At 63.5% G+C, this 54889-nt stretch carries 57 protein-coding genes, 2 tRNA genes and 1 pseudogene (2 of these 60 cut by a window edge); 29 read left to right on the forward strand and 31 right to left on the reverse strand.

Annotation, left to right across the window (positions count from 1 at the left end; all coding sequences use genetic code 11):
• The 5 genes and pseudogenes from AC5ZGW_RS06820 to AC5ZGW_RS06840 all read left to right on the forward strand — a co-directional run.
• A protein-coding gene (locus AC5ZGW_RS06820) for a DUF1330 domain-containing protein (RefSeq protein ID WP_130225533.1) crosses the window boundary here: on the forward strand, window positions 1–65 show its 3' portion. Its footprint begins 238 nt before the window's first position; 65 of the gene's 303 nt are visible here — the last part of the coding sequence; its start codon lies beyond the left edge, outside the window; it ends in the stop codon at window positions 63–65.
• Window positions 66–164: 99 nt separating this feature from the next.
• Window positions 165–1178, forward strand: a complete 1014-nt coding sequence (locus AC5ZGW_RS06825) for a M23 family metallopeptidase (RefSeq protein WP_165435186.1) — start codon at window positions 165–167, stop codon at window positions 1176–1178.
• A gap of 162 nt (window positions 1179–1340) precedes the next feature.
• Window positions 1341–2156 carry a 4-hydroxy-tetrahydrodipicolinate reductase gene (gene dapB / locus AC5ZGW_RS06830; RefSeq protein WP_130225534.1) on the forward strand — a complete coding sequence of 272 codons (816 nt, stop codon included), beginning with the start codon at window positions 1341–1343 and terminating at the stop codon, window positions 2154–2156.
• 67 nt (window positions 2157–2223) lie between these two features.
• The gene (locus AC5ZGW_RS06835; protein WP_130225535.1) at window positions 2224–2847 is read left to right on the forward strand and encodes a 2,3-bisphosphoglycerate-dependent phosphoglycerate mutase; all 624 of its coding nucleotides are present in this window, start codon (window positions 2224–2226) and stop codon (window positions 2845–2847) included.
• Window positions 2844–3375 (forward strand): annotated as a pseudogene (locus AC5ZGW_RS06840) (GNAT family N-acetyltransferase). The gene AC5ZGW_RS06835 and the pseudogene AC5ZGW_RS06840 overlap by 4 nt, the downstream one beginning before the upstream one ends.
• A 48-nt stretch (window positions 3376–3423) precedes the next feature.
• Here AC5ZGW_RS06840 and AC5ZGW_RS06845 read toward each other — a convergent pair.
• Together AC5ZGW_RS06845 and AC5ZGW_RS06850 are read right to left on the reverse strand one after the other, a co-directional pair.
• A complete protein-coding gene (locus AC5ZGW_RS06845; RefSeq protein WP_130225536.1) occupies window positions 3424–4320 on the reverse strand; it encodes a methylated-DNA--[protein]-cysteine S-methyltransferase in 897 nt (298 codons plus the stop codon).
• 54 nt (window positions 4321–4374) lie between these two features.
• Entirely contained in the window at window positions 4375–4893 is a 519-nt protein-coding gene (locus AC5ZGW_RS06850) for a DUF2244 domain-containing protein (protein WP_130225537.1), read from the reverse strand.
• Window positions 4894–4916: 23 nt separating this feature from the next.
• Between AC5ZGW_RS06850 and nth the strand changes: the two genes are divergently transcribed.
• The 3 genes from nth to AC5ZGW_RS06865 all read left to right on the forward strand — a co-directional run bounded on the left by nth (window position 4917) and on the right by AC5ZGW_RS06865 (window position 8531).
• Window positions 4917–5681 carry an endonuclease III gene (nth, locus tag AC5ZGW_RS06855; protein WP_130225538.1) on the forward strand — a complete coding sequence of 255 codons (765 nt, stop codon included), beginning with the start codon at window positions 4917–4919 and terminating at the stop codon, window positions 5679–5681.
• A gap of 71 nt (window positions 5682–5752) precedes the next feature.
• Complete coding sequence (locus AC5ZGW_RS06860; protein ID WP_130225539.1) at window positions 5753–6916, forward strand: HlyD family secretion protein; 1164 nt, start codon at window positions 5753–5755, stop codon at window positions 6914–6916.
• Window positions 6903–8531, forward strand: coding sequence for an MFS transporter (locus AC5ZGW_RS06865; RefSeq protein ID WP_130225540.1), 1629 nt, complete (start codon window positions 6903–6905; stop codon window positions 8529–8531). The genes AC5ZGW_RS06860 and AC5ZGW_RS06865 overlap by 14 nt, the downstream gene beginning before the upstream one ends.
• A 10-nt stretch (window positions 8532–8541) precedes the next feature.
• Here AC5ZGW_RS06865 and AC5ZGW_RS06870 read toward each other — a convergent pair whose 3' ends face one another.
• Window positions 8542–9291, reverse strand: coding sequence for a sulfate transporter family protein (locus tag AC5ZGW_RS06870; RefSeq protein WP_028164819.1), 750 nt, complete (start codon window positions 9289–9291; stop codon window positions 8542–8544).
• A gap of 76 nt (window positions 9292–9367) precedes the next feature.
• Window positions 9368–9808: a nickel-responsive transcriptional regulator NikR gene (gene nikR / locus AC5ZGW_RS06875; protein WP_028164820.1), complete on the reverse strand. Its 441-nt coding sequence runs from the start codon at window positions 9806–9808 to the stop codon at window positions 9368–9370.
• Window positions 9809–9956: 148 nt separating this feature from the next.
• Here nikR and AC5ZGW_RS06880 point away from each other — a divergent pair, with 148 nt between their 5' ends.
• The gene (locus AC5ZGW_RS06880) at window positions 9957–12158 is read left to right on the forward strand and encodes a TonB-dependent receptor (RefSeq protein ID WP_245474678.1); all 2202 of its coding nucleotides are present in this window, start codon (window positions 9957–9959) and stop codon (window positions 12156–12158) included.
• 1 nt (window position 12159) lies between these two features.
• Here the strand turns inward: AC5ZGW_RS06880 and AC5ZGW_RS06885 are convergent, their stop codons facing one another.
• Window positions 12160–13047 carry a YiiX/YebB-like N1pC/P60 family cysteine hydrolase gene (locus tag AC5ZGW_RS06885; protein ID WP_130225541.1) on the reverse strand — a complete coding sequence of 296 codons (888 nt, stop codon included), beginning with the start codon at window positions 13045–13047 and terminating at the stop codon, window positions 12160–12162.
• 189 nt (window positions 13048–13236) lie between these two features.
• On the opposite strand from AC5ZGW_RS06885, the gene AC5ZGW_RS06890 reads away from it, so the two are divergent.
• The 3 genes from AC5ZGW_RS06890 to AC5ZGW_RS06900 all read left to right on the forward strand — a co-directional run bounded on the left by AC5ZGW_RS06890 (window position 13237) and on the right by AC5ZGW_RS06900 (window position 16778).
• The gene (locus tag AC5ZGW_RS06890) at window positions 13237–14661 is read left to right on the forward strand and encodes a flavin monoamine oxidase family protein (protein ID WP_130225542.1); all 1425 of its coding nucleotides are present in this window, start codon (window positions 13237–13239) and stop codon (window positions 14659–14661) included.
• Window positions 14661–15329: a Dph6-related ATP pyrophosphatase gene (locus tag AC5ZGW_RS06895; protein WP_130225543.1), complete on the forward strand. Its 669-nt coding sequence runs from the start codon at window positions 14661–14663 to the stop codon at window positions 15327–15329. Before AC5ZGW_RS06890 ends, AC5ZGW_RS06895 begins: the two co-directional genes overlap by 1 nt.
• A gap of 1065 nt (window positions 15330–16394) precedes the next feature.
• Window positions 16395–16778 carry an SHOCT domain-containing protein gene (locus tag AC5ZGW_RS06900; protein WP_028164823.1) on the forward strand — a complete coding sequence of 128 codons (384 nt, stop codon included), beginning with the start codon at window positions 16395–16397 and terminating at the stop codon, window positions 16776–16778.
• A gap of 97 nt (window positions 16779–16875) precedes the next feature.
• Here AC5ZGW_RS06900 and AC5ZGW_RS06905 read toward each other — a convergent pair whose 3' ends face one another.
• The 8 genes from AC5ZGW_RS06905 to infC form a co-directional block, all read right to left on the reverse strand.
• Complete coding sequence (locus tag AC5ZGW_RS06905; RefSeq protein WP_130231015.1) at window positions 16876–17817, reverse strand: MBL fold metallo-hydrolase; 942 nt, start codon at window positions 17815–17817, stop codon at window positions 16876–16878.
• 45 nt (window positions 17818–17862) lie between these two features.
• On the reverse strand, window positions 17863–18639 hold the full coding sequence (locus AC5ZGW_RS06910; RefSeq protein WP_130231017.1) for a sulfite exporter TauE/SafE family protein: 777 nt from the start codon (window positions 18637–18639) through the stop codon (window positions 17863–17865).
• Window positions 18636–21044, reverse strand: coding sequence for a phenylalanine--tRNA ligase subunit beta (gene pheT, locus AC5ZGW_RS06915; protein WP_130231019.1), 2409 nt, complete (start codon window positions 21042–21044; stop codon window positions 18636–18638). Before pheT ends, AC5ZGW_RS06910 begins: the two co-directional genes overlap by 4 nt.
• A complete protein-coding gene (locus tag AC5ZGW_RS06920) occupies window positions 21041–21451 on the reverse strand; it encodes an ASCH domain-containing protein (protein ID WP_028164827.1) in 411 nt (136 codons plus the stop codon). The genes pheT and AC5ZGW_RS06920 overlap by 4 nt, the downstream gene beginning before the upstream one ends.
• A 2-nt stretch (window positions 21452–21453) precedes the next feature.
• Entirely contained in the window at window positions 21454–22536 is a 1083-nt protein-coding gene (pheS, locus tag AC5ZGW_RS06925) for a phenylalanine--tRNA ligase subunit alpha (RefSeq protein WP_130231021.1), read from the reverse strand.
• Between the two features lie 126 nt (window positions 22537–22662).
• A complete protein-coding gene (rplT, locus tag AC5ZGW_RS06930) occupies window positions 22663–23022 on the reverse strand; it encodes a 50S ribosomal protein L20 (protein WP_027581334.1) in 360 nt (119 codons plus the stop codon).
• A gap of 68 nt (window positions 23023–23090) precedes the next feature.
• Window positions 23091–23291, reverse strand: coding sequence for a 50S ribosomal protein L35 (rpmI, locus tag AC5ZGW_RS06935; protein ID WP_028164829.1), 201 nt, complete (start codon window positions 23289–23291; stop codon window positions 23091–23093).
• Between the two features lie 470 nt (window positions 23292–23761).
• A complete protein-coding gene (infC, locus tag AC5ZGW_RS06940; protein WP_130229242.1) occupies window positions 23762–24301 on the reverse strand; it encodes a translation initiation factor IF-3 in 540 nt (179 codons plus the stop codon).
• 223 nt (window positions 24302–24524) lie between these two features.
• Between infC and AC5ZGW_RS06945 the strand changes: the two genes are divergently transcribed.
• The gene (locus tag AC5ZGW_RS06945) at window positions 24525–25316 is read left to right on the forward strand and encodes an alpha/beta hydrolase (RefSeq protein ID WP_130229239.1); all 792 of its coding nucleotides are present in this window, start codon (window positions 24525–24527) and stop codon (window positions 25314–25316) included.
• A gap of 24 nt (window positions 25317–25340) precedes the next feature.
• Window positions 25341–25811: a nuclear transport factor 2 family protein gene (locus tag AC5ZGW_RS06950; protein WP_130229238.1), complete on the forward strand. Its 471-nt coding sequence runs from the start codon at window positions 25341–25343 to the stop codon at window positions 25809–25811.
• On the opposite strand, the gene queG is transcribed toward AC5ZGW_RS06950, so the two are convergent.
• Both queG and AC5ZGW_RS06960 read right to left on the reverse strand, forming a co-directional pair.
• Window positions 25801–26997, reverse strand: a complete 1197-nt coding sequence (queG, locus tag AC5ZGW_RS06955; RefSeq protein ID WP_130229237.1) for a tRNA epoxyqueuosine(34) reductase QueG — start codon at window positions 26995–26997, stop codon at window positions 25801–25803. The two genes, AC5ZGW_RS06950 and queG, sit on opposite strands and share 11 nt — an antisense overlap.
• Complete coding sequence (locus tag AC5ZGW_RS06960) at window positions 26946–27638, reverse strand: glutathione S-transferase family protein (protein WP_028164834.1); 693 nt, start codon at window positions 27636–27638, stop codon at window positions 26946–26948. The genes queG and AC5ZGW_RS06960 overlap by 52 nt, the downstream gene beginning before the upstream one ends.
• Before the next feature lie 268 nt (window positions 27639–27906).
• On the opposite strand from AC5ZGW_RS06960, the gene AC5ZGW_RS06965 reads away from it, so the two are divergent.
• Window positions 27907–28713, forward strand: a complete 807-nt coding sequence (locus tag AC5ZGW_RS06965) for an undecaprenyl-diphosphate phosphatase (RefSeq protein ID WP_028164835.1) — start codon at window positions 27907–27909, stop codon at window positions 28711–28713.
• 260 nt (window positions 28714–28973) lie between these two features.
• Here the strand turns inward: AC5ZGW_RS06965 and AC5ZGW_RS06970 are convergent, their stop codons facing one another.
• Window positions 28974–29963 (reverse strand): complex I NDUFA9 subunit family protein, encoded by a 990-nt coding sequence (locus AC5ZGW_RS06970; RefSeq protein WP_130229236.1) that lies wholly within the window; start codon window positions 29961–29963, stop codon window positions 28974–28976.
• A gap of 153 nt (window positions 29964–30116) precedes the next feature.
• On the opposite strand from AC5ZGW_RS06970, the gene AC5ZGW_RS06975 reads away from it, so the two are divergent.
• From AC5ZGW_RS06975 to AC5ZGW_RS06985, 3 genes are all read left to right on the forward strand, one after another.
• Window positions 30117–30203: transfer RNA gene (locus AC5ZGW_RS06975), tRNA-Leu, on the forward strand.
• Window positions 30204–30421: 218 nt separating this feature from the next.
• A complete protein-coding gene (locus AC5ZGW_RS06980; protein WP_245475020.1) occupies window positions 30422–31402 on the forward strand; it encodes a formylglycine-generating enzyme family protein in 981 nt (326 codons plus the stop codon).
• Window positions 31399–33126 carry an arylsulfatase gene (locus AC5ZGW_RS06985; RefSeq protein ID WP_130229235.1) on the forward strand — a complete coding sequence of 576 codons (1728 nt, stop codon included), beginning with the start codon at window positions 31399–31401 and terminating at the stop codon, window positions 33124–33126. Before AC5ZGW_RS06980 ends, AC5ZGW_RS06985 begins: the two co-directional genes overlap by 4 nt.
• Before the next feature lie 77 nt (window positions 33127–33203).
• Here the strand turns inward: AC5ZGW_RS06985 and AC5ZGW_RS06990 are convergent, their stop codons facing one another.
• From AC5ZGW_RS06990 to AC5ZGW_RS07000, 3 genes are all read right to left on the reverse strand, one after another.
• Window positions 33204–33965, reverse strand: coding sequence for a glycosyltransferase family 2 protein (locus AC5ZGW_RS06990; RefSeq protein WP_130229234.1), 762 nt, complete (start codon window positions 33963–33965; stop codon window positions 33204–33206).
• Window positions 33966–33968: 3 nt separating this feature from the next.
• Complete coding sequence (locus AC5ZGW_RS06995) at window positions 33969–34808, reverse strand: FkbM family methyltransferase (RefSeq protein ID WP_165435502.1); 840 nt, start codon at window positions 34806–34808, stop codon at window positions 33969–33971.
• 118 nt (window positions 34809–34926) lie between these two features.
• Complete coding sequence (locus AC5ZGW_RS07000; RefSeq protein WP_130229232.1) at window positions 34927–35556, reverse strand: class I SAM-dependent methyltransferase; 630 nt, start codon at window positions 35554–35556, stop codon at window positions 34927–34929.
• Window positions 35557–35876: 320 nt separating this feature from the next.
• Here AC5ZGW_RS07000 and AC5ZGW_RS07005 point away from each other — a divergent pair, with 320 nt between their 5' ends.
• From AC5ZGW_RS07005 to ptsN, 7 genes are all read left to right on the forward strand, one after another.
• Window positions 35877–36491, forward strand: a complete 615-nt coding sequence (locus AC5ZGW_RS07005; protein ID WP_028164840.1) for a ribonuclease D — start codon at window positions 35877–35879, stop codon at window positions 36489–36491.
• Between the two features lie 163 nt (window positions 36492–36654).
• Window positions 36655–37398, forward strand: coding sequence for an LPS export ABC transporter periplasmic protein LptC (gene lptC, locus AC5ZGW_RS07010; RefSeq protein ID WP_028164841.1), 744 nt, complete (start codon window positions 36655–36657; stop codon window positions 37396–37398).
• A complete protein-coding gene (locus tag AC5ZGW_RS07015) occupies window positions 37395–38093 on the forward strand; it encodes an LptA/OstA family protein (RefSeq protein WP_130229231.1) in 699 nt (232 codons plus the stop codon). The genes lptC and AC5ZGW_RS07015 overlap by 4 nt, the downstream gene beginning before the upstream one ends.
• 253 nt (window positions 38094–38346) lie before the next feature.
• On the forward strand, window positions 38347–39354 hold the full coding sequence (gene lptB, locus AC5ZGW_RS07020) for an LPS export ABC transporter ATP-binding protein (RefSeq protein ID WP_130229230.1): 1008 nt from the start codon (window positions 38347–38349) through the stop codon (window positions 39352–39354).
• A gap of 94 nt (window positions 39355–39448) precedes the next feature.
• Window positions 39449–41086 (forward strand): RNA polymerase factor sigma-54, encoded by a 1638-nt coding sequence (gene rpoN / locus AC5ZGW_RS07025; protein ID WP_028164844.1) that lies wholly within the window; start codon window positions 39449–39451, stop codon window positions 41084–41086.
• A 77-nt stretch (window positions 41087–41163) separates the two neighbouring features.
• Window positions 41164–41766 (forward strand): ribosome hibernation-promoting factor, HPF/YfiA family, encoded by a 603-nt coding sequence (gene hpf, locus AC5ZGW_RS07030; RefSeq protein ID WP_130229229.1) that lies wholly within the window; start codon window positions 41164–41166, stop codon window positions 41764–41766.
• A 231-nt stretch (window positions 41767–41997) separates the two neighbouring features.
• Window positions 41998–42459: a PTS IIA-like nitrogen regulatory protein PtsN gene (ptsN, locus tag AC5ZGW_RS07035; RefSeq protein WP_027581007.1), complete on the forward strand. Its 462-nt coding sequence runs from the start codon at window positions 41998–42000 to the stop codon at window positions 42457–42459.
• A gap of 115 nt (window positions 42460–42574) precedes the next feature.
• Here the strand turns inward: ptsN and AC5ZGW_RS07040 are convergent, their stop codons facing one another.
• The 8 genes from AC5ZGW_RS07040 to AC5ZGW_RS07075 form a co-directional block, all read right to left on the reverse strand.
• Complete coding sequence (locus AC5ZGW_RS07040; RefSeq protein ID WP_028164846.1) at window positions 42575–42841, reverse strand: BQ00720 family protein; 267 nt, start codon at window positions 42839–42841, stop codon at window positions 42575–42577.
• Window positions 42842–42890: 49 nt separating this feature from the next.
• Window positions 42891–43316, reverse strand: a complete 426-nt coding sequence (locus tag AC5ZGW_RS07045; RefSeq protein WP_130229228.1) for an Hsp20 family protein — start codon at window positions 43314–43316, stop codon at window positions 42891–42893.
• A 287-nt stretch (window positions 43317–43603) separates the two neighbouring features.
• Window positions 43604–44692, reverse strand: a complete 1089-nt coding sequence (locus AC5ZGW_RS07050; RefSeq protein ID WP_463327378.1) for a sn-glycerol-3-phosphate import ATP-binding protein UgpC — start codon at window positions 44690–44692, stop codon at window positions 43604–43606.
• A 3-nt stretch (window positions 44693–44695) separates the two neighbouring features.
• The gene (ugpE, locus tag AC5ZGW_RS07055; RefSeq protein ID WP_130226713.1) at window positions 44696–45544 is read right to left on the reverse strand and encodes a sn-glycerol-3-phosphate ABC transporter permease UgpE; all 849 of its coding nucleotides are present in this window, start codon (window positions 45542–45544) and stop codon (window positions 44696–44698) included.
• The gene (ugpA, locus tag AC5ZGW_RS07060) at window positions 45544–46425 is read right to left on the reverse strand and encodes a sn-glycerol-3-phosphate ABC transporter permease UgpA (protein WP_130226712.1); all 882 of its coding nucleotides are present in this window, start codon (window positions 46423–46425) and stop codon (window positions 45544–45546) included. The genes ugpE and ugpA overlap by 1 nt, the downstream gene beginning before the upstream one ends.
• Before the next feature lie 68 nt (window positions 46426–46493).
• Entirely contained in the window at window positions 46494–47813 is a 1320-nt protein-coding gene (gene ugpB / locus AC5ZGW_RS07065; protein WP_130226711.1) for a sn-glycerol-3-phosphate ABC transporter substrate-binding protein UgpB, read from the reverse strand.
• Window positions 47814–48167: 354 nt separating this feature from the next.
• Window positions 48168–49373 (reverse strand): CaiB/BaiF CoA transferase family protein, encoded by a 1206-nt coding sequence (locus AC5ZGW_RS07070; RefSeq protein WP_130226710.1) that lies wholly within the window; start codon window positions 49371–49373, stop codon window positions 48168–48170.
• A gap of 153 nt (window positions 49374–49526) precedes the next feature.
• Window positions 49527–49952: an organic hydroperoxide resistance protein gene (locus tag AC5ZGW_RS07075; RefSeq protein WP_028167314.1), complete on the reverse strand. Its 426-nt coding sequence runs from the start codon at window positions 49950–49952 to the stop codon at window positions 49527–49529.
• Between the two features lie 156 nt (window positions 49953–50108).
• On the opposite strand from AC5ZGW_RS07075, the gene AC5ZGW_RS07080 reads away from it, so the two are divergent.
• Window positions 50109–50573, forward strand: coding sequence for a MarR family winged helix-turn-helix transcriptional regulator (locus tag AC5ZGW_RS07080; RefSeq protein WP_130226709.1), 465 nt, complete (start codon window positions 50109–50111; stop codon window positions 50571–50573).
• Between the two features lie 6 nt (window positions 50574–50579).
• On the opposite strand, the gene AC5ZGW_RS07085 is transcribed toward AC5ZGW_RS07080, so the two are convergent.
• The 3 genes from AC5ZGW_RS07085 to AC5ZGW_RS07095 all read right to left on the reverse strand — a co-directional run bounded on the left by AC5ZGW_RS07085 (window position 50580) and on the right by AC5ZGW_RS07095 (window position 51473).
• Window positions 50580–50819: a GIY-YIG nuclease family protein gene (locus AC5ZGW_RS07085; RefSeq protein WP_130226708.1), complete on the reverse strand. Its 240-nt coding sequence runs from the start codon at window positions 50817–50819 to the stop codon at window positions 50580–50582.
• Between the two features lie 103 nt (window positions 50820–50922).
• A tRNA-Ala gene (locus AC5ZGW_RS07090) sits at window positions 50923–50998 on the reverse strand.
• A 64-nt stretch (window positions 50999–51062) separates the two neighbouring features.
• Entirely contained in the window at window positions 51063–51473 is a 411-nt protein-coding gene (locus AC5ZGW_RS07095; protein WP_028167312.1) for a TIGR02300 family protein, read from the reverse strand.
• Between the two features lie 111 nt (window positions 51474–51584).
• On the opposite strand from AC5ZGW_RS07095, the gene aroA reads away from it, so the two are divergent.
• Together aroA and cmk are read left to right on the forward strand one after the other, a co-directional pair.
• On the forward strand, window positions 51585–52979 hold the full coding sequence (aroA, locus tag AC5ZGW_RS07100) for a 3-phosphoshikimate 1-carboxyvinyltransferase (RefSeq protein ID WP_130226707.1): 1395 nt from the start codon (window positions 51585–51587) through the stop codon (window positions 52977–52979).
• A complete protein-coding gene (cmk, locus tag AC5ZGW_RS07105; protein WP_130226706.1) occupies window positions 52976–53614 on the forward strand; it encodes a (d)CMP kinase in 639 nt (212 codons plus the stop codon). Before aroA ends, cmk begins: the two co-directional genes overlap by 4 nt.
• Here the strand turns inward: cmk and AC5ZGW_RS07110 are convergent.
• Window positions 53611–53760, reverse strand: coding sequence for a hypothetical protein (locus tag AC5ZGW_RS07110; protein WP_165435277.1), 150 nt, complete (start codon window positions 53758–53760; stop codon window positions 53611–53613). The two genes, cmk and AC5ZGW_RS07110, sit on opposite strands and share 4 nt — an antisense overlap.
• A gap of 549 nt (window positions 53761–54309) precedes the next feature.
• Between AC5ZGW_RS07110 and rpsA the strand changes: the two genes are divergently transcribed.
• Window positions 54310–54889, forward strand: partial view of a 30S ribosomal protein S1 gene (gene rpsA / locus AC5ZGW_RS07115; RefSeq protein ID WP_028167309.1) — the beginning only. It continues 1130 nt past the right edge of the window; only the first 580 of its 1710 coding nucleotides appear in the window; the start codon lies at window positions 54310–54312; the stop codon falls past the right edge of the window.

A 54889-nucleotide genomic window follows, 5' to 3' on the forward strand; every position in this document is an offset into this window, starting at 1 on the left:
TCCGCCAGCCGCATTCGATCGCCGATCTCATCATCATCGAAGGCTACGACGCGCCCCAGTCCTGAGCCGGCCTTCTTCGCAAGAAGGTGACGAGCCACGCGTTGTCCGAATAACAGTCGACAGGAAATGATCCCTGCGCTGGATAGCTGATAGGCTTCGGCCAGATGATTGCGACGCCGTCCACCATATCCACGAGCTTCATACGGTCCGTCGCAGCGATCGCGACCGCAGTCGGCTTTGCCGGCTCCGCGCGCGCGGAGAACATCGAGCTTGGAATGCCCGTCGGCTGCGAGATTGGCCGGACCTGCTACATACAGAACTATGTTGACGACGATCCGTCGCAATCGAGCCGCGATTATAAATGCGGCACGCTCACCTACGACGCACATAACGGGACGGACTTCCGCATACCCTCGCTCGCGGCGCAAAGATCCGGCGTGGACGTGCTCGCTTCCGCAAGCGGCCGCGTTCTTCGCATGCGCGACGGCGTGCCCGACGCCACCGGCAAGCCAGCTCGCGAGGCCGTGCGCGATGTCGAGTGCGGCAACGGCGTCCTTATCGAACATCCCGGTGGCTGGGAAACCCAATACTGCCATATGGCCAATGGCAGCCTGGCGGTGAAGCCCGGCGACGACGTCGCCCGCGGGCAGCGGCTCGGCCGTATCGGTCTGTCGGGTCTGACCGAATATCCTCATCTGCATTTCACTGTGAGGTACAAAGGAGCCGTCGTCGATCCCTTCGCTTATGGTGCCGTTCCCGGCTCATGCGGCAGCGGTGAATCGCTCTGGCAGCCCGCGCTCCGCGCCAGGCTTGCGTATCAGGAACGAGCGGTGCTGAACGCCGGCTTCATGAATGGTCCGCCGACCATGGAACTCATCGAGGAAGCAAGTGCGGAGGGGCAATCCGTATCCGCCGATTCCCCCGCGCTTGTTGTCTTCGTTCGTGCCATCGGGCTGAAAGCGGGAGACACCCAGGGGCTGGTGATCAAGGACCCGCAGGGACAAGTTCTGGCCGAAAATCGAGCCGCGCCGCTTCAGAGCAACAAGGCGCAGTACATGTTGTTTGCGGGAAAGAAGCGCCCGCCGAACGGCTGGGGCCGCGGCACCTACAAGGCAACCTATACTGTCGAACGCGACGGCCAGGTCGTCTTGGAAAAGCAGTTGGAACTAGGGCTGTAGCCACGCGGGACGGCGGCCTCGGCGATCCCGCCGGCGGGCCAGATCGGACTATCGTTCTGCCCGCCTCGTTTCCAGCTTTTGCTTGCCTATGGGAACGTCTCGCAAGAGACTCGGTTGCCGGAATGGCCTGCGCCCGCTATAGGGCGTGGTGAGGGATAAGCCATGGCCGATATGCGCTTGATCGTTGCGGGGGCCGGCGGCCGGATGGGCCGTGCCTTGACGCGCGCCATCTCGGAGACCCCGGGCGCGGTTCTGACCGGTGCGCTGGAAGCGCCCGGCTCCGACCTTCTCGGGGAGGACGCCGGCGTGCTCGCGGGCCTGCCGGCCAACGGCGTCAAATTATCGGCTGATCTTTGGTCGCTCTCGGCCAATGCCGACGGCATCCTGGATTTCACCGTGCCGGCGGCAACGATCGCCAATGTCGCGATCGCGGTCCAGCGTGGACTCGTCCATGTCATCGGCACCACCGGGCTGTCAGCGTCCGACGACGCGGTGATCCGAAGCGTCACCAACCGCGCCGTGGTGGTGAAATCAGGCAATATGAGCCTCGGCGTCAACATCCTGGCGGCCGTCGTCAAGCAGGTCGCGAAATCGCTCGACAACGCCTTCGACATCGAGATCGTCGAGATGCACCACAAGGCCAAGGTTGACGCGCCCTCCGGCACCGCTCTCCTGCTCGGCGAAGCCGCCGCCGCCGGCCGCGGTGTTGCGCTCGAGAAGCACTCGGTGCGCGGCCGCGACGGCCACACCGGGGCGCGCCGCACCGGCGATATCGGCTTTGCGTCGCTCCGCGGCGGCACGGTGCCCGGCGACCACAGCGTGATCTTCGCCGGACCGCATGAGCGCATCACGCTGTCGCACCTTGCCGAGGACCGCATGATCTTTGCGCATGGCGCGATCAAGGCGGCGCTATGGGCACATGGCAAGGAGCCCGGGCTATACTCCATGATGGATGTGCTGGGGCTGTCCGACGTCTAACGCATGATCCGGAAAAGCGGGACCGGTTTTCCGATATGATAATGCTCAAACAAGAACGGAATTTGGAATGAGCGATCGTCTTCTCGTGCTGGTGCGCCATGGCCAGAGTGAATGGAATCTGAAGAATCTCTTCACCGGTTGGAAGGACCCCGGTCTTACCGAGCAGGGCATCGCTGAAGCAAAAGAGGCCGGGCGCAAGTTGAAGGCGCAGGGACTGTCGTTCGATATCGCCTTTACTTCGGTGTTGAAGCGCGCGCAGCATACGCTGGATCTGGCACTCGCCGAAATCGGCCAGACCGGATTGAAGACGCTCAAGGACGTCGCGCTCAATGAACGCGATTACGGCGATCTCTCCGGTCTCAACAAGGACGACGCCCGCAAGAAGTGGGGCGAAGAGCAGGTCCTGATCTGGCGCCGCTCCTACGACGTGTCGCCGCCCGGCGGCGAAAGCCTGAAGGATACGCTGGCGCGCGCGCTGCCCTATTACGTGCAGGAAATCCTGCCCTGCGTGCTGCGCGGCGAGCGCACGCTGGTCGCCGCCCACGGCAATTCGCTACGCGCGCTGATCATGGTGCTGGAGAAACTGTCGCCCGAGCAGATCGTGAAGCGCGAGCTGGCGACCGGCGCACCAATCATCTACCGCCTCAACGCCGACTCCACCGTCGCCTCCAAACTCGACCTGGCGGCGTGAGCGGCAGCGTCGAGATATCCGTTCTCGACGCGCCCGTACCGGACGCAGCCCTCGAGCAACTCGCATCGGTCCTCGTCGATTGTGTCGACGGGCGGCGCCAGTGTCAGCTTCATGGCGCCGTTCTCGCAAGCCGACGGGCTTGCGTACTTTCGTAAGGTCGCGGACGCGGTCGCGTCAGGCGAGACTATCCTGCTTGCAGCAAAGCTCGATGGCAAGATCGTCGGCACGGTCCAGTTGGGTCTCGACACGCCGCCCAACCAGCCGCACCGCGCCGACCTGAAAAAGATGTTGGTACACCGTTCCGTCCGTGGGCGCGGCATCGGCGCAGCTCTAATGGCGCAGATCGAAGTCGAAGCCATCAGGCGCGGCCGCTGGCTGCTCGTGCTCGACACCGTGCCGGGCGAGAACGGCTATCGCCTCTACAAGCGCGCCGGCTGGACCGAGAGCGGGATCATCCCGAACTACGCGCTGTTTCCTGACGGCGCGCTCTGCGACACGGCGGTGTTCTGGAAGCGGTTGGATCGCTGATCGTGCGATGGGTTTCGCTGCGCTCTGCCTATCCTGCGAGCTACTCCACTACTGCAATCCCAACTGCCCGGCTTCCCAGCCGAGCATCGCCTGCTTGCGGGTGATGCCCCAATGATAGCCGGTCAGCGCGCCGCTTTTGCCGAGCGCGCGATGGCAGGGCACCACGAACGACACGGGGTTGCGGCCGACTGCGGCGCCGACGGCGCGCGAGGCCTTCGGGCTGTTGATCTTGCAGGCGATGTCGGAATACGACACTGCGCGCCCCATCGGGATCCTCAGCAACGTCTCCCACACCCGCACCTCGAAATCGGTGCCGATCAGGACCACGCGCAGCGGCTGGTCTGGCCGCCAGAGTTTCGTGTCGAAGACACGCTGTGCAATCGGAGCGGTGCCTTCGGCGTCCTCCACATAGGTCGCGTTCGGCCAGCGCCGGCGCAGGTCGGCAAATGCGGTTGCTTCGTCGCCGGGATCGGCGAAGGCGAGACCGGCCAGACCGCGGCTGGTGGCGATCACGATCGCGGTTCCGAATGGCGAGGGGTGGAAGCCGTAGTGCAGCGTCATGCCGGCGCCGCCAATCTTCCATTCGCCCGGCGACATCGCTTCATGGGTGACGAAGAGATCGTGCAACCGGCCGGGGCCTGACAGTCCTGAATCGAGCGCGGCATCGAGCACACTCGCGGAATCGCGGAGCAGGTTCTTGGCATGATCGAGGGTGAGCGCCTGCATGAACGCCTTTGGCGTGAGCCCGGCCCAGCGGCGGAACAGGTGATGCAACTCGTCCGGCGTCACACCGGCGGCGTCCGCCACCGCCTCGATGGTCGGCTGCGCGCGCCAACGCTCGGAGATGAAGGCGATCGCGCGCCGTACCGAATCGTAGTCGCGCTGCGCGGCACTCTGGAGGCCCGACTTGGCCAAACGCTGATCGTGGATGGCGAGTGTCATCATGGGTGCTGATTTAGGGCGCATGCGGCGGTTCAGCCACCCGTTTTCCGACAACCCTCAATGGATTGGATTGTAGATCGGCCCGCGCTTGGCGGCGTTCAGCGCGGCAATTAAGGCTTTGGCAAAACTAGCTTTTTCGTCTGGACCCAGGAAGCTGCCGATGTCGACCCGGCGTCCCCTGGAAACCAGATAGAGCCGCTCGATGCCGAACTCGGCGTCGACCTGCTGCTCGAACTGCACCCAGAGCGGATTGAGCACCCATTCCGCGATATGCCCGTGATGGTTGACCCGGCGCACCCGCAATTCCGATGGCGTCACTGTGATTTCCTCGCAGGCCTGGGCGGTGCGGAAATTGACGCGGAAGGCCCAGTAGATGACGAGCACGTCGAGGCCGAAGAAGCCGAACACCGGCCAGGCGCCCATCCACCAGAATACGGCGCCGGCCGCAAAACTGACCGCGCTGACGATGCTCATCAGCACGATGAAGCCGGTACGATTGAGCGAGCGGTGCGGCGTCAGCAGCGCCGAGAACAGCTCTGGTTCAAGCGTGGGGTCAAAGTCGTTGCTAGCAGTCATGACGCACCAGTATATGGCCGATCATGGCCAAAATCATCCGCGCTCAACGCGCCAGGAAACCCACCGTTCGATCGTCGCCGAAAAAATCGGCAAAGAAGCCGGTGGCGAGGCCACCCGCTCGCGCGGCAAAGAAATCCCTTAAAGCCCAGAAGCCCTGGACTCCGGCCGAAGTGCGCGAAGCGTTCGAACGGTTCCGCAAGGCCAACCCGGAGCCGAAGGGGGAGCTTGAGCATCTCAATCCGTATACGCTGCTGGTTGCCGTCGTGCTGTCGGCGCAGGCGACCGATGCCGGCGTCAACAAGGCGACGCGGGCGCTGTTTGCCGTCGCCGACACGCCGCAGAAAATGCTCGCGCTCGGTGGGGAGAAGCTGCGCGACTATATCAGGACCATCGGTCTCTATCGCACCAAGGCCAAGAACGTCATCGCGCTATCCGAGAAGCTGATCTCGGATTTTGGTGGCCAGGTGCCGCGCACCCGCGCCGAGATCGAGTCGCTGCCCGGCGCTGGCCGCAAGACCGCCAATGTTGTGCTCAACATGGCCTATGGCGAACATACGTTGGCGGTCGATACCCACGTGTTCCGCGTCGCCAACCGCACCGGGCTTGCGCCGGGCAAGACGCCGCTCGAAGTCGAGCTCGGACTGGAGAAAGTGATTCCCGCCGAGTTCATGCTGCATGCACATCACTGGCTTATCCTGCACGGCCGCTACACCTGTCTCGCGCGGAAACCGCGCTGCGAGGTATGCCTGATCAACGATCTTTGCCGGTGGCCGGAAAAGACGGTCTGAGCGATGATGGCCGCCCTCGGCCGGTCGCTGTCTCGGTAGTTGCGTGAGAAGGATGACCTGGGGAATGTACCTTGAGTGAGCAAAACCAAATCACCCCGGCACCCCTGAACAGGATTGCGCCGTCACCGGCTCCGGCGCCTACGGCTCCGCCGCCGAAGCCATCCGCCGCGCCGTCGAGCACGTTGGCGCGGCTGGCCATTCCCGTATTTGCCGTGCTTGCCGCCTTCGCCTTCATTGCGCTCGCCACGTTGCGCTGGGACGAATGGGTCGGCGCAGCCACGATCCAGACCACCAACGACGCCTATGTCCGCGCCGAGCTGACGCGCTTGAGCAGCCGCGTCTCCGGCGAGGTGTTGACGGTGGCGGTGAAGGATTTCCAGCACGTCAAGGCTGGAGACCTCCTGGTGCAGATCGATCCCGCCGATTACGAGGCCCAGGTTGCGCAGGCCGAAGCCGGCGTCGCCGCCGCGCAGGCCGCGCTCGACAATCTGAACAATCAGGTCGAACTGCAATACGCGACGATCGCGCAGGCCGAGGCCGCGCAAGTCTCCGCGGCGGCGCTGGAGGTCGAGGCGCGCCAGGAGCAGGAGCGCCAGCAATCGCTGTCGCAAACCGACGCAGGCACGCGGCAGAGGCTCGAACAGGCGACCGCCGCCTATGCAAAGGCGCAGGCCGATGTGCGCGCGAGCCGCGCCGTGGTTGCCGCGCAGCGCCATCAGCTCGAGGTGTTGCAGGGCACCAAGAAGCAGCGCGCCGCCGATCTCGATGCTGCCAAGGCGCAGCTCGCCGCTGCGAAGCTCAAGCTCGGCTACACCAAAATCGTGGCGCCGTTCGACGGCGTCGTCGGGGAGCGGCAGGTGCAGCCGGGCGACTACGTCAATATCGGCACCAACCTGATCAATGTCGTGCCGCTGCCAAATGTCTATGTGATCGCCAACTACAAGGAAACCCAGCTCACACGGGTGCGGCCGGGCCAACCCGTCGAGATCACTGTCGACAGTTTCCCGCGTGAGAGATTGCGCGGTCGCGTCGAGCGCATTGCGCCGGCCAGCGGTTCGCAATTCGCGCTATTGCCGCCGGATAACGCCACCGGCAATTTCACCAAGGTCGTGCAGCGCATCCCGGTCCGTATCCGGTTCGACGAAAATCAGCCGCTGCTCTCGCGCCTGTTGCCTGGCATGTCGGTGATCACCAGCATCAACACTGCCGATGCGGGGACGAATGGCGGCAAATGACGACGCCGGCCGTGGACCGGTCTCGCAGGGCGGCATCGCGCGGCAGCCGCTGTTTGCGGTGGCCGCGGTGCTGCTCGGCGCGTTCCTCGCCAATGTCGACAGCCGGCTGACCACGGTTGGCCTGCCGGACCTGCGCGGCGCATTCTCGCTCGGTTTCGACGAGGGCGCCTGGATTTCGACCGCAGGAATCGGCTCGCAAATCTTCATCGCGCCGGCGGTCGCCTGGCTCGCCACCGTGTTCGGCTTGCGCCGCGTGTTGGGCATCCCGAGCCTCGCCTATGCCGGGGTGTCGCTGGTCATCCCATTCGTCGACCATTACCCGACGCTGATCGGGCTCAGCATCGTGCATGGCCTGTTGCTCGGCACCTTCGTGCCGGCGACGCTGATGATCGTGTTCCGGAATCTACCGATCCGCTGGTGGATTCCGGCGATATCGATCTACGCGATCCGGGTTGGCTTCGCACTGGATACCTCGACCTCGCTGGTCGGCTTCTATGTCGATCATCTCGGCTGGCAGTGGGTGTACTGGCAGGGCGTCGTCATCGCGCCGCTGATGGCCTTGATGGTCTATCTCGGCACGCCCAGCGAACCCGTCAACAAGGATCTGCTTCGCGATGCGGATTGGGGTGGCATGCTCCTGCTCGGCAGCTCGGTGTCGATGATCTATGCCGGTCTCGATCAGGGCAATCGGCTCGACTGGCTCGAATCTGGCACGGTGATGGCACTGTTGCTTGGCGGCGCGGCGCTGTTCGTCGTCTTCGTGATCAATGAGACAATGGTGCGGCAGCCTTGGGCGCATGTGAACGTGCTGTTCTCGCGCAACGTCGGGCTCTCGCTGGTCGTCATCCTGCTCTACACCCTCACCAGTCTGTCCAATTCATCGCTGGTGCCGAACTTCCTCGGCACGATCGCGCTGATGCGGCCGGAGCAGAGCGGCGTTTTGCTCTTGACCTACGGTGCGCTGCCGATGTTCGTGCTGGTGCCGATCTCGATCTATCTGCTCAGGCATTTCGATCCGCGCACGGTGGTTGTTCTGGGATTTTCGGCCTTCGCGGCCGCCAATCTCTGGGGCACGCAATTGACCCACGATTGGGCGCGGGGGGATTTTGCCGGCATCGTTCTCCTGCAATCGATCGGGCAGTCGCTGACGCTATTGCCGATCATCATCATGGCGCTGGCCAATTCCGACCCGAGCCGCGCCACGGCGTTCGCCGCCTATATCCAGATCATGCGGCTTGGCGGCGCCGAGATCGGCGTGGCGCTGATGGGCACCTGGCTGCGCGTCCGCGAGCAGATCCACTCCAACTATATCGGGCAACACGTCGCCAATGGCGATGTCAATGTCGTGCGCATGCTCAAGCAGCTCGCCGACGAATTCGCGGCACACGGCGTCGGCCTCGCCCAGGCGCGGGCGGTGGGGACGCTGGCGGCGCTGGTGCAGCGCGAGGCCAACGTGCTCGCTTATATCGACGGTTTCTGGCTGTGCTTCTGGCTGGCGATGACTGCGCTGTTCTTCGTCGCCCTGATTACCCGCGCGCCGCCGGGTCCGTTTACGCCGGAGCCGTTCGGCTTTGCCAAGATGGTGATGCGCAAGTGCGGAATGTCGGGGGCCTGATCGTCGACTGCTAGCGCATCGATATTCCCTGCCGCCGCGGCTCGAGCAATTCCGGCCTCGGGCCTGACAGGCGCTTGTGCATGTGGACCATGAAGGCCATGCCGAACAGCGGCGTCGCCAGGTTGACGATCGGAATCGACACGAAGGCGGCAATGATCAGGCCGGCGGTGAATATGGTTGCCGCATTGTCGCGGCGCATCGCCTTGGCCTCAGCCGGCGGCCGGAACCGCATCGCCGCAAGCTCGAAATATTCGCGGCCCAAGAGCCAGGCGGTGGCGAAGAAGAAAATCAGGAAGCCGGCGCCGGCGAACAGCACGAAGGGCAGCGCGATCAGGTAGACCAGTATCGTCAGCAGCGCGGTCTTGATGCCCTCGGTCATGGCGAGGTTGAACGGCAGCGCGACGCCGGGCTGTTCGGCCGGATAATGTTCGCGCTCGACATGGTCGGCAACCTCGTCGACGAACAGGCTCGCCACCAGCGAGGTGATCGCAGGCATCAGGAAGATGCCGCCGAGCACCACGCCGAGGCCGGCGGCGATCGATACGATCCAGGAAAGCACGTGGAGCGTGGAGTGGAAGTTGGGGCCGAGCAGGCCTTCGGCCCAGACCTCGCCATAGTCGGCAAACCAGCTCAACAGCCGCTGCAATCCGATTGCGAGCACCGTCACCAATACCAGCGCCACGCCGACCGAGCGCCACAGGATCGAGCGCATCGGCGGCGACAGGATTTGCGTGAGCGCCTTGACGGCGGCATCTAACATCGTGGGTCTATCTCCAAAAAGCCCCTGCGACAGTTAGATATGACCGACGGCTTCGGCAAGAGCCGGACCGCCGCCTTCAATCGTGCCGGTGCCCATGCTTGCGCGGCTTCTTGTCCGGTGCGGTCGGGATCATCACGACCCGGCCATAGCGCACGCCGCGTTCGGCGATGACGTGGTCGGCGAGATGGCGGACGTCGCCGGCGGCGCCTTTCAGCGCGGTCACTTCCATGCAGCTATCGTCGTCGAGATGGACGTGCAGCGTCGCCAGCGAGAGGTCGTGGTGACCATGGAAGTTCTGCACCAGCCGCTTTGAAAGGTCGCGTGCGGCGTGGTCGTAGACATACACCAGCGCGGCCACGCATTGCCCTGACGGCGCCGCGTCCTCCGCGCTCTGCTGCAATCCCGCGCGGGCGAGATCGCGGATGATCTCCGAGCGGTTCTGGTAGCCGCGCGTTTTTGCCGCGGCGTCGATCTCGTCGAGCAGATCGTCCTCGATGGTGATGGTGATCCGTTGCATCAGGTATTTCCGATTGGCGCCGCGGGTGCGTCAGTATGATATTCTTGTTGTAACGTCATACTGAGCTTTGGTAGCCTCGCCGGGCTGGGTTGAAGTCGAACTGGTTGCCTGTCGGATTGTAGCAGGTTGCCATGCGGGGGCATGGGCATTGCGTAAACTTGTCGGGTGGGTTTTTGCCGCCGCCTCCCTTGTTGTTCTCACGTCGCCGGCGCAGGCACAAACGGCTGCCAGCCAGCCCGGCAATCAACTTCCTGCGGTCACGGTGACGTCGCCGCAGACGACGCCACCAAAGCGGATCAAGCGGGCCGAACAGTCGCACCGTCCGCGCAGCGGGCGAAACCCTCACACAGTCCAATCGGCTCAGCCCGCATCGGCGGCAGGCAGCATCGCCCTCGGTTCGGGACAAGTGGGTGCGGCTAATCTGCTGCCGACCGCCGCGAGCGAGATGCGCATCAGCGGCGAGGAGGTGAATGCGTTGCCGGTGTCGCGCGTCGGCGAGGTCCTGGAAGTGGTGCCCGGCTTGATTGTCACCCAGCATTCCGGCGAGGGCAAAGCCAACCAGTATTTCCTGCGCGGCTTCAATCTCGACCACGGCACCGATCTTGCGATCAAGGTCGACGGCATGCCCGTCAACATGCCGACCCATGGCCACGGCCAGGGCTATGCCGACGTCAATTTCCTGATCCCGGAACTGATCAGCTCCGTCAACGTCCGCAAGGGCCCGTACTATGCGGACACTGGAGACTTCTCCTCCGCCGGCAGCGTCGGCATCGATTATGTCAACCGGCTGCCCAAGAGCATCGCCCAGGTGACCTTCGGCAGTTTCGGCTATCAGCGCGCGCTGGCGGCGGGCTCCACGGCGGTCGGCGAGGGCACGCTGCTCGGCGCGATCGTGGCCAACAAATATGACGGTCCGTGGGACGTGCCGGACGATGTGCGCAAGGCGAGCGGCGTGCTGCGCTACAGCCAGGGCACCGCGACCGATGGGTTTACGCTGTCGGCGATGGCCTATTCCAACGGCTGGACGTCGACCGACCAGGTGGCGCAGCGCGCGATCGACCAGGGTTTGATCAACCGTTTCGGCTCGCTCGATCCGACCGACGGCGGCACCTCGAGCCGCTTCAGCCTGTCCGGCAATTGGGCGCAGTCGAGTGACTACGGCCAGACTCTCGCGAATGCCTATGTGATCCGTTCGTCGCTGCGACTGTTCAACAACTTCACCTATTTCCTCGACGATCCCATCAATGGCGATCAGTTCAGCCAGCTCGATCGCCGCACCGTCTATGGCTTCAATGCCTCCCATGCCTTCGATGCGCGCGTCGCCAGCATCGAGACCCGGACCCGTGTCGGCCTGCAGACCCGCGGCGACGATATCGAGGTCGGCCTGTTCAAGACCTTCCAGCGCGAGGCGCTCTCGACGGTGCGCCAGGACCGTGTGCAGGAAGGAAATGTCGGCTTGTGGGCCGACACCACCGCGCGCTGGACCGACTGGCTGCGCACCACGGTCGGCATCCGCGAGGATTTCTTTGCGGGTCATGTCTTCAGCGACACGCCGCAAAATTCGGGCAATGCGCAGGCGGCTATGACCAGCCCGAAGGCCGGCATCGTGCTGGGCCCGTGGTACAAGACCGAATTCTACGGCAATGCCGGTTATGGCCTGCATTCGAACGACATCCGCGGCGCGACGATCACCGTCGATCCCACCGACAAGGTGACGCCGCTCGACCGCGTGCCGCTGCTGGTCCGCTCCAAGGGCGCCGAGGTCGGTATCCGTACCAAGGCGATCGAACGCCTGACCAGCTCGCTCGCGGTGTTCGTGCTCGACTTCGATTCCGAACTCCTGTTCGTCGGCGATGCCGGCACCACCGAGCCGAGCCGTCCGAGTCGGCGCATCGGCATCGAGTGGACCAATCAGTACAGGCCGTTGCCGTGGATGCGCATCGACGTCGATCTCGCCTATACCCGTGCGCGCTTCACCGATTTCGATCCTGTCGGCGACTTCATTCCGGGCGCGCCGGCCTGGATCGCCAGCGGCGCCGTGACGTTCGGCCGCGAGACCGGCTGGTTTGGCGCCCTGACCGCGCGCTATTTCGGGCCGCGTCCGCTGATCGAGGATGACAGCGTGCGCTCGCAATCCTCGCTGATCTTCAACGCCCGGGCCGGCTATCAGTTCGACAATGGCATGCGGCTGCAGCTCGACGTGCTCAATCTCTTCAATGCCAACACCAACCAGATCGAATACTATTATCTGTCGCGCCTGCCGGGCGAGCCGATCGATGGCGTCGCCGATCGCCACATCCACCCGGCCGAACCGCTCGCGGTCCGCCTGACGCTGGCGGCGCGCTTCTAAGCTAGGCCGCGAGCTCCGGCGTCTTCACTTCCGTATCCTCAGGCGCAGCCGGAAGCGGCGTTTCCTGGTCAATCGTTTCAGGAACAAGCCGCGGCGACTTTTCGTGAAACACACTGAATTCGCCCGCCACCTCCTCGAGCGGCTTCTGCTTGTCGGCCCAGTGCAGGGCAGTGTAGTCGAAGCCGTGCACGATGGTGGGTTTGACGACTTCGAAATAGGGCGAGATATCGAAGTCGCGCGGCATGTAGAGCGAGGAATCGCGGATGTGCAGGATCTCGCGCCGCGCCTTGCGGCTCGAGGTGCGGGTGATCTTGGGCAGGATCGGGTAGCGCACGGCATCGAAGGCCTGCGCGATCAGCGCCGAGCAGATGATCTTGGTGGGATCGCCGGAGCCGAAGGCGATCATCCGCCGCCGCCAGCGCTGCGGCACCGGCAGCGGGAACAGATAGCGCGCAAGGTCGACGATGTTCTTGGTGTCATAGCCGAAGCCGATCCGGTTGATGGCGTAGCGGCACACCGTCTCGCGGTCCTCGTAGGAGAGGCCGACCGGGCGGCAGAGGCGGGTATGATAGGGGAAATATTTCGACAGCGGCGCAGCCGTCACGCCCTCGCCGATATTGGCCTCGATCAGCACATGCGGCTCGCCGTCAGGCTCGCAGGCGCCGTCGACCGGACCGACATAGAGCGCGGCGTGCGACCAAGTCGATTGCGTGAGGTATTTGATGATGCCGGAAATGCGGTTGTTGCCTTCGACCAGCAGGACATCGCCAGGCTGGATCACGCCGCGCAGATGCTCCGGATCGCTCGGCGTGAACGGCTCGTAGCCCGGGATCTCCTTCTGCAGGTAGCCCGCGATCACCTGGCCGATCGTGTCGAGCATGACGCCCATATGCTTCCCCCTGCGCGGCTTGCCCTTCCGCTTTTTGGTTCCTTATCATGGTCGCGAGCGGTTGCAATTTAGTTCATCGACGCAGCCGATCAATCATGATTGATTCACCATGATGGTTGCTGCGCCGCATGAGATGCGGCAAGGTTCGCGGGCTGTTCCCATTTGCTTCAAGCCTGCGGAAACCATGATATGACAATCACCCGCCGCAACTTCCTGTCGGCGTCCGCGGGCATTGCCGTTACTTCGCTTTCTGCCGGCTGCGCTGGAGCCGCGCCGCCGGCGCGCGATGCTGACATCGTGGTCATCGGCGCGGGCGCCGCCGGCATTGCTGCGGCGCGGCGCGTATTGGCGGCGGGCCGCAAGGTGATCGTGCTGGAAGCCTCAAGCCAGATCGGCGGCCGTTGCCAGACCGACAGCTCGACCTTCGAAGTTCCGTTCGATCGCGGCGCGCGCTGGGTGCACAATCCGGAGGCCAATCCGATGCTCCGCCTCGCACGGACCGCGGGGCTCGAGCTGCTGCCCGCGCCGTCGGGCGAGAAGATCCGCATCGGCCGCCGCAATGCGCGTCCCGGCGAGACCGAGGAATTCCTGGCCGCACTGGTGCGCGCCAATCGCGCGATCGACGATGCCGCGCGCCGAAGCGACGTATCCTGCGCCTCGGTCTTGCCGAAGGAGCTTGGCGATTGGGCCGGCACGGCGGAGTTCGTGCTCGGCGCCAGTTTCACCGGCAAGGACCTCAAGGAGATCTCGGTCGTCGACAAGGCGCGGGCGCAGGATCGCGACAATGCAGTCGCCTGTCGGCAGGGGCTCGGCACGCTGATCGCGAAGCTCGGCGCGCAGTTGCCGGTGGCATTGTCGACGCCCGCCACCCGCATCTCCTACAGCAACCGCGACGTCGAGGTGAACACGCCGTCGGGCAAGATCCTCGCGCGCGCGGCCATCATCACGGTGTCGACGAATGTGCTCGCGGCCGGCAAGCTCAAGTTCGATTCCGAACTTCCGAGGCGCGTGGTCGATGCGGTCGCAAAGCTCAGCCTCGGCAGCTACGACCGCATCGCGCTGCAGATGTCAGGCAATCCGCTCGGGCTTGCGCACGATGATGTCCTGATCGAGCAGAGCAACTCGACGCGTACCGCGCTGCTCTACGCCAATGTCGGCGGTTCATCCTTGTGCACGATCGACGTCGCGGGCTCGTTCGGCCGCGATCTGTCGGCAGAGGGTGAGCAGGCTATGATCGCATTCGCGACGGAATGGCTGAAGAAGCTGTTCGGCAGCGATGCGGTGGCCGGCATCAAGAAGTCGAGCGCCACGCGCTGGAACGCTTCGCCCTATATACTGGGCGCGATGTCAGTGGCCGCGCCCGGCGGGCAGGCCGCACGGAGAGCGCTAATCGATCCGGTCGGCTGCATGTATTTCGCCGGCGAGGCCACGCATGACACCTTGTGGGGCACGGTCGACGGCGCCTGGGAGAGCGGCGAGCGGGCCGCGGAAGCGGCGCTGCGCCGGATCGGCGCATTGCCGGCAGCGCCGTCGGCGGCAGCACCGCCGCCACAGAAGCAGCGCAGGCGCGCACCGCCGGCGCAATCGGCTCAGCCGCGAGGGCTGTTCGACTGATGCCGCGGCAGAAGGCGCTGATCTCCTGGTCCAGCGGCAAGGACAGCGCGTTCGCATTGCATGAAGTGATGCAGACGGGTGAGTTGGAGGTCGTTGGCGCGCTGACGACCGTCACCGAGACCTTGGAGCGCGTCGCGATCCACGGCGTGCGGCAGCAGATCTTGTGCGCGCAATGCGAGGCGGCGGGGCTGCCGCAGCGAATCGTGCCGATCCCATACCCTTGTCCCAACGACGTCTATGAGGCGCGCATGGGTGAAGCGGTCGCGCAGGCCGTCGCTGAGGGCATCACCCACATGATCTTCGGCGATCTCTTCCTCGCCGATATCCGGGCCTACCGCGAGCAGAAGCTGGTTGGCACCGGCATCACGCCGATCTTCCCGCTGTGGCAGCGGCCGACGCCGGCACTGGCGCAAGTCATGATCGCAAGCGGGCTGGAAGCCTATCTTGCGACCGTTGACCTGAAACGGGTGCCTGCCGAATTCGCCGGCCGCCGGTTCGATGCGCAGCTTCTCGCCGATCTCCCCGATGGTGTCGATCCATGCGGCGAGAATGGCGAGTTTCATACGTGTGTGGTGGCCGGCCCGATGTTCTCGCACCGGATCGCAGTCAGCGCCGGCGAACGGGTGGAGCGCGATGGTTATGCGTATTGCGATCTGGTGATTGCGTAGCAACGCGGGGTGGGCAAAGGCGTGCGGTCCCGTGCCCACGGTTCAACCCGCGCTCGCTGTTGGACCCTCATCCTGAGGAGCTTGCGCAGCAAGCGTCTCGAAGGATGAGGCCCCGCCGGTGGCCTCGCCCTTCGAGACGACCGCTACGCGGTCTGCTCAGGGTGAGGAGATAGAGCCGCATACGCATCGAGACGTGCATATCTTCCGATTCAATTGTCAAACAGCAGAGAGGATGTGAGTCTACATTCTCGCGGCATGTCGTGCCCGAGCTTTGCTTCACTTTCCACCCTCCTCGATATCAGAGAGCGCAGGGAAAGCCGGGTGCTGGTTGCACCCGTGGGTCCCGTGCAACAAAAAGCACGGGGGTAGGACCACAGGTTCAACCGAAGCATTCCGGCTTTCCCTGCGCGATGGTTTTACGGTTTCCTTCGTGCTCTCCTCGGTGACCGGGCTTTCTTGCCACCGTCACCCCTTAGGGATGTTTCCATCCCCCAGGACTTAGCGGGGCGCCAGGACCACACGACTTCGCCGTCCGCGATGCGCGTGCTCGTCAGTCGCAACACCCGCGTCCACCGCATCTCACCGCAACGTTCGTGACGATCGCGACTCGCCCCTCATTCGGGTGAGACGCGCGGAGTTAAATCACTGATTTGCCCGACGGGTTAAGCGATTTATTTTTCGCGCGAGGGCTGGACGGACGTTCGGGTGATTTGCCCGTCGGGTTGATTTGTCGCACCCGCTGCACCCACATCGTCATTCCGCGCCGACCCGGTGGCTCGCAATGACAGCGGGTGATCCGGAAAAGTGGAGACCGGTTTTCCCTCGCGACAAACGCGAAGCGTTTGCGCGGAGATCATGCACTAGTCGGAAGGCGTGTACCCGAGCCGCTTCCGTTCTTGAGGGCAAAGCAGCCATAGGTTGAAGACATCGGGGGTGTCGCCTGATTGATCCTCGATCCGACGTGCATTGATCTAGATCAAACGCTGGCGGCGGGATCGCGCTTTAAGGAACAATATCGGGTCGGCTGGAACTGTTGCACGCAGTGGCAGGCAGAGGAGGATCGCAATGTTCTTCTTTCAGGAGGGCTTCACCTATCGAAATTTCCTGCTGGACGTCCTCACCATATTCTTCTTCATCGTGTGGTTCTGGCTGCTCATTACCGTCGCTTCCGATCTATTCCGACGCCACGACATTTCCGGCTGGGTCAAGGCGCTATGGGTGATAGGATGGATAATATTTCCATTCATTTTCATGCTTGCGTACCTGATCTTTCAGGGAAGAGGCATGGCGGAGCGCAACTTGCAACAAGCTCGGCAGGCGCGCGACGAACTCAGGAGCGCGATTGGTTTCAGCGCCGCAGATGAAATCGAAAAGCTCGGTCGGCTGAAACAGGCAGGGTCGATCAGCGACGCCGAATTTACACGGCTGCGCGCTCGGCTCGTGCAGTAGTGCTGCTCGGCTCTTCGTCGCGCCGATATCCTTGCTGTGCTGCGCACAACCCCTGTAGCATGGTCGGCGATCACCGTGATCGCCGTTGACATGCGACTCACACCGGCAGCTTCAACTCCATCAGATCCTTTGCTACCACGATGCGGCCGGAAAAATTCTTCTTCACGTCTTCGGTCCAATTCTCGTCAGTGACCAGCGGATCGTCTCCGGGGACGAAATGGCTCATCACCAGCACCTTGACTCCCGCGGCCGCCGCCACGCGGCCGACATCCTCGGTCGTGGTGTGACTCTCGAGAAGATGCTTCTTCAGCGTTGCGCCGTTCTTCGTTTTGGCGACCAGCCGATCGACGGCAGGCAGGTACATGCATTCATGCACCAGCACGTCGGCTCCCTCAGCGAATTCAGCGAGTTTCGGATTGTAGGCAGTATCGCTAGAGAACACGATGGTGCCATCGGGCGTCTCTAACTTGTAGGCAAAATTGTCAACGATGGGTGGGTGCGGCGTGCGGAAGGCCGTGACCGTCACCTCGGATGTCTTCAACACCACACCGTCGTCGATATCCTTCGCGATCAGCAATTTGCGCGGATCGGGCCGGCCTTCATCCTCGATCCGGGTCTCGACATCGAATTTGTTCAGCTCCCAGAACGCCTTCGTCATCGCCTCGATCCCCTTCGGCCCAAACGAATGGATCGGCGTGGATAGCCCGGCGGCCCAGGCATTGTAGAAGAGGTTGCCGTATTCGAGATTGTGATCGGAATGATGGTGGGTGATGAGGATGTATTTGATGGAAGGGATTGGCACGCCCGCATTCACGAGCTGACGGCTTACGCCCATGCCGCAATCGATGACAAATGGCGTGTCGTTGACCACAACGAGGTTGGCGGGATTTGAAGCGCCAACGCCGACGCGCGGGCCGCCTTTGGTGCCGAGAAACACGATCCGCGTCCGAGGCCTTGTGGCCTGCGCCAGCACAGCCGGAGCGGCAAGTGCGGCGGCGCCACCGAGCGCCAGTTTCAGCGCATTCCGGCGATCGATCATGGATTTCTCCCTTGGCTTTTTTCCGCCCGCGTTCAACACCCGAATCTATCGTCCCCGCAGCACGCCGTCGAGGATGGGCAGGCCGGCGATGACGGCGGCGGCGATCAGGGCGTAGCAGATGCCGCGAAAGACACGTTCGCTGGCCTTGCCGAACAGGGAGGCGCCGAACCAGACGCCGATGGCGTAGACCGGCCCGACCACGAGCGAGAACTTGACGGAATCGGCGGTGATCAGGCCGGTGAACAAATAGCTCACGAGGGAAAAGAAATCCGAGGCGCCGAAGAACAGCACGATGTTGGCGCGCGCCACCGTGAAACTGATCGGGCGCCCAAGCCAGTAGCCGACGATCGGCGGACCGCCCGTTTGCGCGAGCCCGCTGCAGAAGCCGGAGAGGCCGCCGATGCCGATTGAAAGCGCCGCGTGGTCCTTGCCGCGGTAGCGCCAGCCCGACAAGAGCAGCACCATCAGCGCAGCGACGAAGCCGGAAATGATCCAGCGCGTGGTCACGGGATCGAGCACGCTGAGAAAATAGGTGCCGATCGGCACGCCGACGAGCGCACCGAGCACCATGATCGCGGTGGCCTTGCGATCGGCGTGCTTCCACGCGTTCGGAACCAGCGGCATCGCTGCGACGAAGTCGATGATCAGCAGCAGCGCTGCGACCAGGCGGGGCGCGGCGATGCTGCTTGCCAGCGGCATGAAGATCAGCGCGGAGCCGAAACCGGAAAAGCCGCGCGCCGTTCCCGAGACAAAGGCGATGGCACAGATTGCCAGCGCAACGTTAAGGCCAACCTCCGAAGGGATGAGGCCAAACGGGCTCATCCCCGGAGAGTGCCGCCGGTCTTCTTCGTGACGTCCGCGACGATCCTGGCCGCTACCGCATCGATCTCCTGGTCGGTCAGCGTCTTCTCGCGCGGCTGAATGGTGACCGCGATCGCGATCGACTTCTTGCCGTCCTCCATGCCCTTGCCTTCATAGACGTCGAACACGGTGACATCGGTGATCAGCTTCTTGTCCGCGGCCAGTGCGGCGCGAACGATATCCGCCGCCTTGACGCTGCGGTCGACGATGAAGGCAAAATCGCGCGACACCGGCTGGAACGCGGAGAGTTCGAGCGCGGGCTTGGCGCGGGTCGGCTTGCGCTTGGCCTCCGGGATACGGTCGAGGATCACCTCGAACGCGATCATCGGGCCATCAGCGCCGAGCGCCTCGAGCGCACGCGGGTGCAACTCGCCGAAATAGCCGAGCACATTCTGCGGGCCCATCTGGATCGTGCCGGAACGGCCGGGATGCAGCCAGGCGGGCCCGCCCGGCACAATCTGCAGCGCCTGCACTGGCGCGCCGGCCGCAGCCAGCACCGCGAACGCGTCGGCCTTGGCGTCGAATGCGTCAGCCGTTGCCGAACCGGACCAGCTCCGCCCCACGCCTTCCAGCGAGGCGAAGCCGTGGCGCACGCCGGAAGCGGCAAGGAACTGGTCTTCCGGCCTGTCGCCCTTGAACACCTGGCCGACCTCGAACAGCGCGACGTCAGGATAGCCGCGGTTGATGTTCGCCTGCGCGGCTGCGACCAAGCCAGGCAAAAGGCTCGGCCGCATGTCCGAGAGATCAGAGGCAATCGGGTTGGCAAGCGCCAGTTCGGCCTGTCCGCCGCCGAACAATTCGGCTGCGGGCTTTGAGATGAACGACCAGGTCACCGCCTCGACCATGCCGCGCGCGGCCAGTGCGCGCTTGGCACGGCGGGTGCGGAGCTGGATAGAGGTGAGCACCGGCTTGCGGGGCTCCTCGCCGCGATCGAACGGCGTCATCGGCACCTTGTCGACGCCGACGATGCGGACGATCTCCTCGACGATGTCGGCCTTACCATGCACATCGGTGCGCCAGGACGGCACCGCGATCTTCACCACAGGGCCGGTGCCCGCGACCATGAAGCCGAGATGGCTGAGAATGCGCTTCGTCTCGACCAGCGGGACTTCGATTCCGGCGAGGCGCTTGACCTCGGTCAGCGGGAAATCGATCACGCGGTCGTCGCCGTAGCGATTGCCGACGACGATGCTTTCCGACGGCGCGCCGCCGCACAATTCCATCACCATCTTGGTCGCAAGCTCGAGGCCCGGCACCATGAAGGCCGGGTCGACGCCGCGCTCGAAGCGATAGCGCGCATCCGAATTGATGCCGAGCTTGCGTCCGGTCTGGGCGATGTTGATCTCATTCCACAGCGCCGATTCAATCAGCACGTCGGTGGTGTTCTCGTCGCAGCCGGAAGCCTCGCCACCCATGATACCGGCGAGCGATTCGACGCCGGCGTCGTCGGCGATCACGCACATCGAGGAATCCAGCGTATAGGTGCGGCCGTCGAGCGCGAGCAGGGTCTCGCCGTCGCGGGCGCGGCGCACCACCAGATTGCCCTTCACCTTCTTGGCGTCGAACACGTGCAGCGGACGCGCACGATCGTAGGTCATGAAGTTGGTGATATCGACCAGCGCATTGATCGGCCGCAGCCCGATTGAAGCCAGGCGCTTCTGCAGCCATTCCGGCGACGGGCCGTTCTTCACGCCGCGCACCAGCCGCAGCGCGAAGCCCGGGCAGAGCGAGGCGTCTTCCACCGTCACCGTCACGGGCGAAGGGAATTCGCCATTGATCGGCTTGATGGCGGGGTCGATCAATTTGCCCATGTCGGCGGCGGAAAGATCGCGCGCGATTCCGTGCACGCCGGTGCAATCCTGCCGGTTCGGCGTCAGGTTGATCTCGATGACGGGATCGCCGAGGCCGGCCCATTCGGCATAGACTTGGCCGACGGGCGCATCAGCGGGCAATTCGATGATGCCGTCATGATCGTCGGAAATCTCAAGCTCGGCCGCCGAGCACAGCATGCCGCGGCTCTCGACGCCGCGAATCGTACCGACGCCGAGCGTGATGTTCTTGCCGGGAATGAAGGTGCCCGGGGCAGAGAACACGCTGATCAGGCCAGCGCGCGCATTCGGCGCGCCGCAGACCACCTGCACCGGCGCAGCGCCGTTGCCGGTGTCGACCATGCAGACCCGCAGACGATCGGCATTCGGATGCTGCTCGGCCGAGATCACCCGCGCAATGGTGAACGGCGCCAGCACCTTTGCCTTGTCCTCGATGCTCTCGACCTCGAGCCCGATCATGGTGAGCTTGTCGGCGAGCTTTTCCAGGGGCTCGTCGGTGTCGAGATGTTCCTTCAGCCAGGAGAGGGTGAACTTCATGATGCCAACCTGTGATCGCGAAAAACCTCAACCAGACGAAAACGCTCGCACATCAGCATCATGTCTTCGCTGAATTTGCCCTGCCGACCGAAATAGCGGCGGTGCGCGTCCCGCCAATATTGCAGGCTGCGGTCACCTTCACCTTCTTCGTAGGCAAAGGCGGCGTCGACCTCGCCAAAACGGCGATAGGTCACTTCGGTTGTTTCGATGACGCAAGCCGGTTCGCCGCGGCCGTCGAGCACGATCCAGCGTTCGCCCGATGTCGAGGTGTTCGGCTCGTCCTCGGTGCTGCAGGTCGCGGTCTTGATCCCTTTGATGACGAGTTCGAGCAATTCGTCGGCAAGCCCGGGGCCGTCGCCGAAGGCGAACGCGCGCAGGTTCCGATATTGCTCGGGCACAGCACTCAGATTCACGTACTCAACCCTCCGGCCAGCGTCGGAAGATCCAGCGGCTTGAAGCCGTAGTGGCTGAGCCAGCGGACGTCGCTGTCGAACAGTTGGCGCAGATCGCTCATGCCGTATTTCAGCATCGCGATGCGGTCGATGCCCATGCCCCAGGCGAATCCCTGGTAGACGTCGGGATCGAGGCCGCAGGCGCGCAGCACGTTCGGGTGCACCATGCCGCAGCCCAAAATCTCCAGCCAGTCCTCGCCCTCGCCGAAGCGGATTTCGCCCTTGTCGCGGCGGCACTGGATGTCGACTTCCAGCGACGGCTCGGTGAACGGGAAGAACGACGGCCGGAAGCGCATGTTGATGTGGTCGACCTCGAAGAACGCCTTGCAGAACTCATGCAGGATCCATTTGAGGTGGCCGAGATGCGACTCCTTGTCGATCACGAGCCCCTCGACCTGATGGAATTGCGGCGTATGGGTCGCGTCCGAATCGATGCGGTAGGTGCGGCCGGGGCAGATCGCGCGGATCGGCGGCTTCTGCGTCAGCATCGTGCGCACCTGCACCGGCGAGGTGTGGGTCCGCAGCAGCATGCGCGAGCCGTCCTCCTTCGGGTTGAAGAAGAAGGTGTCGTGCATCTCGCGCGCGGGATGGCCGATCGGGAAGTTCAGCTTGGTGAAGTTGTAGTCGTCGGTCTCGATGTCGGGGCCTTCGGCAACCGAAAATCCCATATCGGCGAAGATCGCCGTCAGCTCATCCCAGACCTGGCTGAGCGGATGGATGCGGCCCGCTTCGGCCGGCGCCTCGCGCAGCGGCAGCGTGACGTCGATGGTCTCGGAGGCAAGCCGGGCGTCGAGCGCGGCGGCCTTCAGCACCTCGCGGCGCGCGGCGAGCGCTTGGGCAACCTTGTCCTTGGCGAGGTTGATCGCCGCGCCTTGTGTCTTGCGCTCCTCCGGCGACATCTTGCCGAGGGTGGCAAGCAGCGCCGAGATCGAGCCTTTCTTGCCGAGCGCGGCGACGCGCACGGTTTCCAGCGCCGCTTCGTCGCCGGCGTTGGAAACGTCGGCGAGGATCTGGGATTCGAGTTGAGCAAGATCGGTCATAGCAATCCCTCTTGGCCAGGATGCTAAGCCGTCGCTCCTAGCCGGTCATACCGAGCTGAAGCGCGAAAGATGCCCCTCGCGCTCTTACCCGGCCATGACGACTTCAAGAAACTTCGAAGAGCCGGATCAGGCCGCGAGCGCGGCCTTGGCCTTCTCGGCGATCGCCTGGAACGCGGCCGGCTCGTGGATCGCGAGATCCGACAGCACCTTGCGGTCGACGACGACGCCCGACTTGGAGAGACCGTCGATAAAGCGGCTGTAGGTCATGCCGAACGGGCGGACGGCGGCGTTGAGGCGCTGGATCCAGAGCGCGCGGAAGGTGCGCTTCTTGCGCTTGCGATCGCGGAACGCATATTGGCCGGCCTTCTCGACCGCCTGCTTGGCGACGCGGATGGTGTTCTTGCGGCGGCCGTAATAGCCCTTGGCGGCCTTGTAGACTTTCTTGTGCTTGGCGTGGGCGGTCACACCGCGTTTGACGCGAGACATGACTTAAATCCTTGGATTTCTGAAGTGGTGACGGGAGCTGTGTGGAACGCAGCTCGGCTCAGGCGCGATCAGGCGTTCGGCAAGAAGTACTTCTTGATGTTGTCGCCGTCGGTCTTGAACAGCACGCGGGTGCCGCGCAGCTGGCGGATCTGCTTGTTGGTCCGCTTGATCATGCCGTGGCGCTTGCCGCGCTGGGCGTGCATCACCTTGCCGGTACCGGTCACTTTGAAGCGCTTTTTGGCGCCCGATTTGGTCTTCAGCTTGGGCATTTGGCTCTCCTTAAACGCCAGCACGAAACCGCCCCGCGGGGGGCGTCGGCCGACTAAAATGCTCGTCAGAGCGTTGAATGTGCTCAGGTTTTTCGCAAATGAAACAACCCGCACAGAACGTCGCCACGGCAGCCCTTGATCAGCCGGGCGGCGAAGGCTGCGCTTATGGCAGAGTAGGGGCGAATTGGCAATCCCGGAACGAAGGGGTCTCTTGCCTCCCCCGCAAGCGCGACCTCCGCAGAAGGTCAATGTTTTCGAGCTCCCGGCGGACCCGACACCCTCCGCCGTCATTCCGGGGCGCGCGAAGCGCGAGCCCGGAATCCATTAAGCCGCGTACTCAGCCGCCCGATGGATTCCGGGCTCGTCCTTCGGACGCCCCGGAATGACGGCGGAGGGTTGCGGGAAGGGAAACGGAAACGCCCGCCGGATCGGTCCGGCGGGCGTTTCCTTTCATCGATCGACAATTCGCCTCAGCGCGGCGCCAGCACCATCACGACCTGACGTCCCTCGAACTTCGCGTCCTGCTCGACCTTGGCGTATTGCGCGACGTCAGCCTTGACCTTGTCCAACAGCTTGGTGCCGATTTCCTGGTGCGCCATTTCACGACCGCGGTAGCGCAAGGTGATCTTGACCTTGTCGCCTTCCTCGAAGAAGCGCTGCATCGCGCGCATCTTCACGTCGTAGTCGTGGTCGTCGATCATCGGACGGAGCTTGATCTCCTTGATCTCGACGACCTTCTGTTTCTTGCGGGCTTCGGCGGCTTTCTTCTGCGCAGAATATTTATACTTGCCGTAGTCCATGATCTTGCAGACCGGAGGACTCACGTTCGGCGAAATCTCGACCAGGTCCATACCGGCTTCCATGGCCATCTTGATGGCCACCATGGTTTCCACGGTGCCCATATTGGTACCGTTCTGGTCGATTAGCTGGATCTGCGCGTTGCGGATTTCATCGTTGGTGCGCGGCCCGTCTTTGGCGACAGCGGGCGGGGCTCTATTGGGACGGCGAATGGGTAACTCTCCAAAGTTGTGAAGGAAGGCGATATTTTGAAGCAATACGTGGCAACGGGCAAGCGTGCTCGCAAGTTGCATCCTAAAACCGTCAAATGCGCGGCATTTAGGTCACGCGATAGGGCAGATATTTGGTGAGCGGATACTCTACAAGGCGAGACACGTTCCCTGCTCACGGTTTGCCCGTGCCCATCGAAAACGCACTGATGAGAATGACGATCCCATGACCACCTCCGCGACGATCGACCAGGAACCAGAGTTCATCGAGGTAGGGAACAGCGCCGCACGCCGCCGCATTGCGGTGCGTGCGCACGGAGGTCGTAACCCCGGGCTATTCTGGCTCGGCGGCTTCAATTCCGACATGAAGGGCACCAAGGCGGTCGCGCTCGACGCGTGGGCCGTGGAACAGGAACGCGCCTTTGTCCGGTTCGATTATTCCGGCCACGGCGAATCCGGCGGCAAGTTCATCGACGGCACCATCGGGCGCTGGCTCGAGGACAGTGTCGCAGTATTCACGCGGTTCTGCAGCGGGCCGCAAGTCGTGATCGGCTCCTCCATGGGGGGCTGGATGGCGCTCCTGTTGGCGCGTGAGCTTGCCAGGCGTGCCGACAGCCGGGCCTCGCTCGCCGGGATGGTGCTGATCGCGCCGGCGCCGGATTTCACCGAAGAGCTGATGTGGAAGGGTTTCTCGCCGGAGATCCGCGCCGAGATCGAGACCAAGGGCGTCTGGCTGCGGCCGTCGCAATATGGCGATACCCCCTATCCGATCACGCGGACGCTGATCGAGGAGGGACGCCATCATTTGTTACTCGGAGCCAAGATCGATGTCGGCTGTCCGGTGCGCATCCTGCAGGGCGCGCAGGATCCCGACGTGCCCTGGCAGCACGCGTTCACGCTGGCGCATCGGCTGCCGAGCGAGGACGTGGTGCTGACCATGATCCAGGACGGCGACCACCGCCTGTCGCGCCCGCAGGACATCGCCCGGATCATCGCCGCGGTGAAGGAGATGGGGTAGGCTGCCGGGCAGGGAGGAATAACAATGGACACAACGAGCCTGCTTCGCGCCTTCTGCGATGCGGTCGAACAGCGGAAGGGCGCTGCATTCGCTGATTTGTTCACGGAAGACGGCGTCTATCACGACGTGTTCTATGGCGCCTTCACGGGGCATGCCGAGATCGCTGGCATGATCGACGATTTGTTCTATCGCACCGCGTCCGATTTCCGCTGGGACATGCATGATCCCGTCAGCGACGGCCGTACGCTCTATGCGCGATATACCTTCAGCTACCGCTCGACGCTGCCGGAGGCAGGTGGCGCGCGGGCGATGTTCGAGGGCGTCGCCATCATGACCCTTCGCGATGGCCGCATCGCGGAATATCACGAGGTCGCCAACACCGCGCCTGCCTTCGTCGATATGCACTTTGCGCCGGAGCGAATCGCAAAGATCGTCGCCAAGCAGGGTGACGCGCTGAAGGCGCGTCCCGAAATGGCGCGGCATCTCATGAAGTAAGGACCGCGAGCCGCCACTCTTCGCATACGCGCTGATCGGTCTCCGCATCGACTGTCTTGGAGGCCAGCGCGGCAAATGCCTGTGGCTCCATCAGTTGCGACAAGGCCCACACCGCTGCGCCGCGAACCAGCGGACTTTCATCGTCGAGCAAGCGCTCGGCCTCGCCGGCCAAGGCGGCATCATCGGAGTTGCCGATCGCGATCAGCACGTTGCGGACAAAGCGGTCGCGGCCGATGCGCTTGACCGGCGATTTCGAGAACAGCGCGCGGAACGCGGCATCGTCGAGCCGCACGAGGTCGGCAAGCACTGGCGCGCGCAATGCCTCGCGCGCTGCGAGTTTCGCTTCGCGCCCGGTCTGCGCGAACTTGTTCCATGGGCATACCGCGAGGCAATCGTCGCAGCCATAGATGCGATTGCCGATCGCCTTGCGGAATTCGCGCGGGATCGGTCCCTTGCTCTCGATGGTGAGATAGGAGATGCAGCGCCGCGCATCGAGCTTGTAGGGCGCGGGAAATGCCGCGGTCGGGCAGATGTTCTGGCAGGCGGTGCAGGAGCCGCAATGATCGATGTCGGCGGCATCGCGCGGCAGCTCGCTTGCGGTGAAGATCGCGCCGAGGAACAGCCATGAGCCGAACTCGCGCGACACCAGATTGGTGTGCTTGCCCTGCCAGCCGAGGCCGGCGGTTTGCGCGAGCGGCTTTTCCATCACGGCCGCGGTGTCGATGAACACCTTCACTTCATCGCCGCTGGCCGCGACCAGCCACCGCGCCAGCGCCTTCAGCCGCTTCTTGATCACGTCGTGATAATCATCGCCCTGCGCGTAGGCCGAGATCGCGCCGCGGTCGCGGCGCTTCAGGATCTCGAGCGGGTTTTGGTCTGGCCCGTAGTTGACGCCGAGCATGATGATCGAGCGCACGCCGGGCCAGAGCACGCGGGGATCGCTGCGGCGCTCCGGATGCGCTGCGAGCCAATCCATGTCGCCATGGCCGCCCAGGTCGAGGAACTCGCGGAAATATTTCGCCGCGCCGCCGATCGCGCCGGGATCGGTGACCCCGATGCAGTCAAAGCCGAGCGCGCGGGCTTCGTGCTCGAGCGCGGATCTGAGATCGGCCGGTGAAAGCTTGGGCGGTGGAGTCAGAAGTCGAGGTCCACATAGGTCCGCGACGCCGGCACGCCCGCCAGCCATTCGCTGAGCAACGGGCGGAACGACGGGCGGGATTTCACCCGCGCGTACCACGCTTTTGCTGCGTCGTCCTCGCTCCATGGCACGTCGCCCAGATAGTCGATCGCCGAAAGATGCGCCGCAGCGGCGAGATCCGCGTAAGTGAGCCGGTCGCCGGCGAGATAGTTCCGCGTCCGCGCCAGCCAGCCGATATAGGTCAGATGATAGCGCACATTGGCCTTGCCCGCGCGGAGCACCTCCGCATTCGGCGCGCCTCCGCCATCCTCCTCGCTCATGAAACGCTTGTAGATGCGCTCGGTCACCAGCGGATTGGAGGCCTCCTCGAAGAACTTGTCGTTGAACCACGACATCAGCCGGCGCACCTCGACGCGTTCGGCCATCGAGGTCGGCATCAGGCGCCGGTCGCCGGCATTAAGCCCATGCGCCTCGTCGAGATATTCGGCGATCACGCCGACACCGGGAACCGGCGGGAAACCCTCGGCGATCAAGGTCGGCGTCGTTGCCGCCGGATTGAGCGCCAGATAGGCCTCGCGACGTTCCCAGACCCGTTCCTCCACCAGCCGCAGATCGAGCCCGTATTCGCCGAGCACCAGGCGAATGAAACGGGAATGCGGACAGAACGGATGATGAAACAGCGTGTACATGAAGTCCTTCAGCAGTTCACGGCCTGATCTTGTCGAAGCCGCGGCAGACCGGGACACTAATTCACGATGCGATCAGATGAAATCGGATCGTGGTCCCATGTCTTTGTTTGAGCATGATCTTTGCGCAGAACCGGCCTGCCACTTCTCCGGATCATGCTCTAGCCAATCAGACGAATCAGGCAACCCATGTTTGGCGTTTTTAGCGATTGCAGCAAAACGGGGAATAGGCGAGAAGCACCCGATTTCTCCAGCAAAAGCAGGCCACATCATGATGACCGATACGTTACGTGCGGTGATTCTGGGCATAATCGAAGGCGTCACGGAGTTCCTGCCCGTTTCATCGACCGGCCACCTCCTGCTGGCGGAACGATTCTTCGGTCTCGGTGAAGGTGCCTTCTGGGACAGCTTCACCGTGCTGATCCAGCTCGGCGCGATCCTTGCCATCGTCGGACTCTATTTCGGCAAATTGTCGCGTGTCGCGCTCGGCATGTTCTCCAATGCGGATGACCGGCGCTTCGTCATCGGCGTGCTGGTCGCGTTCCTGCCCGCCGTCATCGTCGGCCTCATTGCCGGCAAATACATCAAGAGCGTGCTGTTCAATCCATGGATCGTCTGCTTCTCGCTCATCGTCGGCGGCGCCATCCTGCTGTGGGTCGATCAGCTTGAGCTCAAGCCGCGCGAACATGACGCGACGAGATATCCGCTGCTGATGTATCTGTGGATCGGCATGGCGCAGTGCGTCGCGATGATCCCGGGCGTGTCGCGCTCCGGCGCCTCGATCGTCGCGGCGATGCTGCTCGGCTCCGACAAGCGCGCGGCGGCGGAGTTCTCGTTCTTCCTGGCGATCCCGACCATGATCGGCGCCTTCGCCTATGATTTCTACAAGAACCGTGCCGAGATGACGACGGACAATCTATGGATCGTCGCAATCGGATTCGTGGTCTCGCTCGTCACCGCCGTGGTCGTGGTGAAGACGTTCCTCTCCTATGTCACGCGCCACGGCTTCACCCTGTTCGCGTGGTGGCGCGTGATCGTCGGCACGCTCGGCCTGATCGCGCTGGCGCTCGGAAGGTAAGGGTCAGGCGGCTGTACGGAATCTCTTCGCTTGCTCCGTTCCGCCTCTCCCCTTGTGGGAGAGGCCGGAGCGCATGCAGCGAAGCGGAATGCGATCCGGGTGAGGGGTTGGTCTCAAGGGACCGCCGCACTCGCGGAGAGAAACCCGTCACCCGGATTTCCCGCTGGCGCGCGAAATCCGGCCTCTCCCACAAGGGGAGAGGCGGGAGGTTGCGGCCCGAGCTTCGCGCCACATCGACATTTGTGATTACACGTCGCCGGTCAAGCCCCGGACGGCGGACGATACGCGTTCTTGCGCTCGAACTGCCCGGCCGGGCGGAAGCGCCAGAGATATTGCGGGGCGATGGCTTCCAGCGAATCGGGGGTGATTCCCAGCCCCTCGAAGGTGAGGCCGGCGGCCTTGGCCGTATCCGACACTACATTGTCCTTGCGCAGCAGCTCGACCTGATCCGCCGTGAGCTTCAGCGCGCCCGGCGCGAATTGCAGGAACGCGGCCAGGATCCTGGCAAGGCCGAACGGCAGGGAGACCAGCGCGCGGTCGCGATCGGTGATCTCAAGGATCGTCTCCATGATCTCGCGCATGGTCAGCACTTCCGGGCCACCCAATTCGTAGGTCGCGCCGGGCTTGGTCTTGCCGTCGACGGCATCGGCCACCGCGGTGGCGACGTCGCCGACAAAGGTCGGCTGCATCTTGGTCAGGCCGCCGCCGACCAGCGGGATCGCCGGCGACATCCGGGCCATCGCCGCGAAACGGTTGGTGAACTGATCCTCCGGCCCGAACACCAGCGACGGGCGCAAGATGGTGGCCGATGGCGAGGCCGCCAGCACCGCCTTCTCGCCAGCCGCCTTGGCGCGGGCATAGGCGGAAGCCGAATCGGCATCAGCGCCGATCGCCGAGACATGCACCACGCGGGCGCCCTCGGCGCTCGCAGCGGCGGCCACCGTCTCGGCGCCCTTGGCCTGGACCGCCTCGAAGGTCTGTTCGCCGCTTTCAGCGAGGATGCCGACCAGGTTGATGGCCACGTGCGAATCACGCATCGCTGATACCACCGAGGCCGGGTAGCGCAGATTGGCCTGGACGGCGTGGATCTGGCCGACCTTGCCGAGCGGCTGCAGGTGCCCGGCCAATTCCGGCCGCCGGACGGCGACGCGGATGCGGTAATCCCGCTTGCACAGCGCCCGGACCACGTGCCGCCCCAGGAAGCCCGATCCGCCGAAAACCGTGACGAGCGTTTCCAGGTTCGATGCCATGGGTCAGTTCCTGCGGGTCGAAATAGCTGCGATTTTGGAGCCTGTTGGGCCGGATGTCGCGATACGCCATCGCGGTCACCCTGTACAGACTATTTGAGTTTCCAATCGTCTATTTGACAAGCGCGCGACCGATCCTTACTAACCCCGCCACGTGCCCAGGTGGTGGAATTGGTAGACGCGCTGGCTTCAGGTGCCAGTGGCCTCACGGCCGTGAAGGTTCGAGTCCTTTCCTGGGCACCACCGTTCTTTGCAAGGGGTTGAATCGCTGATTTCGAGCCGCTGATTCCTGACCGGGCTCGGCCGAGCTACGGTCCTGACTGCTCAACGCTCGTAGGTCAGGAGCAGTGACATTTTTCCGGCTCGCCACCTGTGGTAGATTTTCGCCACGTCCTTGACCGCTTTGACTGAATTTCGGGGACGTGCCGGCGGTAGTCGCTGATCCGTGTCGGGAAGTGCGCATGTTGGAGCCGGGCATCGAAGGCACGCGAGGGCCGACCGATCTCGCCGCCGGTGACATGGTTTGGATTCCCGGCGCCACTTTCCGGATGGGGTCCGACAATCATTACCCCGAAGAGGCGCCCAGCCATCGGGTAAGCGTGGACGGCTTCTGGATCGACCGCGCGCCGGTGACCAACCGCGCGTTCAAGGCGTTCGTCAACGCGACCGGCTATGTCACCACGGCGGAGATTCCGCCGAACCCGAAAGACTATCCCGGCGCCCTGCCGAAGATGATCTATGCCGGCTCGCTGGTGTTCTCGCCGCCGCGTCGCGTGCACGATCTGCGCGACTGGAGCCAGTGGTGGACGTTCATGAAGGGCGCCAACTGGCGGCGCCCGTACGGACCCGGAAGCAACATCAAGGACCTCGACGACCATCCGGTGGTGCACGTTTCGTATGCCGACGCGCTCGCTTACGCCAAATGGATAGATAAGCAGCTTCCCACCGAAGCCGAATGGGAGCTTGCCGCGCGCGGCGGTCTGGATGGTGAGGAATACGCCTGGGGCAACACGCTGACGCCTGACGGCAGGCACATGGCCAACACCTGGCAAGGCGACTTCCCGATCCAGAACATCTGCGAAGACGGCTTTCCGCGTACCTCGCCCGTCACGGCATTTCCGCCGAACGGCTACGGCGTCTACGACATGATCGGCAATGTCTGGGAATGGACCGCCGACTGGTGGTCGGCCCGTCACGAAGCTGACAGCGCCAAACCTTGCTGCATTCCGCAGAATCCGCGTGGCGGCCCCGAGCGCGCGAGCTTTGATCCAGGTCAACCAAACATCCGCATCCCCCGCAAAGTCTTGAAGGGCGGCTCGCATCTGTGCGCGCCGAACTATTGCCGCCGGTATCGGCCCGCCGCCCGGCATGCCGAACCGGTCGACACGTCGACGAGCCATGTCGGTTTCAGGTGCGTAGTCAGAAATGGGAGTGAACGATGAATTCGGAGAGGAAACAGTCGTTTCTCGATCGCCGCAACTTGCTTTTGAGCGGGACGGCCCTGGTCGCCGCAACGCTGACCTCTGAGGCGCTCGGCCAGGACCAGAAGTCCGCCGCGCCGGCTCCCGCCGCATCGCCACTGCCCGGCGACCGCAAGCCGAACATTCTCGTCATCTTCGGCGACGATATCGGCATCGCGAATATCAGCGCCTATTCCGGCGGTCTCATGGGCTATGAGACGCCCAATATCGACCGGATCGCCCGCGAGGGGATCAGATTCCTGCATTACTATGGCGAGCAGTCCTGCACGGCAGGTCGAGCGGCCTTCCTGACCGGGCAGCATGGAATCCGGACCGGACTGACGAAGGTGGGCTTCCCCGGGGCGCCGATGGGAATGAGCCAGCGTGATCCTTCAGTCGGCGGCCTGCTCAAGCAGCTCGGTTACGCGACCGGGCAATTCGGCAAGAATCACGTCGGCGATCGCAACGAAACCTTGCCGACCGTGAATGGCTTCGACGAGTTCTTCGGCAATCTCTACCACCTCAACGCCGAGGAAGAGCCCGAGCTACCCGATTATCCGAAGGATCCCGCCTACCGCGCCAAATTCGGACCGCGCGGTGTGTTGAGGTGCAAGGCAACCGACCGCGACGATCCGACGGTCGATCCGCGCTTCGGACGGATCGGCAAGCAGACGATCGAGGATACCGGCGCGCTCACCAAGAAGCGCATGGAGACCATCGACGACGAGACCTCGGCGGCGGCGATCGATTTCATGAAGCGCCAGAAATCAGCAGGGCGGCCCTTCTTCTGCTGGTTCAATTCCACACGCATGCACTTGCGAACGCATGTGCGCGACGGCCATCGCGGGCGCTACACGCACGGCGACAGCGAGTATGTCGACGGCATGATCGAGCACGATGACACGATCGGGGCCCTGCTCCGCGCGCTCGACGACATGGGCATCGCGAACAACACCATCGTCGTCTACACCAGCGACAACGGACCTCACATGAACACCTGGCCGGATGGCGCCATGACCTGGTTTCGTTCGGAAAAGAACACCAATTGGGAAGGCGCGTTCCGCGTGCCCTGCCTGGTTCGCTGGCCCGGCGTGATCAAGGGTGGAACGGTCACCAATGAGCTCATGAGCCACAACGACTGGATACCGACGCTGTGCGCGATCGCCGGAGAAGGCGATATCGTCAACAAGCTGCGCGCCGGCTACACCGCCAACGGCATCGACTACAAGGTGCATCTCGACGGCTACGATCAGTCGCAATTTCTCCGCAACGTGAGCGGCACTGCGGCAAACAACAACGGCGTCAAGAGCGCCCGCGACAAGTTCTTCTACGCCGACGATGATGGTCTGCTCGTCGCCTTTCGAAAGGGCGACTACAAATACGTCTATGCCGAGCAACGCGCTCCGGGGCAGCTGCAGGTCTGGGCCGAGCCTTTCACGAGATTGCGCCTGCAGAAGATCTACAACCTGTTCCAGGATCCGTTCGAGCGGGCGGACATCACCTCCAACACCTACTGGGACTGGAATCTCAATCAGATCGGTGGGGTCTACGGCGCAATGGACGATGTTTTCCAGTTCGTGGCCACATTCAAGGAGTTTCCGCCGCGTTCGTTTCCGCCAAGCTTCGTGCCGACAACGATCATGGACGAGGCAATCGCTGATCTGAAGGCGGCGAGGAGACGGGGGACGGTTGGCACAGGCAATTAGCGCCGCGCTCAGCCATGCCGCAAATCGTTAACGGCAAGGCCGCCGAGCATGTGAACAAGCTCTCCGGCTCGCTGCCATCAACGGTCACGCTTGGCTTGCGCTGAATATTCCGCGAGACGCCGCCATTTCGCGGAGGAATATTGCCGGTTGTACTGGGCCACGCCCCAGCCGGCGGCTCCGTCCAGGAAGCCCAGGCGCAGCACGTAGACCTTCAGGAAGGCGGCCAGACCGTGCAGAGGCGCAGCGAACGGGCCTGCGCGGCGGCCACGGGCGTTCATCTGCTCCGCCGCGGCTCGCGAATAGCGGTCGATCTTGTCCTCGGCGTCGGACCAGGATTCAATCGAATCATGCTCGATGGTGACATCGATCCGCCTGATGGGGCCGTCCACGATCAGCCCCTCGTGGACCAAATCGTCGGAAAACCGGACCTGTCCGCGCTGGAATAGGCGAACGATGTAGTCGGAAGACCAGCCTCCGAATCTCAGCGCCTTGCCGCAGAAACGCGACCGCCGCAGTGTCTGGTAGGCGGCAGGCGCATCTGGCGCGTTGATGGCGCGTTTGATCCGCTCGCCAAATTCCGGCTCGATCCATTCGTCGGCGTCGAGCGACAGGACCCAGTCGCCTTGCGCCAGCTCGAGCGCGCGACTCTTCTGCGGCCCGTATCCCGGCCAATCCGATGTCACGACGACATGCGCGCCGATCTCGCGGGCGATCTCCACCGTTCGATCGGTGCTGCCGCTGTCGACAACGATGATCTCGTCCGCATCGACCGAACGCAGACACCGCGCAATGCAGTGCTCTTCGTTCTTGGTGATGACGATGAGGGACAGCCGCGGCATGCGTCATCCCGCAGATGGCTCGGCCTGCGCGGATGCGGCCATCGGGCTACCGTTCGTCGTCAATTTGATCCAGAGGATATCGGTCTGGTCTTCGATGCGGCGCAGATCCTTGAGCTCAACGCGGACAGCCTTGGATGACGTGCCAGCAAGCTGATGCGGGACAAATCCAGCCGCAAGCAGCCGATCGACCATCCCTTCGACCGACAGATCGCCGTCGCGGCTCAATTGAGGCGAGTACTCCGTGATGACGGCATCGGCGCGCTCGAGTGCCTTGACGGCGCCGGCGAGAACCGCGGGCTCAAAGCCTTCGACATCGATCTTCATCAATAAAATTCTGTCCTGCTCCAGCCCAAGGGCGTCGAGCGCGGAATCGACGTCGGTCAGCGGGACCATGCGCGAGCCCAGGCCATAGTTCTTGATCAGCGAGTGGCGCCCGTTGTTGGACCTCTTGTAACGGTGCAGGTGCGCGTGCCCGACGGCGGCTCCAACCGCGCAAGGGTAGACGACGACCTTGTCGATGTCGTTGATCGTGAGATTGCGATCGAGCAGCCAGGCGTTGGTCGCATCCGGTTCAAACGCCACCACGGTGGTGACGGAGGCATGTTGAGCCGCATGCACCGCGTGCCAGCCGAGATTGGCGCCGACGTCTACGACGATTCCCTTCGGTCGGTTTTGCAGGTACTCGCCGATCCAGTCGGTCAATTGCGGTTCAAACCGGCCATATTTAGCGATGTGGCGGCCGATGACGTCGCGGCACTGGACGAAGAAGCGCAGCTTCGACCCTGTTGCATAGGTCTGGAACGACGTGCCTTGCGGCATCATCCAGGCGAGCAGGAGCTTCATCGATTGGAGCGGTCTGGGTATTCGGCGCATCGTCCTGATCGTATCCCGATCTCCCGGCCTCTTTGGGAGGAGATCGTCCGTACAAAGCGGGCGAGCTAAAGTCCAGACGCTGCCAAGGTCAGGCGAGGTCGGTCCTGCGGAACAGGCTGAACTGAAACGACTGCTGCGTGCCCCATGGCGTCGCATGCCTATGTTGTCGGTGGTCGGTGAGCTGGAACGCGGGAGCCAGAATCCGGCCGAGGCTTTCAGGGTCATAGCGCACCACAGGCAAGCCACTGCAGCGCTCCGGTCCGTCCAATGCAAAGGTGGCGATGATCGCGTGGCCTCCAACCTTCACCGCTTGCTTCAAGCAGTCGATATAGGCGGTACGGTCGCGCTGCTCCGTCAGGAAGTGGAACGCGGCACGATCATGCCAGATGTCGTAGGTCTTTCGCGGCTCCCACGTCGTGACGTCAGCGACGATCCAATCGACCTTTGTAGCCCGGTCCCCAAGACGGGCTCTGGCAACCTGCAGCGAAGCTTCGGATATATCGAGCACAGTCACATCCTCGAACCCATTCTCGATGAGGTTATCGATCAAACGTGAAGCACCGCCGCCGATGTCTATGATAGCGGAGGCGCGCGTCGCTCCGACCTGCATGATCAATTCGATTGAAGGAGTTGGGCTCTGTTGAAACCAGCTGACTTCGTTCTCGGACTTGCTGGTGTAGACGCTTTGCCAATGAGCCTGTCGATTCTCGCTGTGCACGGGTTTGCTCCGTTGGTCCAGCTTGCAGCCGCTGGCCCGGGTGGAGCGCAGCGCGCAACCCAGGTTACGGCATATTCACCCGGTTCCTGCCTCTTCGATCCTATCAACAAACGAAGCAAAATTCCCTAGTTTCTACAAGGACAAGCGCGGGCCGTGGCATATCCTTTGCTGGCCACCCGACTGCCCTGTTTGGTACAACGGAAAACCCCGATAAATGGTCGTTTTTGATGCATCTGAGGGCCTCCCGGCGCTCGCCTCCTCGCGCTTTGGAGGCTAGTGTCGCGCCTCGAATCGAACTTTTTTGACCGAGGCACGCTTTCATGACCATTCGCCTGCACCGCGGCGATTTGCCGGACCTGTCCCGCTACAAGGATGCCGTTGCGATCGACACCGAAACCATGGGGCTCAATCCGCATCGCGACCGGCTCTGCGTGGTGCAGATGTCGGGTGGCGACGGCACCGCCGACGTCGTGCAGGTGCCGACGGCGCCCGGCGATGCGCCGAACCTGAAGGCGCTGCTCGCCAATCCGAATATCCTGAAGATCTTCCACTTCGCGCGGTTCGACCTTGCGGCGCTCTACAATGCCTATGGGGTGATGCCGACACCGGTCTACTGCACCAAGATCGCGTCCCGCCTCAGCCGCACCTATACCGACCGTCACGGGCTGAAGGATCTGGTGCGCGAGGTGCTCAATATCGAACTGTCGAAGCAGCAACAATCGAGCGACTGGGGCGCGCCGACGCTGAGCGAGGCGCAGCTTGCCTATGCCGCGTCCGACGTGCTGCATTTGCATGCGCTGCGCGAAAAGCTCGATGCCATGCTGGCGCGAGAGGGTCGTACCGAATTGGCGAAAGCCTGTTTCGAATTCCTGCCCACCCGCGCCCGGCTCGATCTCGGCGGCTGGGAAGCCGAAGATATTTTTGCGCATTCCTGAACCTGTCCGAGGCGGGCGTGATAAGGCGTCCGTCCGCCCCGTTTCGGTCACACTCGTAACGCGAGTGTGCGGCAGTCGCGACGCGACGTCCCGGCTGCGCAATCCGGCGGTCCCGGGTAGAATGATGTAAGCCTTTGCCAGACTTCGCGCCCTTGGAGTAGCGGTGAATTCGGTCCAGACCCCAGCCTATCTAGCCGGCCTCGAGGCGCGCTTTGCCGCCGCCGAGCGCCACAGCCGGATGGTGCGGATTCTGCGCATCGCGGTGCCTGCGGCGGTGGTGCTGTCATTGCTTGCGATCGTTGGGGTGTCGGTCTTCAATCCGTTCCGCATGCTATTGCCGAAGCTGCCGGTCGACATCGGCAACCTGGTCGTCTCCGGCACCAAGATCACGATGGAATCGCCGCACCTCGCAGGCTTCTCCACCGACCAGCGCCCATACGAGCTCTGGGCCAAGGCGGCGATCCAGGACCTCACCGACCCCGATCATGTCGAGCTCCAGACCCTGCGCGCAAAGATGCTGATGGAAGACCGCACCACGGTGACCTTGGATGCGCGCACCGGCTTCTTCGACAGCAAGCAGCAGCAGCTCGACCTGCGCAAGGACATCTTCCTGCAATCGTCGACCGGCTATGAGGCCAAGCTCTCGCAAGCCTTCGTCGATATGAACAAGGGCACGGTGACGTCGGACGAGCATGTCGACGTCAAATTGCTGAACGGCACGCTGACCGCCGACAAGCTCCGGATCTACAACAACGGCGAGCTCGTGCGCTTCGAAGGCAATGTCGTGATGAATTTGATCATGGATAATCCGCCGGCCCAGGCTGAACCAGAGCCGGCGCCCGCACCTGCGCCGCCGCCACCACAGAAAACGCGCTCGGGCTCAGGCAAGTCCGCCAACACGAAATGATCTTCATGAAGCAGTTTTCTTCGCGCAGTGTTGCAACGGCGGCCTTCGTGCTCGCGATGATCGCACCGGGTTCGGTGCGCGCGCAGGGCGCAGTCTCCGGCGTGCCCAACGCCATGCAGGGCTTTACCCAGAATCGCGACCAGCCGATCCAGATCGAGGCGGCGGCGCTCGAGATGCGCGACAAGAAAAAGGAAGCGACATTCTCGGGCAATGTGAAGGTGGTACAGGGCGACACCACCATGACGTCGAAGACGCTCGTCGTGTTCTATGAATCGAGTTCGGGACAAAGCTCGCCGCCGCCGTCGAACGCCAAGGGCGCAAAATCTGCGCCGATGCAGTCGGCCCAGCCGGGGCCGGGCGGCAGCTCCTCGATCAAGCGGCTGGAGGCCAAGGGCAACGTCGTGGTCACCCAGAAAGACCAGGTCGTCACCGGGGAGACCGCGATCTTCGACACCAAGGCCAATCTCATCACCATGCTTGGCGGCGTCGTGCTGACGCAGTGCAAGAACGTGCTGCGCGGCGATCGGCTGCTGGTGGACATGACGACCGGCGTCTCGCGCGTGGAATCCGATAGCGGCAGGGTGCAGGCCCTGATCCAGCAGGGACAGGGCGGGCAAGGCGGCGGCGGGCAAGGGGGCTGCCCGCCCCCGCCCGCTAGCCCGTCTGGCGGATCGTCGTCCAGTAAGTCGAAATAAATCAATGACTTACTGAATATCTTGAGGCGGCGAGGTTGAAGCCGGCGGGGCGAGGCTGTATCTAGGCCATGATCCGGAAAAATGGGAACCGGTTTTCCGAACAGAGAGTGGACGTCCGGTGGTGGAACGCGCCAGGGGGTGGGCGAGCGATTCCGCAGGGCAGCGGCATCCATGCACATTCAAGGTTCGCGAGCGAATCGATTAGGCCGCGGGCGTAGTCCCCGGGGACACCGTGAAAGGCTGGCGAAGCGGGATGGTGGACATATTCGGCATGTTCCGAAGGCGCCCTGCGAAACGCAGTTCCGGCTTCGCGCGTTCGCGTGAGGACATCACCGCGCTCGACGATTCCTTTGGCGAGATGCTGACAAGCTCTGTCCGGGATACGCCGCCGGTGGCGCGTGCCGCCCCGATGCCCGGCCTGGAAGTGCCGCATCCGCAACCGGCGCACGAGCCGCCCAGGGAGGAGAGGTCGCGCCCGCGCGCCGCCAAGCCCGCAAAGACCAAGGCAGCCAGCGCGGCGCCGCGCCTGATCCGGCGCCCGGGCTATCTGGCTGTGCATAGCGTGGAAAAGAGTTTCGGCAGCCGCCAGGTCGTGCGCGGCGTCAGCATCTATGTCCGCCGCGGCGAGGCGGTCGGCCTGCTCGGCCCCAATGGCGCCGGCAAGACCACGGTGTTCTACATGATCACCGGGCTGATCAAGGCCGATCGCGGCGCCATCGAGCTGGATGGCCACGATGTAACGAAACTGCCGATGTATCAGCGCGCCCGCCTCGGCATCGGATATCTTCCGCAGGAAGCCTCGATCTTCCGCGGATTGTCGGTCGAGCAGAACATCCGCGCAGTGCTTGAAGTGGTCGAGCCTTCAAGGAAGAAGCGCGAGGCGGAACTCGATGCGCTGCTCGACGAGTTCAACATTACGCGGTTGCGAAAGACACCGTCGATCGCGCTATCCGGCGGCGAGCGCCGCCGCGTCGAGATCGCCCGCGCATTGGCGACGCGTCCCAATTACATGCTGCTCGACGAGCCCTTCGCCGGCATCGACCCGATCGCGGTCGGTGATATCCAGGATCTGGTCCGCCACCTGACCAATCGCGGTATCGGGGTGCTGATTACCGACCACAATGTGCGGGAAACACTCGGCCTGACCGACCGCGCCTACATCGTCTACGCCGGGGAAATCTTGACGGAAGGCAGTCCGGATGAGATCGTCAACAATCCGGATGTCCGCCGGCTTTACCTTGGCGAAGAATTCCGCCTCTAGTCCTTCTTTCCGATCCGTCAAGCCGTGTACATTGGCCTTGGACTAGGCTAAGCAAGAATCGAGCCAACTTCTTTTTTGGACCGTTCTTGCCTCCATGGCACTGACCCAGAGACTAGAGTTCCGCCAGTCGCAGTCGCTGGTAATGACGCCGCAGTTGATGCAGGCGATCAAGCTGCTGCAATTGTCCAACCTGGACCTCTCGGCCTTCGTGGAGGAGGAGCTGGAACGGAACCCGCTGCTGGAACGCAGCAGCGACGGTCCGGAACCGCCGGTGCCGGGCGAGCCTGCGATGGAGCGGCAGGAATTTTCTGATCCTGACGGTTCCAGCTATGGCGAAGCCGGTGGCGAGGCGGCGAGTTCCGCCGACGGCTTCGAGCCGGGCCAGGAAGAATGGCTGAATCGTGATCTCGGCAGCCGCGCCGAGATCGAGCAGACGCTTGATACCGGGCTCGAAAATGTCTTCTCCGAGGAGCCGGCGGAGGCTGCCGAACGTGCCGCAAAAGACGCGGCTCCGACCGCCTATACCGAATGGGGCGGCGGTGCCTCGAGCGACGAGGACTACAACCTTGAAGCCTTTGTCGCCGCCGAGCTGACGCTTGCCGACCATCTCGCCGAGCAGCTTGCGGTCGCGTTCGCCTCGCCTTCGCAGCGTATGATCGGGCAGTATCTGATCGACCTCGTCGATGAGGCCGGCTACCTGCCGCCTGACCTCGGACAGGCCGCTGAGCGGCTCGGTGCGCCGCAGCAGGAGGTCGATGCAGTGCTCTCGGTGCTGCAGAAATTCGATCCCCCCGGCGTCTGCGCGCGAAACTTGAGCGAGTGCCTGGCGATCCAGCTCCGCGAACTCGATCGCTACGACCCGGCGATGCAAGCCCTGGTCGAAAATCTCGATCTCCTCGCCAAGCGTGACATCGCATCGCTGCGGAAGCTGTGCGGCGTGGATGACGAAGACATCACCGACATGATCGGCGAGATCCGCAGGCTCGATCCGAAGCCGGGCCTGAAGTTCGGCACGTCGCGGACGCAAACCATGGTGCCGGACGTCTATGTGCGGCCGGGACCCGATGGCGGCTGGCATGTCGAGCTCAACAGCGACACCTTGCCACGCGTCCTAGTGAACCAGACCTATTATGCCGAACTGTCCAAGACGATCCGGAAGGACGGCGACAAGTCCTATTTTACGGATTGCCTGCAGAACGCGACCTGGCTGGTGCGCGCCCTCGATCAGCGGGCCCGCACCATCCTCAAGGTTGCAACCGAGATCGTGCGCCAGCAGGACGGCTTCTTCACCTACGGCGTGGCGCACCTGCGGCCGCTCAATCTGAAAGCCGTGGCGGATGCGATCCAGATGCACGAATCGACGGTGTCGCGTGTGACCGCCAACAAATATATGGCGACCAATCGCGGCACTTTCGAACTCAAGTACTTCTTCACGGCGTCGATCGCCTCCGCCGACGGCGGCGAGGCGCATTCTGCCGAAGCCGTGCGTCATCACATCAAGCAGTTGATCGACGCCGAATCGCCGTCCGCGATCCTCTCTGACGATACGATCGTGGAACGATTGCGCGCGTCGGGCATTGATATCGCCCGCCGCACCGTCGCGAAGTATCGCGAAGCGATGCGAATTCCTTCCTCGGTGCAGCGCCGCCGCGACAAACAGAGCATGCTTGGAAACGCCCTTTCAGCACCTGCTTCCTCTCCTGACCGGTCGCGCGATACCGCACCGGTGTAATTGCGTTCGCGTTAAATCGCGCTAGTCTTGGCACCCCTCCGAAGCGATCGGGGGGTTCATAGGCATAGAGGCACGCAATGACCCTTCGAATCTCGGGAAAGAGCATCTCAATCGGCGAGGCGCTTCGCGCACGCGTGAACGAGCGCACCGATGAGGTTCTGAAGAAATATTTCGACGGCAACTATTCCGGCCATATCACGCTGAGCAAGGACGGCTTCGGCTTCCGCACCGACTGTGCGCTGCACCTGGATTCCGGGATCACGCTGGAGGCGGATTCGAACGCCCCCGACGCCTATGCCAGCGCCGACGCCGCGCTCCTGATGATCGAGAAGCGCCTGCGCCGCTATAAGAGCCGGCTCAAGGACCGCTCGGCCCGCAAGGCCTACGCGGCCTCCGCCGCCCTTGCCGAGCTCAACGGCGTCCCCCTGGATGCGCCAAGCTATGTGATCGAGGCGCCGGCGGAAGGCGAAGGGGAAGTCACCGAATACAGTCCCGTGATCATCGCCGAGGCGACCACTTCGCTGAAGCGGCTGTCGGTCAGCGAGGCGGTGCTGGAATTGGACCTGACCGGCGCAGCCTGCCTGGTCTTCCAGCACGGTGGGAGCGGCCGTGTGAACATCATTTACCGCCGGGCGGACGGCAATGTGGGCTGGGTCGATCCCCCCATGGTTAATCCATGATGGTTATGCCGTTCCGCATTGACGCGCCCCGTGGCCGTCCCTATGGTCCGCCGCCTTAAGCATAGGCTCAAGGGAACTAGCCGGCGGGAGTTGGCACGGCTCATGCCTTGGAGTAGAAGCCGCCCGATCGGGATTTGGGCCAAAAAGCCGCTTCCCGATTCATCTTCTTGACGCCTGCGCCTGACAACCTATTTCGCAACTTGACGGTTCACTTCACCCTCGGAACGCCCCATGACGATTACCGATCTGGTCGCACCCGAGGCGATTCTCCCGGCGTTGAAAGTTATCAGCAAGAAGCAGGCGCTGCAGGAGCTCGCCGCGCGGGCCGCAACTCTTACGGGGCAGAACGAACGCTCGATCTTCGAGGTATTGCTGCAGCGCGAGAAGCTGGGCACCACCGCAGTCGGTTACGGCGTCGCCATTCCCCACGGTAAATTGCCGAAGCTGGAAAAGCTGTTCGGCCTGTTCGCGCGCCTGGAGCGCCCGATCGATTTCGAGGCGATGGATGGTCAGCCGGTCGACCTCATCTTCCTCCTGCTCGCCCCCGAAGGCGCCGGCGCCGATCACCTCAAGGCCCTGGCGCGCATCGCCCGCCTGTTACGCGATCAGGACGTCGCCAAGAAGCTGCGTGCCTCCCGCGACGCGCAGGCAATCTACTCGGTGCTCGCGCTGCCACCGGCAAGCGCGGCTTAGCGCTCGCACGCATTCTCCACGAGACAAAAAAATACGCGGACCATCTTCGATCGAAGACAGCCCGCGCATTTGAATTCGTATTTTGCCGCGTTCAGTCAGCCATGACATCAACGCGTCAGTGCACGCTGACGGCCTGCAGCTCGTTGCTCCAGGCGTTGGCGACCGCGGCTTCCCGGCTATCGGTCAGCATCATCGGCGTGCCGTCGGCGGCATGGAGCGCGAAGAGTTTGAGTCCCGGCGCAATCTTCGGCGCCTGGGGAAAGAGATCCGGTACATCCTCGGAACGGACCTGCTTCACATAGGCAATATGACCCTCGCCCAGATGGGCCAGCGCCTCCGGGGACACGCTATCGCGTTCTAACGTCGTACTCACTTCACTCATGGTCTCGACTCCTCTGTCGAATAAGCGGTCGAGTCCGCTCCTCGTTCCATTATTCGTGTTCGTTGATGGCGATTGTCTTAATGACCCTTTCAGGTTCCGGCCTGGCCAGATCGACCGACAACAGCCCGTTCTTCAGATCGGCGCCCAGCACCTGCATCCCCTCCGCCAGCACGAAAGTGCGCTGGAAGTGGCGCGCGGCAATGCCGCGATGGATGTATTGCCGAGCCTTGTCCTCCTGTTGGCGGCCCCGAATCACGAGCTGGTTTTCCTCAACCGTCACATCGAGTTGGTCGCGGGTAAACCCCGCCACTGCCAGCGTGATGCGCAGGCGTTCGGGCTGGCCGTTGGACCGGTCAAACCGCTCGATGTTGTATGGAGGATAGCCGTCGGCGCCTTTCACGACCCGATCGAGCGCACGCTCGATCTCGTCGAATCCCAAAAGGAACGGACTGGACAACGTTGGAACACGAGACATCCAAAGTCCTCTCGAAGCGACTTTGAGGGGCCCTTGCGGCACCCCATGCAACCGATGGGCCTCTTGCCCTCCGGTCATGAGCGAATATGGGGGCGATTCGCGGTGGGTTCAAGCACCTGTGGAATCGGGGTTAATCGGGCCAGTGCCAACCTCAAACGCCGTCATTCCGGCGCATCGCGAAGCGATGAACCCGGAATCCATTTCACCGCGAGGCTCGTGGCCCAATGGATTCCGGGTTCCCGCCGCGGGCCCCGGAATGACGGCGGAAGGGGACCTCGGCCCAAGCCTCAGCCGATCCGTTTCCGGCCATCGGCCGTGAACAGGTGCAATTTGTCGCGGGGGGCGACCGCCCGAATGCGCTCGCCGATCGCCGGGCCGGTCGCGCCGGGAACCCGGACGATGACCTCGCCGGGCGGCAGTTCGCCGGGGTTGGCGGCCACGCCCTGTTCCTCGCGCTGGCGGGTGCCGTAGACGAAGGTCTCGGCGCCGACATGCTCGATCGCCTCCACGGTGAGGCCAAGCGCGATGCCGCCGGCGACCGATTCGTTCGCGATCACGAAGTCTTCGGGCCGGATCCCGAGAATGCCGGCCTTGCCGGCACTGATATCGCCGGCGAGCTGCGACCTGAGCTCTTCGGAAGCCAGCGGCATCAGGTTCATCGGCGGCGCGCCGATGAAGGCGGCCACGAAGGTCGTTGCCGGCTTCTGGTAGATTTCGAGCGGATTGCCGATCTGCTCGACCAAGCCGCCGTTCATCACGACGAGAATATCGGCGAGCGTCATCGCCTCAAGCTGGTCATGGGTGACGTAGATCGAGGTCGTGTTCAGCCGGCGCTGCAATTTGCGGATCTCGACACGCATCGCGATGCGCAGCTTGGCATCTAAGTTCGACAGCGGCTCGTCGAACAGGAACACCTTCGGCTGCCGCACGATCGCGCGCCCCATCGCAACGCGCTGCCGCTGGCCGCCGGAGAGCTGCCGCGGTTTGCGGTCGAGCATCGCGGCAAGCTCGAGGATGCGCGCGGCTTCCTCGACGCGCGTCCTGATCTCCGCCTCCGGCATGCGGCGGTTGCGCAGGCCGTAGGCCATGTTGTTGTAGACGCTCATATGCGGATAGAGCGCGTAGTTCTGGAACACCATGGCGATGTCGCGATCGGCGGGCTCGACCCGGTTGACCACGCGGCCGCCGATGTCGATCTCGCCGCCGGTGATGGTCTCCAGTCCCGCCACCATGCGCAGCAGCGTCGACTTGCCGCAGCCGGACGGGCCGACCAGCACGCAGAACTGGCCGTCGCCGACCTCGAAATCGATGCCCTTGATCGCTTCGAAGCCGCCCGGATAGGTCTTGCGGACGCTGCGGAGGGTGACGTTAGCCATGTCTCACTTTTCCGTCTCCACCAGTCCGCGTACGAACAGCTTCTGCATCACTACGATCACGAACACCGGCGGCAGCATCGCGAGCACGGCAGTCGCCATCACCACGGGCCATTCGGTCAGCGCGTCGCTGGTGGTGATCATCTTGCGGATGCCGATCTGGATCGTCTGCATGTCGTCGCGCGTGGTGATCAACAGCGGCCAGAGATATTGATTCCAGCCGAGGATGAAGAGGATGACGAACAGCGCCGCCATGTTGGTGCGCGACAGCGGCAACAGCGTATCCCAGAAGAACCTGAGCGGCCCTGCGCCGTCGATCCGCGACGCCTCGAGCAACTCCTCGGGGACGGTCATGAAGAACTGGCGGAACAGCAGGGTCGCGGTGGCGGATGCGATCAGCGGCAGCGCGAGGCCGGCATAGCTGTCGAGCAGATGCAGGTCGGCGACGGTCTTGTAGGTCGGATAGATCCGCACCTCGACCGGCAGCATCAGCGTGATGAAGATCAGCCAGAACATCGTCATCCGGAACGGAAAGCGGAAATAGACGACGGCATAGGCCGAGATGATCGAGACCGCGATCTTGCCGAATGCGATCAAGAGCGCCATCACCAGCGAGTTGAGCAGCATGGTGCCGACCGGCTCGCGGGTCGAGCCGCTCGTGCCGACGAAAATGGTCTGGTAGTAGGTCTGAAGGAAATGTCCGCCGGGCAGGAGCGACATCTGGCCGTTGGCGATCGCGGCGTTTTCCTGGGTGGACGCAACGATGGCGAGATAGACCGGAAACGCGACGATCGCGATCCCGATCCACAGGATCGCATGCGCGACGTAGCGCTGGATGCCTTCCTGCTCGACCATCAGTAGGTCACCTTGCGCTCGACGAAGCGGAACTGCACTGCCGTGAGGCCGATGACGATGATCATGAGGATCACCGACTGCGCCGCCGAGCCGCCGAGGTTGCCGCCGAGCAGGCCGTCGACATAGACCTTGTACACCATCGTCTCGGTGGCCTTCGCCGGTCCGCCGCGCGTCATCGTGTCGATGATGCCGAACGTGTCGAAGAAGGCGTAGACGATGTTGACGACCAGGAGGAAGAAGATGGTCGGCGACAGCAGCGGGAACGTCACCGTCCAGAACCGCCGCATCGGGCGCGCGCCGTCGATCGCGGCCGCCTCAAGCACGCTTCTCGGAATGCTCTGCAGGCCAGCGAGGAAGAACAGGAAATTGTAGGAAAGCTGCTTCCAGGCGGCGGCGAGAATGATCAGGAGCGCGGCCTGATTGCCGTCGAGCAGCGGATTCCAGTCGATGCCCATGCTGCGCAATCCCCGCGCCAGGATCCCGAGCGAGGGGTGCAGCATGAACACCCAGAGCACGCCGACCACCGGCGGAGCGACCGCATAGGGCCAGATCAGGAGCGTGCGATACAGCGTTCCGCCGCGCAGCGGCTTGTCGGCCATCACAGCCAGCAGCAGCGCAAACGACAGCGACGAGAACGCGATGGCGAAGGAGAAAACGAAAGTCCTGACGATCGCCGCCCAATAATCCGGCTGGCTCAGGATGTCCTGGTAGTTCTCGAACCAGACGAAACTGGTCGAGAGCCCGAACGCATCCTGAAGCAGGAAGGATTGCACCACGGCCTGCGCGGCCGGCCAATAGAAGAAGATCAGGACGATCGCGAGCTGCGGCGCGACCAGCGCAAAAGGCAACAGCTTCGACTGGAAAACCGACTGCTTCTGCATGACACCCCAGATTCGCCGTCGTCCCGGCTCAAGGCCGGGACGACGATATCAGAATGAAGCGAGAGATCTCAGCGTACAGCGGTTTTTTCAAACTGCCGGAGCATCTGGTTGCCGCGCTCGACGGCGGCATCGAGCGCCTGCTTGGCCGTCTTCTTGCCGGCCAGCGCCTGCTCGATCTCTTCGGCCCAGAGGTCACGAAGCTGGACCATGTTGCCAAGGCGCAGGCCGCGCGAGTTCTCGGTCGGCTCCTTGTTGGTGAGCTCCTTCAGCGGGGTCTCCAGATAAGGCTGATCCTTGTAGAAGCCCTCTGCCTTCGCTTTCTCGTAGGCGGCCTTGGTGATCGGCAGATAGCCGGAGGCCTTGTGGATCTCGACCTGGCGGTCGGTATCGGAGAGGAAGGCAAGGAACTTGGCGACGCCCTTGTATTCCGCAGGCGTCTTGCCGCCCATCACCCACAGCGAGGCCCCGCCAATGATCGAATTTTGCGGCGCGCCCTTGGCGTCGGGATAGTAGGGCATCGGTGCGTTGGTCCAGTTGAACTTGGCCTGCGACTTCACATTGCCGAAGAAGGCCGACGAGGTCAGGAAGATCGGGCACTCGCCCGACGTGAAGCGGCCCTCGCCGGCGTTGGTGCGGCCGGAATAGTCGTAGGTCTTGTCCTTCTGCAGCTCGACCAGATTTTCGAGATGCTTGACCTGCAGCGGTCCGTTGAACTGCAGCACGGTGTCAAAGCCGTCGAGCCCGTTGGCCTTGCTGGCCAGCGGCACGTTGTGCCAGGCCGAGAGCTGCTCGAGATTGACCCAGGTCGCCCAGGCGTTGGAGAAGCCGCAATTGCTGTAGCCGGCGGCCTTCAATTTTTTTGCGGCGGCGAACACGTCCGGCCAGGTCTTCGGAATCTCGGCGATATCAGCCTTCTTCAGGGCGTCGAGATTGACCCACATCACCGTCGAGGACGAGTTGAAGGGGAAGGACAGCATCTCGCCTTTCGAGGTCGAGTAGTAGCCGGTGATCGCAGGCAGGTAGCTGCTCGTATCGAATTTCTCGCCGGCCTCCTGCATCAGCTTATAGACCGGCTTGATCGCGCCGGTGGCCGCCATCATGGTGGCGGTGCCGACCTCGAAGACCTGCATGATGTGGGGCGCGTTGCCGGCGCGGAACGCGGCAATGCCGGCATTCATTGTATCAGCATAGCCGCCCTTGTAGGTCGGAACGACCTTGTACTCGCTTTGCGATGCATTGAAGTCATTGGCGAGCTTGACCACGACGTCGTTGTTGCCGCCGGTCATGGCGTGCCACCACTGGATCTCGGTCACCGCAAATGCCGGCGAAGCGCCGAATGCCAGTGCGACCGCGATTGCCGCTGCAGCGCCGAACTGTCGAAAAGCCATCAAAACCCCTCCCATTGAGCCGCCATCTCCGCCGGTTGCGCTAACAGCGCGGAATGACGTGCAAATGACCTATAAGCGAAGATCAGGGTACCGGGGAAGCCGGCGAAAGGTAGAAACCACTAACAGCGCCGATGACGGCGCCCCGAACGTCGGGGGCCGGCGCTGGCTTTAGCCGTCATTCCTGGGCACGCCAACGGGTCCGCGCAAGGCGCGGCCCGATGACAGGCTCTGCGTGAGCTATGATGTGCAATTGCACATCAGAGAATCCATTCATCCACATCGTTTGTGGCCCGATGGATTCCGGGCCTGCGCCTTCGGCGCATCCCGGAATGACGAGCACGTAGCCTGGACAGATCAGCGCTTCCGCTCGGGCCCGCAGACCACGCCCTTGGCGATGAGCTCCTCGACTTCTGCCTGCGAATAGCCGAACTCGCCGAGCACCTCGGCGGCGTGCTGGCTGAACTTCGGCGGAGTGCGGCGCAGGCTGGGCTTGGTGCGTTCCAGCCGGACGGGCGAGGCGACGCCCTTGTACCAATCCTTCTCGATGATATCGCCGCGATAGATCGTGTGCGGGTTGGTCAGCGCCTGGTCGATCTTCTGCACCGGGCCCGCCGGCAGGCCGGCCGCGAGCAGGCGGTTGCACAGCGGCTCGGCCTCATACTGGCTGAACACCGCGGCAAGCTCGGCACGCAACGCGTCGCGGTTGGCGATGCGATCCTTATTGCGGGCAAAGCGCGGATCAGTGCCGAGCTCGGGCTTGCCGATCTCCTTGGCCAGTTTGCGGAAGGTGCCGTCATTGCCGACGCCGATGAAGATGTTGTCGGTCTTGGTCGGGAAGATCGCGTAAGGAACGAGATTGGGATGCTCGTTGCCGGTGAGGCCAGGCGGCTTGCCGTGCATGAAATAGTTGGCCGTGTGCGGATGCATGATCGCAAGGCCGGTTTCATACAGCGTGGTCTCGAGGAACTGGCCGAGGCCGGAGCGCTGCCGCTCCGACAGCGCCATCAGGATGCCGATCGCCGCATAGAGCCCGGTGGTGATGTCGACCAGCGGCACGCCGATCCGCATCGGGCCGCTTTCCGGCGAGCCGGTGGCGGCGATCATGCCGGTCATGGCCTGGATGATCGCATCATAGCCGGGATTGCCGCCGCGCGGGCCGTCGGCGCCGAAGCCGGAAATCCGGCAATGCACCAGGCGTGGGAATTTCGCGCGTAGCACGTCGTTGCCGATGCCCCATTTGTCGAGCGTGCCCGGCTTGAAATTCTCGATCAGGACGTCGGCGCCTTCGAGCAGCTTCATCAGCACGGCACGGCCGCCTTCGGAGGCAAGGTCGAGCCCGATGGAGCGCTTGTTGCGGTTGATGCCGACGAAATAGGCCGCATCCTCCTCATGAAAGGGAGGGCCCCAGTCGCGCACTTCGTCGCCGGCGGGCGGCTCGACCTTGATCACGTCGGCGCCGTGGTCGGCGAGAATCTGGGTGCAATAGGGACCGCCGAGCACGCGCGTCAGATCGATCACGCGCAGGCCGGCCATCGCGCCTGCGACCGCTTCTGAACTCATGGGAAACCTCAAGTCAAACAGATGGAGGGCTCGCCAGAGCTAGCGGTCTTCGAACGCGGCGGCAATGCCCTATCGCGCGTGGGGGCATGCCGTCACCGATCGCAACGCGAATAGCCCGCCGCGAAAAATCAGCGGGCTATTCCGCCATACGGATTACACCACGTTCAGGCGTACATCGACATTGCCGCGCGTGGCGTTGGAATAGGGGCACACCTGGTGGGCCTTCTCCACCAGCGCCTCTGCATCCGCGCGCGGGAGCCCGGGCAGGGAGATGTCGAGCGCGATATCGAGGCCGAAGCCGCCTTCGGAGCGCGGTCCGATACCGACCGTCGAGGTCACCGAAGCGTCGGCGGGCACCTTCGGGCCGCCCTGCGAGGCCACGAACTTCATCGCGCCGATGAAGCAGGCGGCGTAGCCGGCCGCAAAGAGCTGCTCGGGATTGTTGCCGGCGCCGCCGCCACCGCCGAGCTCCTTCGGGGTGGTGAGCTTGACGTCGAGCGCGCCATCGAGCGTTGCGGCATGGCCGTCGCGGCCGCCGGTGGCCTTTGCGCTGGTCTTGTAGAGCACGTTCACGGACATGGGGTGTCTCCCTCATCAATGGTTTCGACGCCACTTATATTGCAGACAATTAGATTGCGCACAATATAAAACGCATGGCCTCACATTTAATTGTTCGCAATTGAATGTGCGGCCGCACCGGCCCACAATGAACCTAGATTCTGACGAGGCTGAGAAATGGCACGGAAACAATTGGCGGTCGCGGACCAGCCGCTACGGCTCGACAATCAAATCTGCTTTGCGATCTATTCGGCCGCGCACGCGTTCAACCGCGTCTACAAGCCGCTATTGGACCGGCTCGGCCTGACCTATCCGCAATACCTGGTGATGCTGGTGCTATGGGAGAAGGACGGTGTTCCGGTCAAGGATATCGGCGAGCGGCTGTTCCTGGATTCCGGCACGCTGACGCCGCTGCTCAAGCGGCTGGAAGCGGCGCAGTTCATCAAGCGCACACGTAGCAAGGAGGACGAGCGGCAGGTGCTGATCGCGCTGACGCCGCAGGGGCAGGCGCTGAAGGAAAAGGCGAGAGCAGTGCCGCAGCAGGTCCTGGTTGCTTCGGCCTGCTCGATCCCCGAACTCTCGGCGATGAAGAACGAGATCGTCGCGCTGCGAGACAGGCTGAATGCGGCGGTGGGGGAGTGAGGGGGATCAGAGGCGCTTCTTGGCGAAGGCTCGGCCGGAGTGGGACTTGAGATATTTCTCGAAGGCGAGCGCTTTGTACTTATCGGGGAAGGCGCAGTACCAGATCAGTTGCCATGGCTTGAACTTGGCGGTGTGCGCGGACCTGCCGGCATTGTGTTCCGGAAAGCGCCGTTTCAAATCCGCAGTGGCGCCGATGTATTCCTGGTCCGGGAAATTGATGCTGCGGATGATGTAGACGTACCACATCAGGAATGTCTGGTAGGAGGTCTACGAGCGGCGTCCTGGGCAGCCCGTCTTCGCCCTTCGGGCTTCGCGCGGCTGCGCCACGCGTAGCCCGAAGGGCGAAGCGTGGTGGAGCCAGGCGGGATCGAACCGCCGACCTCTTGCATGCCATGCAAGCGCTCTCCCAGCTGAGCTATGGCCCCTTAAGGGATCGCGAGCCGCATCCGACTCGCGCGGAGAGACCCAGAACACAGTTCTGGATCGATCTCAAGTCTCTTCATCGCCTCCGACGTCGCCAATGATGTCCGTGACGTCCTCATCGCCTTCTTCTTCGTCGGCAATGAAGGTGGAATCATCATCGTCATCGTCTTCGAGGGTCTCGTCGATCTCGATGTCGTCCTCGGATTCGGGAACGACGGCCTTGACCTTGCCGGTGTTCTCCTCGGCGTCGGCCTCCTCGAGCGAGACCAATTCTTCGGCCTCCGCGGGCTCCGGCATATCCGCAGCGGTGGTGGCCGCAGCGGCGCTGGCGCCACGGGTTGTGCGCGGCGGCGCCACGGGGGCGATCGGCACGACTTCGCCGGTGTAAGGCGAGATAACCGGGTTCTTGTTCAGATCATAGAACTTCTTGCCCGTGGTCGGGCAAATGCGTTTGGTTCCGAGGTCGGACTTGGCCACGTGGTGATCCCAGGAATTTTCTGAAAAGCGGTGCTTCACTTGGCTAGTTGAGGGGCCGCTGTCAATAGCGGTTTGCGGGCATTTGTCACCGGGTGACGCCGGGGGTTCGATATGTTACCTGCCGCGCCGCGAGAGGACGTTATCTTGGCCCATTCCGACCACCAGAACCCCGAAAGAACCCCCTCCAAGACCCCCCTGGAGGCCCGCGCGAGCGGTCCCCTGAGCGGCAAGGCCCGCGTCCCCGGCGACAAGTCGATCTCCCACCGGGCCCTGATCCTGGGCGCGCTGGCGGTCGGCCAAAGCCGGATTTCCGGGCTGCTTGAGGGCGAGGACGTGCTCAATACCGCCAAATCGATGCGGGCGCTCGGAGCCGAGGTCGAGCGTACCGGCCCGTTTGCCTGGTCAGTCCGGGGCGTCGGTGTCGGGGGCTTCGCGGAGCCTGCCGGGCCGCTCGATTTCGGCAATTCCGGCACCGGCTGCCGGCTGGTGATGGGAGCGGTTGCCGGCTGTCCGATCACGGCGATCTTCGACGGCGATGCCTCGCTCCGCTCGCGGCCGATGCGGCGGATCCTCGATCCCTTGGAACTGATGGGCGCGAGGGCGGGGGACATGAGAGAGGGCGGCCGGCTGCCATTAACGCTGCATGGCGCCCGCAACCCGGTGCCGATCGTCTACAAGACCCCTGTCGCCTCGGCCCAGATCAAGTCCGCGGTGCTGCTGGCGGGGCTGGCAGCGCCCGGTGTCACCACGGTGATCGAGCAGGAGGCCAGCCGCGATCACACCGAGCTGATGCTGAAGCATTTTGGCGCCGTGCTCACCTCGAGCAAGGAAGGTAGCCACGGCCGCCGGATCGCGCTGACCGGCCAGGGCGAACTGCACGGCGCCGAGGTCGTCGTTCCCGCCGATCCCTCCTCGGCCTCGTTCCCGGTCGTGGCGGCGCTGGTCGTTGGCGGCTCCGATATCGTGCTGCCCGACGTCATGACCAATCCGCTGCGCACCGGACTGTTCACCACGCTGCGCGAGATGGGCGCCTCGATCGAGGAGGACGAGTTGCGCATGGACGGCGGCGAGCCGATGGCGCGCCTGCGCGTAGGTGCTTCCAAATTGCGCGGGGTCGAGGTGCCGCCGGAACGCGCGCCGTCGATGATCGACGAATATCTGGTGCTCGCGGTGGCGGCCGCTTACGCCGAGGGCACCACCATCATGCGCGGCCTGCAGGAATTGCGCGTCAAGGAATCCGATCGCCTCGAAGCCACCGCCGACATGCTGCGTGTCAACGGCGTCAAGGTCGAGATTTCCGGCGACGATTTGATCGTCGAGGGCAAGGGCCATGTGCCCGGCGGCGGCGTGGTCGCCACCCACATGGATCATCGCATCGCGATGTCGGCGCTGGTGATGGGGCTCGCCGCCGACCGGCCGGTGACGATCGACGACACCGCCTTCATCGCCACCAGTTTCCCGGATTTCATTCCGATGATGCGCTCGCTCGGCGCGGAGTTTTCATGATCATCGCTATCGACGGGCCGGCCGCATCCGGCAAGGGTACGCTGGGAAAGAGGCTCGCCGCCCACTATGGCTACCGCCATCTCGACACCGGGGTGATTTATCGCGCAGTGGCGAAGGCGCTGCTTGATGCCGGTGCCGATCTCACCGATGAGCCGCGGGCGATCAAGGCGGCGATGGAACTCGACCCCGAGAAATTCGGCCATCCCGAGCTGAAGACGCAGCGGATCGGCGATGCGGCTTCCGTGGTCTCGGCGATCCCGAAAGTGCGCGAGGCGCTGGTCAATTTCCAGCGCCAGTTCGCCGCCGATCCGCCCGGCGCGGTGCTTGACGGGCGCGACATCGGGACCGTGATCTGCCCGCATGCCGATGTGAAGATCTTTGTCGTCGCCGATCCGCGTGTGCGGGCGCGGCGGCGGACGCTGGAGGCCCGCGCGCGCGGCGAGGACGCTGACGAGGCCGCGGTGCTGGCCGATATTCTCAAGCGCGACGAGCGCGACAAGAACCGCCCGGTGGCCCCACTGAAGGCGGCGCCAGATGCGCATACGCTGGATAATTCCGATCTCGATATCGAGGCCGGCGTGCGCGCCGCGATCGACATTGTCGAAGCGGTGCGCGCGGCGCGTGGACTGGTCTAGCGCGTCGAGGATTCCTGGTCAGCCAGGCCGGAGGAAGACTGTGCAGCCGAAAAGGTCCGCATCGACGCCGCCGCGCCAGGCATCGCGGCGATGGCATGGCCGAGTGCGAACGCGGCAACGACGGCCAGGGCGATCACGCTTTTCATGGTCGTTCCCCTGTCTCTTGGGTGGGCCGGCACTATGCGCGGGCTCACTTAAGCCCGGGTTCCGCCACAAGCCCTGCCAGATGCCTTTCGCGCAACACAGTCAATTATTGTTCAAATGCAGTCCGGCATTGTTAAGGCTTGTGTCAGCATTAAAGCCCCGCAAATCGGGCATTTCCGGCTTGCCGAAAATAGCGGTGGATATTATATCAGCAGGGTCCGTGCCGCCATCGACTATGTCGGGGCCGCCCGAGCGGGCCGGCAGCGGGGTATGAGTCCCGGCCGATATTGGAGGAGCGCCCGCTCCATCGGTTCCTGATGTCGATCCTTCGTTTCCGGGCTCGGACATCTACGTCACGCGTATTCTTTCGCAAAACCGGTTTCCACTTTTGCGGAATGCGCGCCATCAACGTATCGAACATGTGGCTTGCTGCCGGCCCGCTTTTGCGCACTCGCGCAAGGAGCGGTCGTCAGGATTTGCGGACCTGACACCACATGCGCGGTGCGCCCTTAACCCGAACGGCCGGCAAGACACCCGCATCTGGAGAACATATGGCTTCGAATACTGCTGCTTCCTATAGTCCTACCCGCGACGATTTCGCCGCGATGCTCGATGAATCCTTTGCCGGCGGCAATCTGCAGGAGAGCTCGGTCGTCAAGGGCAAGGTGGTTGCCATCGAAAAGGACATGGCCGTCATCGATGTCGGCCTGAAGACCGAAGGCCGCGTGGCGCTGCGCGAATTCGCCGGCCCCGGCCGCGAAAGCGATCTCAAGGTCGGCGACGAGGTCGAGGTGTTCCTCGACCGCATCGAGAATGCGCTGGGCGAAGCGGTGCTGTCCCGCGACAAGGCGCGGCGTGAGGAGAGCTGGGGCAAGCTCGAGAAGGCGTTCCAGAACAACGAGAAGGTCACCGGCGTCATCTTCAACCAGGTCAAGGGCGGCTTCACGGTCGATCTCGACGGTGCGGTGGCCTTCCTGCCGCGCTCGCAGGTCGATATCCGTCCGATCCGCGACGTCGCGCCGTTGATGAACAATTCGCAGCCGTTCCAGATCCTCAAGATGGATCGCCGCCGCGGCAACATCGTGGTGTCCCGCCGCACCGTGCTGGAAGAGACCCGCGCCGAGCAGCGCC

The organism is Bradyrhizobium sp. Crot121, from assembly GCF_059512385.1.

Coding starts and splice junctions, on each gene's coding strand:
- AC5ZGW_RS06825 (WP_165435186.1), top strand. CDS start 165: ATGATTGCGACGCCGTCCACCATATCCACGAGCTTCATACGGTCCGTC.
- dapB (WP_130225534.1), top strand. CDS start 1,341: ATGGCCGATATGCGCTTGATCGTTGCGGGGGCCGGCGGCCGGATGGGC.
- AC5ZGW_RS06835 (WP_130225535.1), top strand. CDS start 2,224: ATGAGCGATCGTCTTCTCGTGCTGGTGCGCCATGGCCAGAGTGAATGG.
- AC5ZGW_RS06845 (WP_130225536.1), bottom strand. CDS start 4,320: ATGATGACACTCGCCATCCACGATCAGCGTTTGGCCAAGTCGGGCCTC.
- AC5ZGW_RS06850 (WP_130225537.1), bottom strand. CDS start 4,893: ATGACTGCTAGCAACGACTTTGACCCCACGCTTGAACCAGAGCTGTTC.
- nth (WP_130225538.1), top strand. CDS start 4,917: ATGGCCAAAATCATCCGCGCTCAACGCGCCAGGAAACCCACCGTTCGA.
- AC5ZGW_RS06865 (WP_130225540.1), top strand. CDS start 6,903: ATGGCGGCAAATGACGACGCCGGCCGTGGACCGGTCTCGCAGGGCGGC.
- AC5ZGW_RS06870 (WP_028164819.1), bottom strand. CDS start 9,291: ATGTTAGATGCCGCCGTCAAGGCGCTCACGCAAATCCTGTCGCCGCCG.
- nikR (WP_028164820.1), bottom strand. CDS start 9,808: ATGCAACGGATCACCATCACCATCGAGGACGATCTGCTCGACGAGATC.
- AC5ZGW_RS06885 (WP_130225541.1), bottom strand. CDS start 13,047: ATGGGCGTCATGCTCGACACGATCGGCCAGGTGATCGCGGGCTACCTG.
- AC5ZGW_RS06890 (WP_130225542.1), top strand. CDS start 13,237: ATGACAATCACCCGCCGCAACTTCCTGTCGGCGTCCGCGGGCATTGCC.
- AC5ZGW_RS06895 (WP_130225543.1), top strand. CDS start 14,661: ATGCCGCGGCAGAAGGCGCTGATCTCCTGGTCCAGCGGCAAGGACAGC.
- AC5ZGW_RS06900 (WP_028164823.1), top strand. CDS start 16,395: ATGTTCTTCTTTCAGGAGGGCTTCACCTATCGAAATTTCCTGCTGGAC.
- AC5ZGW_RS06905 (WP_130231015.1), bottom strand. CDS start 17,817: ATGATCGATCGCCGGAATGCGCTGAAACTGGCGCTCGGTGGCGCCGCC.
- AC5ZGW_RS06910 (WP_130231017.1), bottom strand. CDS start 18,639: ATGAGCCCGTTTGGCCTCATCCCTTCGGAGGTTGGCCTTAACGTTGCG.
- pheT (WP_130231019.1), bottom strand. CDS start 21,044: ATGAAGTTCACCCTCTCCTGGCTGAAGGAACATCTCGACACCGACGAG.
- pheS (WP_130231021.1), bottom strand. CDS start 22,536: ATGACCGATCTTGCTCAACTCGAATCCCAGATCCTCGCCGACGTTTCC.
- rplT (WP_027581334.1), bottom strand. CDS start 23,022: ATGTCTCGCGTCAAACGCGGTGTGACCGCCCACGCCAAGCACAAGAAA.
- rpmI (WP_028164829.1), bottom strand. CDS start 23,291: ATGCCCAAGCTGAAGACCAAATCGGGCGCCAAAAAGCGCTTCAAAGTG.
- AC5ZGW_RS06945 (WP_130229239.1), top strand. CDS start 24,525: ATGACCACCTCCGCGACGATCGACCAGGAACCAGAGTTCATCGAGGTA.
- AC5ZGW_RS06950 (WP_130229238.1), top strand. CDS start 25,341: ATGGACACAACGAGCCTGCTTCGCGCCTTCTGCGATGCGGTCGAACAG.
- queG (WP_130229237.1), bottom strand. CDS start 26,997: ATGGCTGGCGGGCGTGCCGGCGTCGCGGACCTATGTGGACCTCGACTT.
- AC5ZGW_RS06960 (WP_028164834.1), bottom strand. CDS start 27,638: ATGTACACGCTGTTTCATCATCCGTTCTGTCCGCATTCCCGTTTCATT.
- AC5ZGW_RS06965 (WP_028164835.1), top strand. CDS start 27,907: ATGATGACCGATACGTTACGTGCGGTGATTCTGGGCATAATCGAAGGC.
- AC5ZGW_RS06970 (WP_130229236.1), bottom strand. CDS start 29,963: ATGGCATCGAACCTGGAAACGCTCGTCACGGTTTTCGGCGGATCGGGC.
- AC5ZGW_RS06980 (WP_245475020.1), top strand. CDS start 30,422: ATGTTGGAGCCGGGCATCGAAGGCACGCGAGGGCCGACCGATCTCGCC.
- AC5ZGW_RS06985 (WP_130229235.1), top strand. CDS start 31,399: ATGAATTCGGAGAGGAAACAGTCGTTTCTCGATCGCCGCAACTTGCTT.
- AC5ZGW_RS06990 (WP_130229234.1), bottom strand. CDS start 33,965: ATGCCGCGGCTGTCCCTCATCGTCATCACCAAGAACGAAGAGCACTGC.
- AC5ZGW_RS06995 (WP_165435502.1), bottom strand. CDS start 34,808: ATGAAGCTCCTGCTCGCCTGGATGATGCCGCAAGGCACGTCGTTCCAG.
- AC5ZGW_RS07005 (WP_028164840.1), top strand. CDS start 35,877: ATGACCATTCGCCTGCACCGCGGCGATTTGCCGGACCTGTCCCGCTAC.
- AC5ZGW_RS07015 (WP_130229231.1), top strand. CDS start 37,395: ATGATCTTCATGAAGCAGTTTTCTTCGCGCAGTGTTGCAACGGCGGCC.
- lptB (WP_130229230.1), top strand. CDS start 38,347: ATGGTGGACATATTCGGCATGTTCCGAAGGCGCCCTGCGAAACGCAGT.
- rpoN (WP_028164844.1), top strand. CDS start 39,449: ATGGCACTGACCCAGAGACTAGAGTTCCGCCAGTCGCAGTCGCTGGTA.
- hpf (WP_130229229.1), top strand. CDS start 41,164: ATGACCCTTCGAATCTCGGGAAAGAGCATCTCAATCGGCGAGGCGCTT.
- ptsN (WP_027581007.1), top strand. CDS start 41,998: ATGACGATTACCGATCTGGTCGCACCCGAGGCGATTCTCCCGGCGTTG.
- AC5ZGW_RS07040 (WP_028164846.1), bottom strand. CDS start 42,841: ATGAGTGAAGTGAGTACGACGTTAGAACGCGATAGCGTGTCCCCGGAG.
- AC5ZGW_RS07045 (WP_130229228.1), bottom strand. CDS start 43,316: ATGTCTCGTGTTCCAACGTTGTCCAGTCCGTTCCTTTTGGGATTCGAC.
- AC5ZGW_RS07050 (WP_463327378.1), bottom strand. CDS start 44,692: ATGGCTAACGTCACCCTCCGCAGCGTCCGCAAGACCTATCCGGGCGGC.
- ugpE (WP_130226713.1), bottom strand. CDS start 45,544: ATGGTCGAGCAGGAAGGCATCCAGCGCTACGTCGCGCATGCGATCCTG.
- ugpA (WP_130226712.1), bottom strand. CDS start 46,425: ATGCAGAAGCAGTCGGTTTTCCAGTCGAAGCTGTTGCCTTTTGCGCTG.
- ugpB (WP_130226711.1), bottom strand. CDS start 47,813: ATGGCTTTTCGACAGTTCGGCGCTGCAGCGGCAATCGCGGTCGCACTG.
- AC5ZGW_RS07070 (WP_130226710.1), bottom strand. CDS start 49,373: ATGAGTTCAGAAGCGGTCGCAGGCGCGATGGCCGGCCTGCGCGTGATC.
- AC5ZGW_RS07075 (WP_028167314.1), bottom strand. CDS start 49,952: ATGTCCGTGAACGTGCTCTACAAGACCAGCGCAAAGGCCACCGGCGGC.
- AC5ZGW_RS07080 (WP_130226709.1), top strand. CDS start 50,109: ATGGCACGGAAACAATTGGCGGTCGCGGACCAGCCGCTACGGCTCGAC.
- AC5ZGW_RS07085 (WP_130226708.1), bottom strand. CDS start 50,819: ATGTGGTACGTCTACATCATCCGCAGCATCAATTTCCCGGACCAGGAA.
- aroA (WP_130226707.1), top strand. CDS start 51,585: ATGTTACCTGCCGCGCCGCGAGAGGACGTTATCTTGGCCCATTCCGAC.
- cmk (WP_130226706.1), top strand. CDS start 52,976: ATGATCATCGCTATCGACGGGCCGGCCGCATCCGGCAAGGGTACGCTG.
- AC5ZGW_RS07110 (WP_165435277.1), bottom strand. CDS start 53,760: ATGAAAAGCGTGATCGCCCTGGCCGTCGTTGCCGCGTTCGCACTCGGC.